Raw genomic sequence first — 49760 nt, forward strand, 5'->3', positions numbered from 1 at the left:
TAATAGATCTGCAACCTATACGCTGAACGCGCCTGCGGCTATCACATATACCGCGCCTGAAGACACCAACCTACAGTCTTGTGATTATGCAGACCAAACGGAAGTGAACTCGGCATTCAGCACATGGGTTACCGCCCAGACCAATGCCTTTGCCATCGCCAACGGATGCTCACCTGTATTGACCAATGACAGTGCGTCTGTGACGGTTCCCGAGTTATGTACCGGTGGAACAGCTACAGTAAAATGGACCATCTCCGATTTGTGCGAGACCATTGAAGTGTTCGCCGATTTCAACCTGACAGCGCCTACGGCCATCACTTATAACGCGCCTGAAGACGACTCGTCTACGGCATGTGAATTTGACCAACATGATGCTATTACAGCGCAATCAAGTCTTAATGCAGATATCACTGCTTGGGTCAACAATCAAACTTCTATTATTAATACAAGTTTAGAAGGAGGGTGTTCTCCTATAGTTACAAATGATTTTGCTTCACAATCCATTGATTTTTGTACTGGTGGTTCATTAACTATTACATGGCAAGTACAGAATTTATGTGGAATTAGCACTTCTACTGCTACATATACATATACTAAACCTACTCCAGTTGCTTTTGATCAACAAAATCTTCCTAGCAATATTACAGTTGAATGTGACAACATACCAAATGCAGACGTACTTACTGCTTCAACAAACTGTGGAGAAGTAAATGTCATCTATAATGAAACAAGAATAAATGGGGAATGTGTTTCTTCTTATGAATTAGTAAGAACATGGAAAGCAACAGATATCTGTGGTTCTTCTGTAGAACATACTCAAACTATTACTGTGCAGGACACAACGCCTCCAGTACTAACATTACCAGCCAACGTCAGTGCCGAATGTAGTGATGACTTATCACCAATTGCCTTTGGAAGTGCAACAGCTACCGATAATTGCGATGATAATCCCGTTATAAGCTATGAAGATAAAAGAACGGATGGTGCTTGTTCCGGTACTTATACTATAACCCGTACTTGGAAAGCTACCGATGCTTGTGGCAATGAGGCTACTGCAGATCAGGTTATTTCAATATCTGATACGACAGCTCCCGAATTCGTAGAAACACCCCTTCCTCAAGATGTTACTGTTGAATGTAATACAGTACCTGCTGCAGAAACATTAACGGCTACAGACAATTGTGGAACGGCTACTGTAACAGTCAATGATGTTAGAGCTGACGGAAATTGTGCCAATAACTATATTATCACACGTACTTGGACTGCGACGGACGAATGTGGACTAACAAAAACACATATTCAAACGATAACAGTTCAAGATACAACGCCTCCGACTTTTGTTGAAACATTACCTCCTACAAATTTAGTCGTAGAATGTGACGCTGTACCTGTAGCAGAAACTTTAACAGCTACCGATAGCTGTGGTTCTGCAACGGTTTCTGTTAACGATGTCATAACAAATGGAAGTTGCCCAAATAACTATACACTTACTCGTACTTGGACCGCAACAGATGAATGTGGTAACACAACAAAACATACGCAAATTATAACTGTTCAAGACACGAAGGCTCCTCAATTTGTTGAAGCATTACCTAATAATATTACCGTGGAATGTGACGCAGTACCTACTGCAGAAACATTAACTGCTACCGATAATTGTGGAACGGCTACAGTATCAGTAATCGATGCTGTAACAAATGGTGATTGTCCTAATAATTACATCATTGCTCGTACTTGGACAGCTACTGATGCATGTGGTTTAACAACTAAGCATACGCAAATTATAACGGTGCAAGATACCAAAGCACCAGTGCCGGCTGCTACGTTTGACGAGGTTTTAAATGTAAGTTGTACCAACATCCCACAAGCTCCTGAGCTAACGTTTACCGATAACTGTTCGTCTGCGGCTAATATTGTCGTGGTATTTAATGAAACAAGTACTTTCCAAGAGAATGTTTATAACGATTATGAAATTGTTAGAACATGGACCGTAAGAGACGAATGTGGTAATGAAACAACATATAATCAAACACTTCATGTGGCGCTAGATGAAATAATAACCGATATCGTTGCCGAAGACAGATGTTTTGATGATGGTATTGTGAACTTAAATGATTTAATTCCTAGCACACTAAACACAAATGGTACTTGGGAATTAATTGAAGGTAACCCAGTGGCAACACTAACTGGTAGTATTTTCAACCCAACAACACTTGAACTTGGTGATGATTTCCTTCCGGATAATGGTGGTGTGGACTATAAATTCAGATACACAACAACAGATAATGGCTGTATAAGTATTAGCGATGTAACCATGAATATAAATGCCGATTGTGTGGTATTACCTTGTGGTGAAAACGACGTTGTAATATCTAAAGCAGTAACACCTAATGGAGATTTTATCAATGATTTCTTTTATATCTCTGGAATTGATTTATGTGGCTTTGTTGCTGAGGTAAAAATATTCAATAGATGGGGAGCATTAATTTTTGAGTCGAACAAGTATCCTTTAGTTAGTGAAAATGAAACTAAAGGGGTTCTTCCACCTGCAGGTACTTGGGAGGGCACCGCCAGTAAAAAATCTGTTGGTGCTTCTGGTACAGTACCAAATGGAACTTATTATTACATAATAACTTTAAAAGATAGTGGATTGGCCCCATTTACAGGACCTGTTTACTTAGGAACCAAATAAAACTTAACCTATGAAATGAGCCCGAAAAGTATTTCTAAATGAACAGAAATAGTATTAGGGCGAATTCCATCTGACAATTAAAAACAATAAAATTAAACAGATGAAACTTATTAAACATAACATAATCGCTATTGCATTGTTAAGCTGTACGGTTGGAGTTGCTCAACAGTTACCGCAGTTCACACAGTATATGTACAATACAATCTCTATCAACCCAGCGTATGCAGGTAGTAGAGAGGCTTTAAGTATTGTTGGATTGCACCGAAGCCAATGGGTTGGTTTTAAAGGTGGTCCAATAACACAAACACTGTCTATACACACACCTCTAAGAAACGATAGAGTTGGTGTTGGATTATCTTTTATTGAAGATGATTTAGGCCCTGAGAATTTCACCTATTTATATGGAGATTTCTCTTATTCTATTCCAACCGGAAGAACAGGAAAGCTTGCTTTTGGTATTAAAGGTGGTTTTACACAATATAGTTTGGATCCCGAATTCTTAAACGATCCTGATATTGTAGAGGATGATTATTTTAAAGGATTTGCTAATCGTTGGACACCCAACGTTGGTCTGGGAGTATATTGGAGTACTAACAGAGTCTATTTTGGTTTATCAACACCTAGAGTCTTAAACACCGATAAAAATACCGAAGAAGGCTTCGAAGCTTTAGATAGGTTGAGTTACTATTTTACAGGAGGTGTCGTTGTTGATTTAAGTAAAAGTTTTAAGCTAAAACCAGCATTTTTAGTTAAAGCTACTAATGGAGCTCCTCTTTCTTGCGATTTAACGGCCAACTTCTTGTACAACGAAAAGTTTTGGTTAGGTGGTTCATATAGAATTAATGAAAGAACCGCAGCCATAGGCGGTATTGCAGATTTTCAAGTATCCAGACAATTACGTGTAGGGTATGCATACGAAAAACCAATCTCAGAAATTGCCCGTTATACTACTGGAACCCACGAAATATTACTTATGTATGAATTCAAGTTCTTAAGTTCAAAATTAAAATCACCAAGATATTTCTAATACTATTTTTATGAAAGTTAAAAATCACATATTAGTTTGTATCGCATTAATGCTTAGTATCTCCATGTTTTCGCAACAAGGAAAGCAAAAACGAGCAGACACCTTATTCAATAAATTTTCTTTTGTTAAAGCTGCCGAGGTTTATAAAGAGCTTATTGCCAATAATTACAACAAAGACTATGCAACAAGGCAACTTGCCGATTGTTATGCCTTTTTAAGAGATCCAAACAATGCATCTAGATACTATAAAACTGTTGTTAAGCAAGAGAATGTGCCTATAGAATATTACTATAAATATGCACAGTCGCTTAGAGGCATGAAAAAGTACGACGAATCCCAAGAGTGGTTACAACGCTACAAAGATTCTGGTGGTGTTGTTAATGCTAACGATTTTTCTAAAGACATCAACTTTATAACAAGCGTTTTTAGCGCAAAACAACAATATTTTTTAGATAAAGTTCGGTTCAATTCCAAATTTAGCGATTTTGGAGCTTTTGAACACAATGGAAAAATTTACTTTGCTTCATCTAGGGATGAAGGTGTTGCAGTAAAGCGTTTATATGGATGGAACGAACAACCCTTTTTAGATGTTTATGTTACCGAAGTAGGTGCCAAAAGAAATGTAGACCATACCGCAAAAGTAAAAGGAGACATAAACTCCATTTACCATGATGGCCCTGTTACTATTACAAAAGATGGCAAAACCATGTATTTTTCTAGAAATAATTACAAAGATAATATTGAAGTAAAAGACAAAAAAGGGCTTACCAATATGAAACTCTATAGAGCTACTTTAAAAGATAGCATATGGACAGACATTGAAGACCTATCAATAAACAGTGATGAATTTTCAACACAACATGCGGCTTTAAATAGCGATGACACCAAATTATACTTCACTTCAGACAGACCTGGAGGTTACGGTGGCTCTGATATTTGGGTAGTTGACATCTCTCCTGACGGCACACTAACAGACCCGCAAAATGTTGGAGAGATCGTAAACACAGAAAGTGCTGAAGGGTTTCCCTTTATAAATAATGAAGGTACGTTGTTCTTCTCTTCGGACGGTCACACAGGCTTGGGCTTGTTGGATATATTTGGAACCATTAAAGGTGAGAATGATGAGATTATTGATGTTATTAACTTAGGTGTTCCTGTAAATTCCAATAAAGATGACTTTTCGTTTACCATGAGCCCTAATGGCGTTACGGGTTATTTTGCTTCTAACAGACCTGGAGGTCGTGGTGATGATGACATTTACGCATTCCATAGAGTACCGACATTACAAGTTGAAGGTGTTGTAACCGATGCCATTAATACTAAGCCCATTCCGAAATCCATAATTACACTATTTGATGATAAAAACAATCAAATAGCTTATATGGAAACCGATGAAAATGGTTTTTATCAAATAAATATAGATAGAAATAAAGACTATAAAATTGTTGCTAGTCAGAAAAAATATATAGACGACTACAGAACATTTACATCTAAGAACATTCAAACAGAACTTACAACAATAACAGCCAATTTATTATTAAACCCATTACCGGATGTTATAAAACTTGCTGAATTAAACACCATTTACTTCGATTATGACAAACATAACATAAGAGAAGATGCAGCTTTAGAATTAGACAAGATTGTCAATTTAATGACAAACGATTATCCAGAAATGGTAATCCGCATCGAGTCGCATACCGATTCTAGAGGCACCCTTTCATATAATGATAAATTATCCATAGACAGAGCCAATTCAACCTATGACTACTTAATCTCTAAAGGCATAGATCCTGCTAGAATTACAGAACACAAAGGTTATGGTGAGCGTAAATTAACAAATGGTTGTGAAAATGGTGCAAAATGTGAAGAAGAAGCACATCAATTAAACAGACGTACACAATTTATAGTTGTCAAAATGGAATAAAGATATAGACTAATGTGTGTTTCAATAAATAAAAACTCTTTTATTAGTTTTTTTAATTAAAACAAAACCCATGAGATTAAAAAACTACATATTAACTGGTATTGTTTTGGGATTAAGTATGGCTGCTTTTTCACAGTCAGGTTTACAAAAAAAAGCAGACACCCTATTCAACAAGTTTTCATTTGTTGATGCTGCCAATGCGTATAAAGAACTTATTTCAAAAAATTACAATGCAGATTATGCAACAAGACAACTAGCAGATTGCTATGCTTATATGCGTAACCCAGATAGTGCTGTGGTTTACTATAAAAAAGCTGTTGAGCAACCTAACATACCAAATCAATATTACTACAATTATGCACAAGCCTTACGTGGTGTTAAAGACTATAAAGAATCACGTGTGTGGTTAAGACGCTTTGAAGAAACAGGTGGAAACATTAAAGAATCTAAATTTTTAAAAGATGGTGATTTTATAAACAATATTTTTAATGCAAAACCACAGTACTTTTTAAAGGATTTTGATTTCAATTCGAAATACAGCGATTTTGGTGCTTACGAAAAAGACGAAAACATTTATTTTGTTTCTTCAAGAGATGAAGGCGTATCATCAAAACATATTTATGGTTGGAATGAAGAGCCCTTTTTAGATATTTATGTTAAAGCTAAATCTGGTACTAATAATATTTCAGACAATAAATCTAAATTAAAAGGTGACGTTAATACGGTATATCATGAAGGCCCTTTAACCATTTCAAAAGATGGTAAAACCATGTATTTCTCTAGAAACGATTTTAACAAACAAGTTTTAGGAAGAACAGAAAAAGGTCTTACAAACCTTAAAATTTATAAAGCGACATTGGTTGATGGTAAATGGGAAAATATTGAAGAGTTACCTTTTAATAGCGACACCTACTCCATTTCCCATCCAGCTTTAAATAGCGATGAAACAAAACTATACTTTAGTTCCGATATGCCTGGAGGTTTAGGAGGTGTCGATATTTATTATGTAGATATAAACAGTAATGGTTATGGCACACCTCAAAACTTAGGGAGTCCCGTTAATACCAATAAAAATGAAAGTTATCCTTTTATAAATAATGAAGGAACCCTTTTCTTGGCTTCCGATGGACATCCAGGATTGGGTTTACTTGATATTTTTGGAACGGTTACAGATGAAACCAATAAAATTATTAGTGTTATCAATTTAGGCATTCCTGTAAACTCAAATAAAGACGATTTCTCTTTCTTTATGAATGAAGATGGCTTATCTGGATATTTTGCATCTAATAGAGGTGGTGGTATGGGTAGCGATGATATTTATGCCTACAATAGAGTGCCACCATTAAAAATTGAAGGTTATGTAACCGATGCTGAAACAAATTCCCCTATAGCAGATGCTACAGTAAGCTTGCTAGACGGTAACAGCAACCCCATTGCGACCTTACAAACTGATGAAAATGGACATTATGACATTAATATAGATAGAGATACCGATTACTACATTAATGCTAAAAATGATGATTATATAAGTAACACCATAGCGGTAAGCTCAAAAGGTATTGATAGAAACGTAACAAGCATTTATGCAAACATATCGTTAAGTCCAGATAAAAAAGTAATGCCTATTACAGAGTTACAGCCTATTTATTTCGATTTTAATAAATATGATATAAGAAGCGACAGTACCGTTGAATTAGATAGAATTGTAAACTTAATGATGGCTACCTACCCGAATATGGTTATTAAAATTGAATCGCACACCGATTCCAGAGGCACATCAGAATACAACGATGTTCTATCTGAAGAAAGAGCAAAAGCCACTTATAATTATTTAATAAATAAAGGTGTAGATCCTGCCAGAATAACCGAATACAAAGGCTATGGCGAACAAAAATTAACTAACCAGTGTAATGGCACCATATCATGTACAGAAGCACAACATCAATTAAACAGACGCACACAATTTATTATAATTAAAATGAAATAATTTTAGCTTTGTTCTATAATAATAAAAACCATCAGAGAACCCTTCTTTGGTGGTTTTGAGTTTATACCGTTACCTTAAAATTTTTAAATAATTATGCGGCGGCTTAATATGTATATATTACTATAGGTTTGCTTTTGATTTGAGTGGCAGTAATCATTACTATATCGATTTGAAAGATGAATTAGGTTTAACCAATGTTTCGAATGATTCAAATAGATCATTAAAAGACTTAAAAACGAATACCATAAAGCTGGATATAAAAAGCTGTTTTTATAATTTCTCAATAATATTAATCCAGATATACCCATTAACATCACAAAAAAAATCCTCCAAAAAAAAGGAGGATTTTATACCAAAAGCTAAATTCAACAACTATAAAAAGTTATTAAAATAACCTATTAAATTCTTAATGCAGCATATTTCATGCAGCATTTAGTTTGCTACTAAACAGTCATTAATAAGGTTATGTCGTAGTTGTTTTTAAACAAGCAACTCTATTTTTTTATGAAAATGTTGGTGTAATACCACTTCCCTTCGGCATTTTGTTCGGCCGCTAAATCGAAGTTTGTAAAATCACCTTCAATGTTTGCACGGTGTCCATCACTTTTTAACCAAGCACTTACAACCGATTCTGCAGAACTGTAACCATAGGCCACATTTTCAGATACTTTGATAGCACCTGCGTTTGCTTTTAAATAATCGCTTCGTTTGTAAAAGTTAGCATGGGACACTTCGTTGTTATCTACCATGTAATCGGTATGGGTAAATGCTACCGATTTAACCACTGTCATATCAGATAGAGCATTTAAACCCTTTGATAATCTATGATTATTAATAAGTTCCAGTATTTCTACTTCAATGGTTTTTGTTTCTGGAGTAATTAGGCTTAACTCTATCGCATCTGCTTTATCATCAAGATTATCTGTAGTACAGGAAAAGCTAAAAAAAGCCAACAGTGCCAATAAAGGCAGTTTTGTTAATAACTTCATAAGTAGGTAATTTTAGATTTGGTTCTATAAAATTAACCACCTAATCCGAAGCGAATGTTAAAAAAATGTTAAAATCGATTAAAAACAAGCATTATATCGATTTTTATAGTATTACATCGATGAAATACGGGTTCAAAAACAATTTTTATGCATTTCATCATGCAAATTAAGGAGATAATCGATTAATTTCCCAATTGTAATCTGGTTGCAGTTGGTATCGTATTCTATCATGCAATCTATTGGGGCGTCCTTGCCAAAATTCTATCTCAATGGGTTTTACAATATAACCTCCCCAATGTGCTGGTCGAGGTATTTCTTTACCTTCAAAAGTTTTTTCTAAATCTAATAACTTTTGTTCCAAATAGGCCCTACTAGCAACAATCTCGCTTTGGTTAGAAACTAAAGCACCTAATTGGCTTCCTCGGGGTCTCGATTCAAAATACCCATCACTTAAATTTTCAGCTATTTTTTCGGCAATACCTTTAATAATTATTTGGCGTTCGGCACCATGCCAAAAAAAAGATAAGCATACATTGGGATTTTGGGCAATGGCTTTACCTTTGTCGCTATTATAACTGGTGTAAAAAATAAAACCTTCATGGGTAAATCGTTTTAATAACACTACCCTATTTTTCGGAAACCCATCCAAGCCAATAGTAGATATGGTCATGGCATTTGTTTCATCTTCAACAAAAAAGTTATCAACCTCATAAAACCATTTTTGGAATAATTCTATAGGGTTTTCTGGAGCATCTTTTAGTAGCAGCTCACTCTTTTCGTAAGATTTTCTATAATTACTTAAGTCTTTTTCCATAATAGGCAAAATAACGAAAATTTATTATTCTATTTTGATTTTTTATATCGCTAAACTTTATAAATTAGTGCTGCCCTAAATAGCATACATGAAATTTGAAGATTCTAAATATTTTGAACTAAAACACTACAAAATAGAAAGACCCTTTGGTCATTTTTATTTATTAGAAAATTTTTTTATTTCTGAATTAAATGAAGGTATTCATTTTGATTGGGAAATGATAAAAAGTGTTATGGATGAAGTAGTCTTGTTTTATGGCCCAGAAGCCCAAATTGGTTATATCTCAAATAGAACCAATTCATATTCAACCAATCCGCAAACTTGGGATGGGATTTATAAAAAGTACGGACTTATTATAGCAGGAGCTATAGTAACTTACAATACAATGACTTTTATGAATGCCACACTTGAAAAACAGTTTTTCAAAAAAAGTATAAAAAGATGCCTTTCTTTAGAGGAAGCTATAGAATGGGTTTCTAACTTAAAAGAATTGAAAAACAATTAAAACCAGTCTTTTTTTAGCTTACAAACTTCCCATTAAACACTTCCAAACCAAAGTATTTTTAACAAAAAAACTCACTACTTTGTACTTCATTTTATATAAACTTAGCTTTAAGTAAACAATTTATTTAAAAAAAAGCCGTATATTACTACACAATGAAGTTTGAAGAGTCTAAAAATCTAATAGAGTTTGTTCATAAAAAAATACAGCTTTCTTTCGGAAAGTTTTTTATTTGTGAAGATTTTGTAGTAGCTGAATTAAACCAAGAAATTCATGTGGATTGGTTGACTATTCAAAAAATCGCCCATATGATTATTGAACAATATGGAACTTCAAAAAAGATAGGATTTATATCCAATAAAGTGAATTCGTATTCTATAGATCCACTTGTTTGGGTAACGTTTAATAAAGAGTACGATTTTATTGAATCAACAGCTATTATTTGGTACAATGATGCTGGTTATATGAGCGCTACCTTAGAAAAAATGTTTTTAAAAAACAACGTAAAGCTTTGCGAATCTTTAGAGGAAGCTATTTATTGGGTTTTAAGTTCAGTAGATGTTAAAAATTAAACGTTTTCCCGTCTTCACATAATTCTACATTTTCAAAAACTTCTTGCGCTTCTTCTTTAAATGAATTTAAGCCATCGTAACGCGTAGAATAATGCCCAAGCAACAAAGTACCAACATTGGCTTGCTTTGCTATACTCGCAGCCTCTCTTGCTGTAGAATGCTTTGTTTTTGGCGCTAAATGTGCATGCATTTCTAAAAAAGTAGATTCATGGTACAATACATCAGCATTTTTAATTATAGGCACAATGTCTTCTTTATACATCGTATCACTACAAAAAGCATAACTTTTGGGTTTTAAACCAGGTTTGGTTACCGTTTCGTTTTTAATAAGTTCACCATTATCATTTACAACATCAAAACCTTGCGCTAACTTTCTATAGTAAGCTACATTAATATTAGCACCTTCAACCAAGCCCATATCCAATTTACGTTTGCCTTCTTTTTCTTTGAAAAGATACCCATTAGTATAAATACGGTGATTTAAAGGAATGGTATGCACTTCAACTTCTTCGTCTTCAAAAATCAATTCTGAATTCTCTGAAGTCAATTCATGAAAAATAAGACTGTAATTTGTCCAAGAATCGGCTAATTTCATTTGGAGTGTCACCACTTCTTTGATGCCTTTGGGACCATAAATATGCAAATCGGCTTCGCGTGTAAGCAGTCTAAATGTAGAAATTAAACCTACTAACCCAAAAAAATGGTCGCCATGCAAATGTGAAATAAAGATATGCTTAATGCGGTTGAACCTAATTTTGTGCTTGCGCAACTCTACCTGTGTACCTTCTCCACAATCTATTAAAAACATATGATTGTTTATTTCCAGCACTTGCGAGGTGGTATTTGTTAAAGCTCTTGGTGTGGCACTATAACAACCTAATATGGTAAGTTTCATTTAATTATTAGTTTATAGGTTTATGAGTTTATAGGTTTATGAGTTTATGTTCTAATCAAATAAACTATAAACACATGGCCTAATAAACATTTTTTAAAAACCTAAATCGCGTTCCATTTCTTCCATTTCAATAATATCGTAAGCTTCTTGAATGGTCGGTACGACAACTATTTCATCTGGAACCATATCTAAATCTATTTTATCCGTAACAATTATAAAAGAATGTTTTGTAGCTCTGTGCGTGTTTGATAGCTCCAAGAATTCAACAATATCTTGCAAGCCTAAGGCATTCAAATAAGATAAAGCGACGATGATGTTATTATTCTTGAATTTGGGGTATAAAGCTTGTATTTTCTTAACCAACTCAACAATAGTCGCTTTTTCTTGAGTGATGATTGATATGGTTCCGTCTTGATCTATAATCATGATTTATTGTTTTATTTTTGACGCTAATAAATAAATAACTGCCATTCTAATAGCAACCCCGTTTTGAACTTGATCCAATATAATAGATTGTTTAGAATCGGCAACATCACTGGTTATCTCAACACCTCTATTGATGGGTCCGGGATGCATAATGGTTATTTCCTTGTCTAAAGAATCAAGTAACTCTTTATTAACTCCAAATTGCTGTGTATATTCTCTTGTTGATGGAAAATAACTAATATCCATACGTTCATTTTGAACACGTAACATATTTGCTACATCACACCAATTCAATGCTTTACGTAAGTCTGTTTCAACTTTTACTCCAAGCGTTTTTATGTATTTTGGAAGTAGCGTTTTAGGGCCGCAAACCATAACATCCGCGCCTTGAAGTTGCAATGCGAATATGTTTGAAAGTGCTACCCTACTGTGTAGAATATCACCAACAATAACCACTTTTTTTCCTCCTACTTGCCCTAATTTTTCCCGTATGGAATAAGAATCCAACAAGGCTTGTGTTGGATGCTCGTGCGCACCATCACCTGCGTTTATAATGCTCGCTTTGACATGCTTTGACAAAAACACACCAGCACCTGGGTTAGGGTGTCTCATTACCACCATATCTACTTTCATAGACAAGATATTATTTACGGTATCTATTAAAGTTTCTCCTTTTTTTACTGAGGATTGCGATGATGAAAAGTTAAGCACATCGGCAGATAGCCGTTTTTCGGCCAGTTCAAAAGACAATTTTGTTCTGGTTGAATTTTCGAAAAACAAATTTGCTATAGTAATATCTCTTAGCGAAGGCACTTTTTTAATGGGTCTGTTTATCACTTCTTTAAAATGATCGGCAGTTTCAAAAATAAGTTGAATATCTTGTTTGTTTAGATATTTGATTCCTAATAAGTGATTGACACTTAATTCGCTCATTCTGTTAGTTTAAAGTTTTTAATTGTTAATCGTTAATTACCAATTGTTAATTGTCTTTATTTCTCTATTAAGTAAACAGAATCTTCATGATCATGCTCCTTCCAGTTTACTTTTACTTTTTCGTTGTTTATAACATCTACTTGACGTCCTCGGTAGTTGGGCTGTATAGGTAAATGTCTGCTAAAACGTCTGTCAATAAGCGTTAAAAGCTCAATTTCATTAGGTCTTCCAAACGATTGGATAGCTGTTAAAGCAGCTCGAATACTTCTACCTGTATATAGTACATCATCTATAAAAACAACATTCTTATCTTCAACTAAAAAATTAATTTGTGTTGTATTTGCTTCTAAAGGCTTTTCTCCTCTTCTAAAATCATCTCTAAAAAATGTAATATCTAAATGACCTAATTGAATGTTTTTAACTTTGTAATCTTCTCGCAATATTTTAGCTATTCTATTAGCTAAAAACACGCCACGAGGCTGTAACCCAATTAAAACAGTATTTGAGAAGTCGTTATGTTTTTCAATAAGTTGGCAAGCCAATCGGTGAAGAATGATGTTTACCTCTTTTGCGTTAAGTAAAACTTTTTGACTCATAGATTATCCAAACGTATTCGGAATACAAATGTAATGTAAAATATTAGAAATTGAAATATAAATAATCATTAGTGTCCGATTAAAGATTCAAGGCTTCGCTAAAAGAATATAGAATAAAGAAAATAGAATAAAGACTGAATGACAACAAATTGATATTCAAATGTATATTTGCATGTCTGTTTAATAATCGCTAAGTAACTAATTATAAAAAACAAACCCATAAACGCAAAAAAAAAAAAGCCTTCAATTTCTTGAAGGCTTTAATTTGTAAATGGGTTCCTAGCTAAAAGGAATGCAAAATTATTTTTTTGCTTTACTTTTTGCTGGTTTACCGTCCATTTTATCTTTAAGAGCTTGTAAAGCTTCGTTAGCATCACCTAAAGTTGGTTTTGCTTCAGCTGCTTGTGCTTCTATTTTCTTAGCAGCAGCTTTTACGTTTGCAATTTCTTCTGCTTTAAAAATAGCAGTGTGAGATGCAACTACGCGCTTAAACTCTTTATTGAATTCAATAATCTTAAATTCGGCAGAATCACCTTTTTTAAGTTTGCTTCCGTCTTCTTTTTCAAGGTGACGTGTTGGAATAAATGCTACGATATCTTCGTTAAATTCTACAGTAGCTCCTTTATCAACTATCTCAGATATTTCACCTGTGTGAACAGTCTCTAAAGCAAAGTCAGTTTCGTAAGCATCCCAAGGATTTACAGTTGTTTGTTTGTGACCTAAAGATAATTTACGTCCTTCAACATCCAATTCCAATACGATAACTTCTAATTTATCACCAGCTGTACAGAACTCAGATGGGTGTTTGATTTTCTTAGTCCAAGATAAATCTGAAATGTAAATTAATCCATCAATACCTTCTTCTAATTCAACAAAAACACCAAAGTTTGTAAAGTTACGAACGATTCCTGTGTGTTTAGAACCTAATGGGTATTTAGAAGTAATGTCAGTCCAAGGATCAGACGTTAATTGTTTGATACCTAAAGACATTTTACGATCTTCTCTATCTAAAGTTAAGATAACTGCTTCAACTTCATCACCTACAGAAACGAAATCTTGAGCAGAACGTAAGTGTGTAGACCAAGACATTTCAGAAACGTGAATTAATCCTTCAACACCATCAGCAACTTCAATAAACGCGCCGTAATCTGCAATAACAACTACTTTGCCTTTTACTTTGTCACCAACAGCTACAGTATCAGCAAGAGCTTCCCAAGGGTGTTTGCTTAATTGTTTTAAACCTAATTGGATTCTTGATTTATTTTCATCAAAATCAAGGATTACCACGTTAAGTTTTTGATCTAATTCCACAATCTCGTTAGGGTGATTGATTCTAGACCAAGATAAATCGGTAATGTGGATTAAACCATCTACACCACCAAGATCGATGAATACACCGTAAGAAGTAATATTTTTAACAATACCTTCTAATACTTGACCTTTTTCTAATTGACCAATAATTTCTTTTTTCTGTACTTCAATATCAGCTTCAATAAGCGCTTTATGAGATACTACTACGTTTTTAAATTCGTGGTTGATTTTAACAACTTTGAATTCCATAGTTTTATTTACGTACTGATCGTAATCTCTAATTGGTTTTACGTCAATTTGTGAACCTGGCAAGAATGCTTCGATACCGAATACATCTACAATCATACCACCTTTAGTTCTACATTTAACAAAACCATTAACGATTTCACCAGTTTCGTTAGCTTTAATAACTCGGTCCCATGCTTTAATTACACGAGCTTTTCTGTGAGATAATACTAATTGTCCTGTTGCATCTTCACGTACATCAATTAATACTTCTACTTTGTCGCCAACTGCTAAGTTAGGGTTGTAACGAAATTCGTTTAAAGAGATAACACCTTCAGATTTTGCATTGATATCAATAATAGCATCTCTATCAGAAATGTGTACTACTGTACCTTCAACAACTTCATCGTTAAGTGTGTCAACGAAATTCTCTGCTACTAATTTTTCAAATTCTTGTAATTGCTTTTCATCAACTTCATCAATACCTTCTTGGTAATTGTGCCAGTTAAAGTCTTTTAAGAATTTTTCAGGGTTTGCTTTAGCTTCAGATACTACTGGAGCTTCTGCATTTGGAGTCTCTACTGTTGGAGCGTTAGTTGCTTCAACTTCAGTTTGATTTGCTTTTTCAGCCATTTAAAAGATAATTATGCAATTTTATTTTTACTTAGTAAAAATGCCATTACACTAGTTTTGTATTCTGTGTATTTAGGAAGATTTAAGCAATAAACACACAGAAGTGTTATTATTTTTTCGTTTCTTAGTTCCTTCTATCTTCCTTAAGATTTGCTAAAGGAGTGCAAAAATACACAATTCGAATGAATTAACATAATCTAGAAAGTGATTTTTACACATAATGTAATTATATTTCTAAAATTCAAAATGGGATATGTTTTATAAAAGATATTCTAATTCTAACCTTTGTGATTATACCTGTTTGATTATAATAAAAATAAGTACTAATGTCAGGTCGAGCGCAGTCGAGACCAAACTAAATTCTTCTAAATACTATTAATCCTTTTATCTACCAATCCTAAAACAATATGGAATTGTTCTTCTTTAGACATATTGGAATTATCAATTTCTATAGCATCTTCAGCTTTAACCAACGGAGAATCTTTTCTATGTGAATCTATATAATCACGCTCTTCAACATTTTTTAACACCTCGTCATACAAGACCCTATCGCCTCTTTTAACAAGTTCATCAAAACGTCTTTTTGCCCTATTTTCAGGACTTGCCGTTAAAAATAATTTAAGTTCGGCATCGGGAAATACAACGGTACCAATATCGCGACCATCCATAACAACACCACCATCTTTCCCCAATTGCTGTTGTTGTTCTACAAGTTTCTGGCGTACTTCAGATATTTCGGCCACTTTACTAACAAAACTTGAAACTTCCAAAGTGCGGATATCATTTTCAATATTAATACCATTTAAATACACTTCGGCAAAACCAAGAGCATTGTTAAATTTAAAACTAATTGTAATGGCTTTTAAATTTTCTACTAAACCTTCAATATTAAAATGATTACTATCTATAAAACCTTGTTGCATAGCATAATAAGTAACGGCTCTATACATCGCTCCAGAATCTACATATACATATCCCAAATGTTTTGCAATCCGTTTTGCAACCGTACTTTTTCCTGTTGATGAAAATCCATCTATGGCTATGGTTATTTTTTTCATTTTGAAAGTTTGAGGCATCTAAAGTAATTAAAATGCCTTAAGTGAAAACTAAAAACTTGAAGTACTTTTAACTTTAGTACACTTTTAACTTTAGTACACTTTAAATACTTTTTATTGTAAATCTATTTGTAGCCCAAAAAAGTTTGCATTAGCAGCACTTGTATATTTGGCATGCGTATAACTAAAGCGCATTTTATTCATTTTTATTGAAAAGCCAGCCGATAATCCTGAAAAATTTCGCTGTTCTAAAATTCGTAATTCTTCGGCTCTTCGGAAGTTATAGCCTAAACGGATATTAAATCCTCCTTCAGGAAAAACTTCTACTCCAAAAATGCTGTGCCTCATTACCTGTCCTAAAAAACCGATTTTCTCATCGGTTTGGTTACCACTTAAATCGCTGGTACTTCTTGCGGGGTTCGGCCTTGCAATGGGCCATTCTTGTAAATTTTCCAAAGTAATATGCCAACGAATGGGTACGTTTTCCAAGCTTTGTGACATACCAAAATCGACCTCAAAAGGCAGTTTTTCTTTAAGGCCCGCATACGTTGTGATTTGAGTTCCGAAATTTCTAACGGCTAAGGCTGCATGAAAATCTATAGCTTCATTGATGTATAACAACCCCAAATCTACCGCTGCTCCAAAAGAGTTATATTGTTCCAGTTTAGATGTAATAAGTTTTGCATTCGCCCCTAGATAAAAATCGGAATACCCTAATTGAGTAGCATAACCAAAAGACAAGGCCGTTTCGTTTCCAGTAAACGTACCTGTTGAATTCCCATCTTCATCATAACCATCAAAACTTCCGTAGTTAATATAAGTTATTCCTGCATGAAATGTTTGTGTACGTCTATCGACCGTATAAGCATAAGCAGCTGTACCATAACTAATACCTCCTAAATAACTGGTATAGTTTAGTGCCAATTGATTGTCCATATCAACGTTTATAGTTGCTGGATTGTAAAGCCCTTGCGTGACATCATAATCTACTATAGTAAGCACTTTTCCTCCTAAAGCTGCTTGACGTGGCGACGACACCAAATTCAGAAATTGATAGGTTGACTCTCCCCCAACCTGTGCATAGGTTAAGGCACTAAAAAGCAAACAAAAAGGCGTGATAATTTTCTTTAGCATATTTACGATACAAAGTAAGTAAATCTATCTTAAAACGGTAGCATGTATCTTTTATTTTAATTGAAAAGAATTCCTTGAGCAAAAGCTCAAGGTTTCCGTTGAAATTGTTGTTCCCGTTATAATAATGTACAAAACGGGAACCATAAAAAAACCTCGAATCTAATCGAGGTCTCTTTACTTAGATTTTTAAAGTTTCTTTGCGTTAGCAACCTTTTGATTTGTAAGCGCTATTTTAATAACATCGCTCATATCGGTTACATAATGAAAGGTCAATCCTTTTAGGTAATCTGCTTTTATTTCTTTAATATCGCTTCGGTTTTCTTCACAAAGCAATATTTCTTTAATTCTGGCACGTTTTGCTGCCAGAATTTTTTCTTTAATACCACCAACAGGAAGTACTTTTCCACGAAGTGTAATTTCACCTGTCATGGCCAAACTTTTCTTTACTTTTCTTTGAGTGAATAAAGACACTAGCGAGGTTAACATAGTAACACCGGCACTTGGTCCGTCTTTTGGCGTGGCGCCTTCTGGAACGTGAATATGCACGTTATACTTTTCGAAAACCTCCGAATCAATTCCAAATTCATCGGCATTCGATTTAATGTATTCCATAGCTATGGTTGCAGATTCTTTCATTACGGTACCTAAATTGCCCGTAATGCTTAATGTCCCTTTTCCTTTTGACAAAATAGACTCTATAAATAAAATATCGCCACCAACGCTTGTCCAAGCCAACCCAGTAACAACACCAGCAACGTTATTATTTTCGTATTTATCACGTTCTAATTTTGGACTGCCTAATACCTCAATAATATCTTCGTCGGTTACTTTTATGTTGTAATCCTCTTCCATCGCAATATTTTTAGCAGCATGGCGTACCATTTTTGCGATTTGTTTTTCCAATCCACGAACGCCAGATTCACGTGTATAGCCTTCTACAATTTTTTCAAGTTGGGCTTTCCCTATTTTTAGATGCGCATCGGTTAAGCCATGTTCCTTTAATTGTTTTGGAAGTAAATGACGTTTACCAATTTCAACCTTTTCTTCAATAGTATAACCTGTTACATTAATGATTTCCATACGGTCTCTCAATGCTGGTTGAATGGTTGATAAGCTATTTGAAGTTGCAATGAACATGACTTTAGAGAGATCGTAACCCATTTCTAAAAAGTTATCATAGAATTCGCTGTTTTGCTCTGGGTCCAACACTTCCAACATGGCAGATGACGGATCACCTTGACTCGAATTCGAAAGCTTATCAATTTCATCTAAAACAAATACAGGGTTTGATGTGCCCGCTTTTTTTAAACTTTGAATAATGCGCCCAGGCATCGCTCCTATATAGGTTTTTCTATGTCCGCGTATTTCGGCTTCATCACGTAAACCGCCTAACGAAATGCGCACATATTCCCTACCTAAAGCTTCAGCTATCGATTTTCCTAAAGATGTTTTACCAACACCTGGAGGTCCGTACAAACATAAAATAGGCGATTTCATATCATTACGTAATTTTAAAACCGCTAGATATTCAATAATACGACGTTTTACATCTTCTAAACCAAAATGGTCACGGTCTAGAATTCTCATAGCACGCTTTAAATCGAATTTATCTTTGCTATACTCGTTCCATGGTAAATCTAAAAACAGTTCTAGATAATTACGTTGAATCGAATATTCAGCCACTTGCGGATTCATACGTTGCATTTTGGCAAGTTCTTTTTCAAAATGCTTTTCTACTTTTTCGTCCCAAATTTTTTCATCGGCACGCAGACGCATTTCATCAATCTCTTCTTCATGATTGACACCACCCAATTCCTCTTGAATGGTTTTCATTTGTTGGTGCAGGAAATATTCACGTTGTTGCTGACTCATATCCATCTGCACTTTAGATTGAATATCGTTTTTAAGTTCCAGTTTTTGAAACTCGACACTCATAAATTTAAGTGTTGCAAGCGCACGTTTTTTTAGGTCATCAATTTCTAAAAGTGCTTGTTTTTCAGCAACAGTTAGATTCATGTTTGACGACACAAAATTGATTAAAAATGAATCACTTTCAATATTTTTAATGGCAAAAGACGCTTCACTTGGAATGTTTGGACTTTCCTTGATGATGTTAAGGGCCAAATCTTTAATCGACTCAATAATCGCTAAAAATTCTTTATTTTTTTTAGCAGGTCTGCCTTCTGGAATTTCCCTAACGGTTGCGTTCATATAAGGATCTTCAGTAAGAACCTCGGCAACTTTAAAGCGTTTTTTACCTTGAATAATCACTGTAACATTACCATCGGGCATTTTTAAAACACGTAAAATCTTAGCAACTGTACCAATTTCGTGAATTTCTTTTGCTGTAGGGTTTTCGACCGATTCGTCTTTTTGAGCCACTACACCAATCACTTTATTACCTTTATTGGCATCGTTTATTAGGCGAATGGATTTATCGCGACCCGCCGTAATGGGAATAACCACCCCTGGAAATAATACCGTATTCCGCAAAGACAAAATAGGGAGTGTTTCAGGCAGTTTTTCATTATTTATTTCTTCTTCATCTTCAGGTGTCATTAACGGGATTAATTCTGAATTCTCATCAAAATCCTGTAATGACAAACTGTCTAGTGATATAAAATTAGATTTTTTCATATATATAATTAGGTCAATCTGTCATTAAAACAAACCAAACCATTTGTAATGTTAATTAATATAAAAACATAAAAGCATTAATTATCAGAAGGTTATAATGACAACAGAACTTTTATTAGTATTATATTTTCAATAGTTGTGCCATAAAATGTAATCATACAAAATTCTTAATTTATAATAAACCCATAACTTCTATAAGTTTTTTCATATTAAAATATTAAGTTTGCCCTTATTAACTTATTATATAAATATATGAATTTAAAACACATTTTACTATTTGGAATTTTTATTGCCTTTTTTTCTTGCAGCACAGAACCTACTGATAATCCTGAAGAAGAAGAAATCTCCACAACATCTAAAAGAGTAAAAGAAGCAATTGGATATAGTAACAATATTGAAATTGCTAAAATGATTTATAATTATTCAGACGATAAATTAGTTAGCGTTGTTGAATACAAAAAAGAAAATAATAATTGGGTTGAAGTAAGCACATATCAATTAGCATATAATGGAAATTCAATTACAGGAAACTATATAGGGAGTGACTCAGGGTCATATAATATATATGCTACTAACAATGGCAACATTATATCAATTTCTGAATTTTATGAAAATGATAATTCGTCAGGTTATAAGGATATAACATTTACTAATGATAAAATAAGCACTTATACTTTTTATGAAGGTTCAAGCTCGACTGAACTTTATAGTTATAAATCGAACTGTATTTACGAAAATGGCAAAGTTGTAACAATTAATGAGGAACACAACAACTATTTTGATACCACTTACATAGAATATACTTCAACTAATTTTAATTATACAGGGGATTCATTAACAGGCTGGATATATGAAATTATAGAGTACCAAGACGAAAAGGTAGAGCATCAGTATTCTAATAATTTAATATCAAAATCTATATTAAGTATAAGTGATAATAATTTAAATGACTGGAAAAAGGCTAGTGAATTTAGCTATTTATATGATTCTGATGGTTATCTTATCGAAGAATCTTATATAGATTTTGGGAATAAAACTTCTGAAAGTCATTTGTATGATGACTATTTTTTTGAAACTGACACAGATAAAATAACTTACACATACGAAGAAGGTATTGGTAATAGCTTTATATTACTCTATCCTGAATTTGTTTCATATCAAACACCAAATCCACATTCAAAGTATTAATAATTTGACTTTAAAAAAAAGAAGATGTTAAATAAACAGCTTCTTTTTTTTAAAGATATATTTACCTTCTACATCTTCCCCATTTTCTTCAAAACAAACAACAACACAATTGGGATTGCCAACAACCCAATCATAAGCAAATTGGTTTGAAATAAATTAGGTGCTAAAATGAGTGTTGTCGCAAAACCACCTATAGCACCACCAAAATGGGCATCATGACCAATGTTGCCTATTCGGGTTTTCATCCCGTAAATAGAATATAACAAATACCCAATACCAAATAAATATGCAGGAATGGGAATTGGTATGAAAAAAAATATAAGCTTCATGCCAGGTTGTAATAATATTGCGGCGTATAAAATACCTGTTACAGCACCACTTGCACCAACAGCACTGTAGTGGTACTCGTTTTTATGAAAATATAATGACAGCAAACTTCCTGCGACTAAACTTACTATATATATAATGATAAAACCAATGGGGGCAACATAATCAATTACCGTACCTGCAAAAAAGTATAATGTTAGCATGTTAAACAATAAGTGCTGGGTATCTATATGTAAAAAGCCACTACTGAACATACGTATCTTTTCGCCTCTTTGCACGCCGCCCACATTAAATTTATACCTTTCAAAGAACGTATAATCCCCAAAGCCTTTATAAGATATAATAATATTTGCTACTATAATAATGATAGTCACTAAATCCAAATTGCTCATAAAGTGTAAAGGTTTAAGTTCAAAATTAGCATATATTTGCTGCTACAAATCTAAAATTAATTCATGCAACTTTTAGCATATATTCTTATTTATCCACTTCTATGGATAATTTCCATACTTCCGTTTAGATTGCTATACTTGGTTTCCGATGGTTTGTATGTATTGCTTTATTATATCATTGGTTATCGCAAAAAGGTAGTTTACAACAATTTAAAACTTGTTTTTCCTGAAAAACCTGAAAAGGAACTAACGCAAATACAAAAAAAATTCTACAAACATTTATGTGATATGTTTTTGGAAATGGCTAAAACCATGACCATTTCTGAAAAAGAACTAAAGAAGCGTTTTCACATTATCAATCCAGAGGAATTCCAACGTTTAGAACATTTAAACAAAAGTATTATTTTGATTTTTGGACATTATGCCAGTTGGGAATGGTCTATTGTTTTACAAAACCATATCAATTTTAAAGGATTGGCTGTTTATAAAAAATTGGCAAATAAATATTTTGATAAGTTAATTAGAGACATTCGGTCTAAATTCAATACCGACTTAATTAGCACTAAAGAAACCATTCAAGTTATAAACGAAAACGAAACCAAAGGCATTAAAAGCATTATTGGTTTTTTAAGCGACCAATCGCCACGACTCACAAAAGACGTGTATTGGGGCAAGTTTATGGGTATAGACACGCCATGTTTTACAGGAGCTGAACGATTAGCTAAAAAACTAAATTTAACCATGGCGTATTTAAAAGTAAGCAAAGTAAAACGGGGGCATTACGAAGCTGAGATTAAGACATTAGCCGAAACCCCTAATACTTACAAAGATTATGAATTGACGGATATGTTTCTGCGTGAAGTTGAAAAGCAAATTCATGAAGCGCCAGAATATTATTTCTGGACACATAAACGCTGGAAGCACAAAAGAAAAAGCAAATAATATTTCTTAATTTTATACTCTTAACGAACTACGAAATCCTCTGACTGCATAGTACGATTCTGCTCCATTGTGATAAACAAATTGATGTCTTTATGCATTGAATATTTTATCAAACCTAGCTTTTAATACTTTAAGTAGTTTCTCTTGTTGTTCGGGTGACAATTCCATTTTAATTTTCATTGTTATAAAAGAATTTTACTCGATAATCGAGATTTGAATGCACCGAAACTTGCCTCGAATTTTTAATGTTCTTTCTATAAATGACTCGAGGCAGTTGCCTTATATCCAAATTATAATTAATTCATGTTTTTCCCTTGAGTTGTAAATGAAATACCCTGCTGACCAGATGTAGAAATCATCACACTCTCAAAATAAGGAGCGTTTGAATTTGGTTTAATTTTCCAATTAAATAAAAAATTGGCACCTGTACCACCTTCTTCATCAAATTCATCAATTACAATTTCTACGGTTTCCATAGGTGCTACATAAATTGGCTTATCAAAATAAGTTCTTATAGCTTCACCATGAGTATCATAATACGTTGCTTTACCTATATAAATGGTATCGTTAGTATTTATATTTCTAATACTTACTGTTGCCGTTAAATTATGTACACGATGTTCGGTTTGACTGTAAATTTGCGAATAAACAGACAAATAGGTTTGCCCATTAATTAAAGAATCAAGTAGTACTTTGTTTACCGTTCTTTTTCCCCAATTTTCACGATGGGGAGAATGTTCAACCTTCTTGTTTTCGCATGACTGAATAAATATAACTGTAATAAATACCAATAATAGTCTTTTCATCTGTTTATATTTATTGAACTTATATTGACTTTTTCTATTTCCTTAAATTACTTCAACTTTGCAATCGCACCAATTTCTTCAATAAATTTATCTGCTAAGGTATCCGCTTCTTGTTGTGATTTTGCTTCTGTATAAATTCTTATAATAGGTTCCGTGTTGCTTTTGCGTAAATGTACCCAACTTTCAGGGAAATCTATTTTAACTCCATCAATAGTGGTTAATTGTTCGTTTTGGTAACGGTTTTCCATCGTTTTTAAAATACCATCAACATCCAAACCAGGTGTTAATTCAATTTTCTTTTTACTCATAAAGTAGTTTGGATAGCTATTTCTAAGCTTACTTACCGAAATACCTTTTTCAGCCAATAAACTTAAAAATAATGCGATTCCAACTAAAGCATCACGACCATAATGCGATTCTGGATATATAATACCGCCATTACCTTCACCTCCAATAACAACCTTATTTTTCTTCATTAATTTTACCACATTCACCTCACCTACGGCACTAGCTTCATAAGTACCACCGTGCTTTTCGGTCACATCGCGCAATGCTCTGGTAGAACTCATATTGCTTACCGTATTTCCGGGGGTTTTGCTCAACACATAATCGGCACAAGCAACTAAAGTGTATTCTTCTCCAAACATCTCACCATTTTCATCCATAAACGCTAACCTATCGACATCTGGATCGACTACAATGCCGAAATCAGCATGATGCTTTCTTACAGCTTCAGATAAATCGGTTAAATGTTCCTTTAATGGTTCTGGATTGTGCGGAAACTGTCCGTTTGGTTCACAATACAATTTAACCACTTCTACACCTAAACGCTCTAAAAGTAATGGAATTGCAATACCTCCGGTAGAATTCACACCATCTACCACAACTTTAAATCGGGCTTCTTCAATAGCGGGCACCGTTACCAATGGTAAATCTAAAACCTCAATAATATGTAAATCTATATAAGCTTTGTTTTTTGTGATTTTGCCCAAACTATCAACGTCTGCAAAATGCATCGTGTCACTTTCTGCTATTTCTAGAATTTTGGCGCCTTCAACATCATCAAGAAACTCCCCTTTTGCATTTAACAATTTTAAAGCATTCCATTGTTTTGGGTTATGACTTGCCGTTAAAATAATACCGCCATCAGCATGCTCCATAGGTACGGCCATTTCAACTGTTGGAGTTGTAGATAAGCCTAAATCGACCACATCGATACCTAAACCAACCAACGTATTCATTACCAAATTTTGAATCATGGCTCCCGAAATGCGCGCATCTCTACCAACAACCACTTTGTACGTGTCTTTATCACGTTGTTCTTTTAACCAAACCCCGTAAGCTGCTGCAAATTTCACGGCATCTATTGGTGTTAAATTATCGCCAACGTTTCCACCAATAGTTCCTCTAATTCCTGAAATTGATTTTATAAGTGTCATATTATTTTTTTCAAGTGTTGTTTTTTCAAGTTAATTAGCAAATATACTATTTCAAAACTGCAATTCTAAATTCGTAATTCGTAAATTTCACAAATGAATTATTTAGCACACATTTACCTTTCTGGAGATAACGATTTGGTTACCATAGGAAATTTTATTGCCGATGGCATCAAAGGTAAATCATATAAAGAATATCCTAAAGACATCCAAATAGGCATTTTGCTTCACAGAAATATTGATACGTTTACCGATGCGCATGAAGTTGTTAGAAAAAGCACAAAGCGTTTGCACAAAAAATACGGGCATTATTCGGGTATTATTGTCGATATTCTTTATGACCATTTTTTAGCTAAAAACTGGAGCAACTATTGCGATGTGCCTTTAAATAGTTATGTTGAACATTTTTATGGTTTATTGGAAACCTACTACGAATTATTGCCTTTAAGAATTCAAAAAATGATGCCTTATATGATGACCGGTAATTGGCTAGTAAATTATGCGTCTATTGATGGCATTTCGAAAGCTTTAGAAGGTATGGACAGACGCACTAAAAACCGTTCTGGCATGAATGAAGCTGTAAACGAATTAGAGCTGTTTTATTCTGATTTTGAAACTGAATTTTCTACTTTCTTTGAGGAACTTATTCTTTTTTCTAAAATGAAGCTTGAAGAGCATTCTATAAATTTAAAATAAACTGAAGTCGATAGAACTCTAATTTTAAAGATTAAATGCAATAAACACTACACGTTATCGAATAGACTATACCGCTGTCGGATTTAAAACATTTTCTTTGATTAATATATTCACAATTAATAAATTAGCCATAAATTAACTAAAGTGTGTTTGAATCAAACGCACATGAAAACGGCATTCACACACGAAGATGATTATTTAGGGTGTTCCATCTGACCAAACTAAAATAATAAATATAAACAGATGAAATCAAAAAAAATAGTAAAAATAACAACTGGTGTTCTTGTGTTTTTAACACTGCCCAGTTTACTGCTTTTTGGTTTTTTATACTTTAAATATAACGAAGAATTGCCCGAAGGTATTCAAGGAAAAGAAGCCGATGACTTAGCTTATAAAATGCTGGAAGCCTTAAACCACGAAGCTTTTGAAAACACAAATTATATAGAGTGGACTTTTAAAAGAAAACATTACTATAAATGGAGAAAAAATAAAAATACTTGTGATGTTTACTGGAAAGAATATAAAGTAACTCTCGATTTAAATGACGCTTCGCAAAACAAAGCGTTTGTGCACAGTTTTAAAGTAATGGATACTAAGTTATCCAGCCAGCTTATTGAAAAAGCAACCAAATATTATAACAACGATTCATTTTGGTTGATAGCACCCTACAAAGTATTTGACAAAGGAACAGAACGTCGATTGGTGAATTTAGAAAACAACAAAAAAGCGCTTTTAGTAACCTATACATCTGGTGGCACTACACCTGGAGATTCCTATTTATGGCATTTAGATAATGCTGGAAAACCCACAAGTTTTCAAATGTGGGTTGATATTTTACCAATTGATGGTTTAAAAGCTACTTGGGACGATTGGGTTACCACCGAAAGTGGCGCACAACTACCAAACTTCCACAAATTTGGTGTGTTTGGTTTAGAAATAACCCATATTAAAGGAACTAAATAGGTTTGCTATCGCAATTTTTGAGTTAACCTACAAATTTTAAGATAAGCAGTTTTACTGAAAACTGTGACTAAAAATTAATTCCTAACTCCCCTTCTGCCCCACAAAATGGTGGCTTTTCGATTTAAACAAAATATTAAAACTGGTTAAGCTACCATAAATTCTGGTAATATATTGTTGCAAATCTATTTTACCTTGTTCGTCTAAATCACTGGCATTGATGCGTTGTTCCATAACACGTAAGCGGTCGCGCACCATGGTTATTTTATGAAAAAAGGTGTCAATGGGTAACTCGTACGATTTTAAACTAGTATCCCCTGGCTCTAAAATAAGTTTACCTCCTTTGTATTTATCGGCAATAGGTACAATTTCACTTGCATCACTCCATTTTTTTAAAATATTTACAAGGCTACTTTCAACATCAAAAAAGCTAACGGTATCCACATCACCATCGGCTGCTTCAATAACTTCAAATTCACTATCCAAATCAATGGTTTCCAATCCGTTTTCTATAAAAGTAACCCAATAATGCTGCGATGTTACGTTGGTTACTACACCTTTTCCGTATTCAGCATGATTGATTCTTGAGCCTATTCCTAATAATTTCATTATATATTTTTGTTTATTATTTATTCCATTTACAATTATAGCAAATCTGAAATAAATCTTCGCTTATTTTTAATAACAAAAACCAAGCTGTAGCATTTATTTGTTTTTTAAAAGTCTAATTAGTTAATTTAAACGTATAATTAAAAATAAATTTTTTCGTTATTTAAGAATTAAAGAAATCGAACACATGAAGTTAACGACTCATATTATAGTTTTTTTAGGTTTTCTTATTATTTTAAGTAGTTTTAAATCTTCTAGTAAGGGGAACGAAAAAACCATTCATTTTAACTTCATCCAAAAAGATTCAGTTTTAAATGATAGTACTAGTATAGATTCTTCTTTAACAACCTACACACTGTATAAAGAAAGTGTACACGCTTCATACTACCACGATAAGTTTAATGGCAGAAAAACTGCAAGTGGCGAGAAATTTAATAATGACCTATATACTGCAGCTCATAAAACCCTAAAATTTGGTACAAAAGTTAAGGTTACAAATATCGTAAACGACTCGTCTGTCATAGTAACCATTAACGATAGAGGACCATTTATAAAGGGTAGAGAAATTGATCTATCAAAAAAAGCGTTTATGGAAATTGCTAAATACAAACACCGAGGCTTTTTAATTGTTAATATTGAAATACTGGAAGACTCTCTATAAATTTCAAAAACTTAAAAACCTGAAATAAACATCAAGCATTTGCCAATCTGAACTTATCGAAGACTGCTACGTTATATAAATGATCCCTTGAGCTTACGCTTAACCCTCTTCAAAATCAGGTTTGTAATTTTGTTTTTTTAACAAAACTCTAAATAAACTTCACTTCTTTTTTCATTATAGAATCTGTACCTTTGCGCTTTTGTCAATGTATGAGCCAATTCAACGATTTTATTGAAGTTAAAGGAGCTAGAGTTCACAATCTTAAAAATATAGATGTATCCATTCCTCGAGAGAAACTTGTGGTTATCACGGGCTTGTCTGGTAGTGGAAAATCATCTTTAGCTTTTGATACTATCTATGCTGAAGGCCAACGCCGCTATATTGAAACATTTTCGGCATATGCACGGCAGTTTTTAGGTGGATTGGAACGCCCTGATGTTGATAAAATTGATGGTTTGAGTCCCGTAATTGCCATCGAGCAAAAAACAACCAGTAAATCGCCCCGTTCTACTGTGGGTACCATTACCGAAATTTACGATTTTCTACGCCTATTGTACGCCCGTGCCAGTGACGCTTATAGTTACAATACAGGCGACAAAATGGTTAGTTATAGTGATGAGCAAATAAAAGAACTCATTGTTAGCGATTTTAAAGGAAAACGTATTAATATTTTAGCACCAGTAGTACGCTCACGCAAGGGACATTACCGTGAACTATTTGAACAAATAGCAAAACAAGGTTTTGTAAAGGTTAGAGCCGATGGCGAAATAAAAGACCTGACCAAAGGCATGATGCTAGACCGTTATAAAACGCACGATATTGAAATTGTTATAGACAGATTGTTGATTGATGATTCTGTTGACAACGATAAACGCCTTACCGAAACCATAAACACAGCCATGCACCATGGCGATGATGTGTTGATGATTTTAGATCACGACACTAATGAAACACGCTATTTTAGTCGAAATTTAATGTGCCCAACTTCGGGGATTTCATATCCTAATCCCGAACCTAACAATTTTTCATTCAACTCACCAAAAGGAGCTTGCGAAACCTGTAACGGAATTGGAACATTGTACCAAGTAAACGAAAAAAAGATAGTTCCAGACAACAGTATTTCTATCAAAGCGGGCGCCTTAGCACCACACGGACCCGAAAAAAACAGTTGGATTTTTAAACAGTTTGAAACCATTGCGCAACGTTTTAACTTTAAATTAACAGATGCCTATAAAGATATTCCCGAGGAAGCAAAACAGATGATTTTATATGGAGGGAATGAAAAATTTTCGGTTGAAAGCAAAACGCTGGGCGTTACCCGCGATTATAAAATAGATTTTGAAGGCGTTGCGAATTTTATTGAAAATCAATATAAAACCGCTGAATCCACATCGTTAAAACGCTGGGCAAAAGACTATATGGATAAAGTGATATGTCCAGATTGTGAAGGATCTCGTCTTAAAAAAGAATCTCTTTATTTCAAAATAAACAATAAAAACATCGCAGAACTTGCCAATGCCGATATTGTAGAATTAACCACTTGGTTTAATGATTTGCCTAAGCACCTCTCAGAAAAACAATTTAAAATTGCTGAGGAAGTTCTTAAAGAAATAAAAGCCAGGTTACAATTTTTGTTGGATGTTGGCTTAGACTATTTATCGCTAAACAGAAGCTCAAAATCTTTATCCGGTGGCGAAGCACAACGCATTCGGTTAGCAACTCAAATTGGCTCGCAATTAGTTGGTGTGCTTTATATTTTAGACGAACCAAGCATTGGATTGCATCAGCGCGATAACGAAAAACTAATAAATTCGTTAATTTCACTTCGTGATATTGGAAATTCGGTAATTGTGGTTGAACACGATAAAGACATGATAGAACGCGCCGATTATGTAATTGATATTGGTCCCAAAGCAGGAAAATATGGTGGTGAAATAATAAGCATTGGCTCGCCTAAAGAACTTTTAACGCATCATACCTTAACGGCCGATTATTTAAATGGCACTAAACAAATTGAAATCCCAAAAAAGCGTCGCGAAGGCAATGGGCATTTTCTGGAGCTTAAAGGCTGTACCGGTAATAATCTAAAAAACATTTCGGTTAAATTTCCTTTAGGGAAAATGATTGGTGTTACAGGTGTTTCAGGCAGCGGAAAATCGACCTTAATCAACGAAACCCTATACCCTATTCTTAACGCCTATTATTTTAATGGCGTTAAAAAACCAATGCCATATAAAAGTATTAAAGGTTTGGAACATATTGATAAAGTCATTGATATCAACCAATCACCCATTGGAAGAACACCTCGAAGCAACCCAGCTACTTATACTAAAACTTTCGACGAAATCCGTAGCTTATTTGCTAAAATCCCAGAAGCTATGATTCGTGGTTATAAAGCAGGTAGGTTTAGCTTTAATGTTACAGGCGGACGCTGTGAAACCTGTCAAGGTGGCGGTTTAAGGGTTATTGAAATGAATTTTCTTCCTGATGTATATGTGGAGTGCGAAACCTGCCAAGGCAAGCGTTTTAATCGTGAAACTTTAGAAATTCGCTATAAAGGCAAAAGCATTAGCGATGTGTTGGATATGACTATTAACGAAGCAGTTCCGTTTTTTGAACACATTCCTAAAATTCATAATAAACTCAAAACCATTAAAGATGTCGGTTTGGGCTACATAACCTTAGGACAACAAAGTACCACGCTTTCTGGTGGTGAAGCGCAACGCATAAAACTAGCTACAGAATTAAGTAAACGTGATACAGGAAATACTTTTTATATTTTAGATGAACCCACAACAGGACTACATTTTGAAGATATACGAGTGTTAATGATTGTATTGAACAAACTGGCAGACAAAGGCAATACGGTATTAATTATTGAGCATAACTTAGACGTTATTAAAACTGTAGATCATATTATTGATATTGGTTACGAAGGCGGAAAAGGTGGTGGAGAAATTATAGTTGAAGGAACACCCGAAGACGTAGCAAACCACAAAAAAAGCTATACTGCTAAGTTTCTTAAAAAAGAACTGGCACAATTGATAATTAAGAATGAAGAATTAAGAATTAAGAATTAAAGAAATCAGCGAATTAACAAATCAACACTACTATGCGATTAGAAAAACACAGTAAAGCTTGGAACGAGATAAAAACAAACGATTCATGGGCCATTTTTAAAATCATGGGAGAGTTTGTTAATGGTTATGAAAAACTTAGTAAAATCGGTCCGTGCGTGTCCATATTTGGTTCAGCTAGAACAAAACCGGAAGATCCTTTTTATCTGCTTGCAGAAAAAATAGCAAAACGTATTGTTGAATCTGGTTACGGTGTCATTACTGGTGGAGGCCCTGGTATTATGGAAGCAGGTAATAAAGGTGCACATTTAGGTGGCGGTACTTCGGTGGGTTTAAATATAGAACTTCCTTTTGAACAGCACGACAACCCATATATCGATGCTGATAAAAGTTTGGATTTTGACTACTTTTTCGTACGCAAAGTGATGTTTGTAAAGTATTCACAAGGCTTTGTAGTCATGCCAGGTGGTTTTGGTACTTTAGATGAACTTTTTGAAGCTATTACTTTAATTCAGACACATAAAATTGAAAAGTTCCCTATTATTTTAGTAGGAACGACATTCTGGGAAGGATTAATAGAATGGATAAAGGCTACACTTTTAGAGTCTTTTAAAAATATAAGTGCTAAAGATTTAGATTTAATTCATCTTGTTGATAACGAAGACGAAGTAGTAGCCATTCTCGATGCATTCTATAATGGATCTGGATTAAGTCCTAATTTCTAAATTCTTTAATAACGAATCAATGAACTCGTTTAAGCTTTTTTGAGTTAGGGCCGAGCGTAAAGAAAAGGTTTAGTAAACCTTTTTAGAGAAGGAGCCAGCTTGTCGCGTTGGAAAGGCTACGGAAGGAAGAAAAGGGAAAATCGAATGTAAAAGGACAATTTTTTAGCCAATTATAAAAAGTTTAAATGAGTTCAATATATAAACTTACCAGACACATATATTTTACTATCTTGCAGCGCCTTATGATTTATTAACCTTAAAAATGTTTAAAATTAAGTTGAAATTACGTCTTTTCAGTTGTGTTCTATTTACTTTAGTATGTAATCTTAGCTTTAGTCAAAACAAAATTGACTTGAAAGCTGCTTTTGATATTGAAAAAAAGCAAATAAGAATATCGCAAACTATTCAGTACCAAAACACAACACAGGATGAGCTTCAAACTATTTATTTAAACGATTGGAACAACAGCTATTCAACAAAAAAAACACCTCTTGCCCAAAGAATAGCAGACGAGTACAAAAACGTGTTTCATTTAGCTAAAAATGAAGAAAGGGGTTATTCGGTTATCATTTCCATCAAACAGAATAATGAAGATTTGGTTTTTCAACAATTAAAGAATCAAATAGACATTGTTAAAGTTGAATTGAAAACCCCATTAAAACCTAATGGATTCTATAATATTCAATTGGAATATTTAGTACAAATACCAAGCGATAAGTTTACCAGCTACGGCATAACAAGTTCGGGCGATGTAAACTTAAGATATTGGTATATTACACCAGCGGTTTACAACGGACAATGGCAGTATTATAGCAATAAGGATTTAGACGATTTATATATTCCCGCTGCCGATGTACGCCTTGAAATAGCATATCCTTTGGGGTACAAATTAACTTCAGAATTAGATGTAATTAACCAAACTCAATCATCTAACAAACAATCAATTATATTAGAAGGAACAAATATATTAAACAATAAATTGTTCTTGAATAAAACTTCAACATTCAACACGATACAAAAAGGCGATTTTTCCCTTATCTCAAATATCAATGATGCAGGTTTAGAAATAATTGACAAAGTTTTAATTACTGAAAGAGTAATAACCTTTATTCAAGAAAAATTTAAAGATTATCCACATAAACAACTTCTTTTAACAGAGATTGACTATAACAAGGATCCTATTTATGGTTTAAATTTTTTACCTAGCTTTATTAAACCATACCCTACCCACTTTCAGTATGAACTAAAGCTTTTAAAAGTTGCTCTACGCAATTATTTAGAAAGCACCCTTTTGATAAACCCAAGAACCGACCAGTGGTTGCTTGATGGTATTCAAATTTATTATTTAATGGATTATGTGGATGAGCATTACCCAAACATGAAATTTTTAGGGAGTTTGGCAAGCTTTTGGGGAGTTCGATCGTTTCATGCAGCCGACATGAAATTTAATGATAAATATAATTTAGCATACATGTTAATGGCTCGAACCAATAGAGATCAGCCCCTAAAAATGCCAAAAGACTCCTTATTAAAGTTCAATAATAGTATTGCCAATAAATATAAAGCTGGTGTAGGTTTAAAATATTTAGACGATTTTATAAACCATGATATTGTTGAAAACAGCTTGTCATCTTTCGTAATTAAAAATAAGTTAAAACCTGTCACCACAGAAGATTTTGAAGCTTATATAAAATCTAAAACCAACAAAGACATCGATTGGTTTTTTACCGATTATTTAAACACCCGGAAAAAATTAGATTTCAAAATAAAAAAGGTTCACAAAACGGAAGATTCCATTACATTAACCATTACAAACAAGCAAGATAACAGCATGCCTGTTTCGTTATACGCTCTAAACAATGATAGCATCATATCAAAAACTTGGATAGAGAATATTAAAGAAAACAAAACCATTACCATCCCCAGAAACGACGCTAACAAACTGGTTTTAAATTACAACAGCGTGATTCCTGAAATTAATATGCGTGATAATTGGAAATCGTTAAAAGGCTTCTTCTTTAATAACAAACCATTACAATTTAGGATTTTTCAAGACATTGAAGACCCTTACTACAACCAAGTGTTTTTTATGCCCATAGCGGAATTTAACAATATTTACGACGGTTTCACACTTGGTTTAAGAATTTATAATAAAACCGTTTTAAGAAAACTATTCAATTACCGTTTTGAACCGCAATATTCGTTAAAATCCAGAACAGTTACCGGGTCGGCATTTATGTCTATGACGCACTATTTGGAAAACACCGATTTGTATGCCGTTAGTTATGGTATGAGTGGTGGCTATGTATCTTATGCCGAAAATTTATTCGTTAGGCAACTATCCCCTTCATTAATGTTCTTGTTCAGAAGAAAAGACGATTTCCGTTCAAATAAAAGGGAATCACTCACACTAAGGTATGTGGACATTCACAGAGATAAGGATGTCAACAATATTTTAACATCAAACGAACCTAATTATGGGGTGTTCAATGCACGTTACATTGATTCAAATGATAATTTGATTAATTTTAATAAGTGGTACACCGATTTACAAATTGCAAAAAACTTTAGTAAAGTCTCTTTTAATTATGAATACCGCCGCTTGTTTGAAAGCAATCGACAATTAAACCTGCGTTTCTTTGCTGGTGCTTTTTTGAAAAACAATAATGATCCTAATTCCAACTATTTTAGTTTTGCATTAGATAGACCAACCGATTATTTATTTGAATATCCCTATTTAGGAAGATCGGAAGCTTCTGGTATCTTCAGTCAACAATATATTGATGCCGAAGGTGGTTTTAAATCGAAATTAGATACACCTTATGCAAATCAATGGATGACATCCATAAACACAAGTACCACCTTATGGAAATATGTTTTACTGTATGGCGATGTGGGACTGGTAAAAAACAAATTTGATGATGCACATTTTGTTTATGATTCTGGTATTAGAATTAATTTAGTAACCGATTATTTTGAGATTTACCTACCATTATACTCAAACTTAGGTTGGGAAATAGGCCAACCAAATTACGACCAGAAAATACGATTTAAATTTACCGTAGACCCTCAATCACTTTTAGGTTTATTTAGACGTCGTTGGTACTAAATGTTAAAACCATTATATAATAATTAGTTTATTTGATATTCTGTTGAATAATTGATGATTTATAATTTAAAAAATTAAAATCTTTAAGAATTTCATAATTAATTGCATTGATATTTTAATTGTAAAACCCGCAAACTTTAACTACTTTTGCAAAAGTTAAAGCATTTCACTTATGCACACAGTTCCAGACTTGAAAAACAATATATCATTCGAAGATTTTAAAACAGAAGTTTTAAACGATTATGAAATCGCTGTAAAAAGTCGCGAATGTAGTTTATTAGGTCGCCGTGAAGTATTAACAGGAAAGGCTAAATTTGGAATTTTTGGAGACGGTAAAGAAATACCTCAATTAGCCATGGCAAAAGCCTTTAAAAAAGGCGATTGGCGCTCGGGATATTACCGAGACCAAACATTCATGATGGCTTTAGGTGAACTTACCATTGAACAGTTTTTTGCTGGTTTATATGCCAATACAGATTTAGAATTAGAACCTATGTCTGCTGGCAGGCAAATGGGTGGGCATTTTGCAACCCATAGCCTAAACAACGATGGTAGTTGGAAAAACTTAACAAAACAATACAACTCTAGTGCCGATATATCCCCTACCGCTTCTCAAATGCCTCGCTTATTAGGATTGGCACAAGCCTCTAAAATTTTCAGGCAAGTAGAAGGCATTAATGCTTCTAACTTTTCAATTAATGGAAATGAAGTCGCTTGGGGTACCATTGGAAATGCAAGCACTAGCGAAGGATTGTTTTTTGAAACCATTAATGCAGCAGGTGTTTTACAAGTTCCTTTAATTATTAGTGTTTGGGACGATGAATATGGTATTTCGGTACATGCCAAACATCAAACAACTAAAGAAAATATTTCAGAAATTCTAAAGGGATTTCAAAGAAATGACAAACAAAAAGGGTTTGAAATATTACGGGTTAAAGGTTGGAATTATGCCAATCTAGTAGAAACCTACCAAGAAGCCGCTGTTATTGCTCGAGAAGAACATGTGCCCGTTTTAATACATGTTCTAGAATTAACACAACCTCAGGGACACTCTACGTCTGGCTCGCACGAGCGTTATAAAAATGCTGAGCGATTAGCTTGGGAAGCCGACCACGATTGCAACGCCAAAATGCGTGAATGGATTATTGAAAGCGGCATTGCAACCAACGAAGCCCTTTTAGAAATTGAAAGAACCATAAAACGTGAGGTACGAGAAGCTAAAAAAAATGCTTGGAATACCTTTTTAAAACCCATACTAAAAGAACAAGGCGAATTAGTTTCTATTTTAAAACAAGTTGCACCTCAAAGTGCTAATGGTATTTTTATAGAAAAAATTAAAGATAATTTAGTTGCTATTGATGAACCTACGCGAAAAGATATTTTATCAAGCGCAAGAAAAACATTAGTACACATTATTAAAGAATCTTTTCCGGAAAAAGAATTACTTAGCAATTGGGTTAACAAAGCCTTCGAAAACACTCAACCTAATTTTAGTTCCCATTTATATTCTGAAACCAATCGGTCTAATACCCTTATAAAAGAAGTAAAACCTACTTATAATGAAAATGCAGAATTAGTTGATGGGCGCATTATCCTTCGAGATAATTTCGATAGCATTTTCAGCAACTATCCAGAAGCACTTATTTTTGGTGAGGATACAGGAAATATAGGCGATGTAAATCAAGGTTTGGAAGGTTTACAAGAAAAATATGGTGAACTAAGAGTTGCCGATGTAGGCATAAGAGAAGCCACCATTGTTGGTCAAGGTATTGGTATGTCCTTACGCGGGTTAAGGCCTATTGCCGAAATTCAGTATTTAGACTACATACTATATGCGCTTCAAATTATAAGTGACGACTTAGCTACAACGCACTACAGAACCAAAGGAAAACAAAAAGCCCCATTAATTATTAGAACACGAGGCCACCGTTTAGAAGGTATTTGGCATTCGGGTTCACAAATGGGCGGTATTTTGAATTTAGTTAGAGGTGTAAATGTATTAGTACCAAGAAACATGACCAAAGCCGCAGGTTTTTATAACACCCTTTTAAAAGGTGATGATCCTGCCATTGTGGTAGAATGTCTTAACGGGTATCGACTAAAAGAAAGAAAACCAAACAATCTAAACGCTATTCAAACACCAATAGGTGTTGTTGAAATTGTAAAAGAAGGTGCAGACATTACCTTAGTATCTTACGGTTCTACCTTGCGTATTGTAGAACAAGTAGCTAAGGATTTAATGGCTATCGGTATTGATGCCGAAGTAATTGACGTTCAATCCCTATTACCTTTCGATTTAAATCACGACATTGTTAAAAGTATCAAAAAAACCAATCGGCTTATGGTGATTGATGAAGATGTTCCGGGTGGTGCGTCAGCATATATTTTGAATGAAATTTTAAATGTCCAAAATGCCTATCAATATTTAGATAGTCAGCCAAAAACACTCACTGCAAAAGCCCATAGGCCTGCGTATGGAAATGATGGTGATTATTTTTCAAAACCATCAGCAGATGATATTTTTGAAGCTGTTTACGGTGTGATGCACGAAGTAAACCCAAGTGTTTTTCCAAAATTACGATAGATTTAACTTAAATAACCCATATTTAAAATGAATAAAAACGTTACAGATTTAGGCTTATTAATCCTAAGAATTGGTTTTGCAGGTATGATGCTTACGCACGGTATTCCAAAAATAAATTTATTATTTGAAAGCCCTATTAAGTTTGCCGACCCTATTGGTGTTGGTGAAACCACCACTTTAATTTTGACATTAATAGGTGAAGTGGTTGCCCCTATTTTAATTTTGATAGGATTTAAAACTAAATTAGCCGCCATCCCGAGTATAATTACCATGTTTGTTGCTACCTTTGTTATACACGCTAGCGACCCTATTGATGTTAAAGAAAAAGCCATACTGTATTTAGTTGCCTTTTTGGTTGTTTTCTTAACAGGTGCAGGTAAATATTCTATAGATGGCTATAAAAAATAAAATATTTGAAAGGCGCTTCCATTGTTGAGATCAAAAAAGAATTAAGTCATAAATCTTACGACGAATTGGCAGAGCTTTGTTTACGTCTTGCTAAATTCAAGAAAGAAAACAAAGAGCTTCTTACCTATTTACTTTTCGAATCCCATAATGAAGAAGGCTATATAGAATCGGTTAAGGGTTATATAGACGAACAGTTCGAATTAATAAACACTGCGAGTTATTTCTACATTCGTAAAAGTGCGCGTAAAATTTTAACCAACACCAAAAAATTTATTAGATATTCACAAAACAAAGAAACCGAAGTGGCACTCCTTCTCTATTTTTGTCAAAAACTAAAAAATTTCTCTCCTAGTATTAAGCATAGTGCCCAATTGCTAAATATGTACAATCGCCAGACACTATTAATCAAAAAGATAATTTCAACACTTCACGAAGATTTACAGTATGATTATAATTTTGTTTTAAACGAGTTGTAGCTGTTCTGAAGATTGTTTTTTTATCAGCTTGCTCGAACGTTTGTAACTTCGAGCATTAATAACAAAAAAAAACTTCCACCCAACAGCGTTAGTGATTACTCATGCATTTATTTTATCAATTAGAAATCGTGAATGTTTCACATTTGCTGTGAAAAGCCCACAGCTATGCAGGAGTGAAGACTTGTAACCTTTCGACTGCGCTCAAGATAAACTCCTAGCCCGACCTTTAGGGAACACCCAAATAAAAAGTAATCTGCTCTGTTTACATACACCTTTTATTGTTTATAAATTAGGGATTGTTTGGCGACTTTCAAGAGCTATTTTCAAAGGAAAAATGAAAAAAAATATGTAGGTTTGCACTCTTAAATAGCAAATGAATGAAGATTTCATACAATTGGTTGAAACAATTTATTAAAATTGATTGGACACCAGAACAAACCAGCGAATTACTAACAAATTTAGGTTTGGAAGTGGAAGGTATTGAGGCCTATCAATCGGTTAAAGGCGGATTGGAAGGTGTGGTTGTTGGCGAGGTTTTAACCTGTGTGCAACATCCAAATGCCGATAAACTAAAGGTTACTACCGTTAATATTGGCGACGAAACACCCTTACAAATTGTGTGTGGCGCACCCAACGTAGCTGCTGGGCAAAAAGTACCTGTGGCAACTATTGGCACAACTTTATACACCGAAACTGGCGAAGCGTGGACCATTAAAAAAGGTAAAATCCGTGGTGAAGAAAGCCATGGCATGATTTGCGCCGAAGATGAACTTGGCTTAGGAAAATCGCACGATGGCATTATGGTCTTAGATGCTGATATTAAAGTAGGAACACCTGCTGCTGCTATTTTTGACGTTGAAAACGACCATGTTTTTGAAATTGGCTTAACACCAAACCGTGCCGATGCCATGAGTCATTTGGGTACTGCCCGCGACCTAAAAGCCGGATTGATACAAAAGGAAACAACTTTAGAGTTTATAACACCATCGGTAAGTGCATTTCATGTAGATAACCGCACGTTGCGAATTGATGTAGATGTTAAAAACAAAGAATTGGCACCGCGCTACTGTGGGCTTACCATAAGTGGCATTAAGGTAAAAGAATCGCCTGTTTGGTTACAACACCGTCTAAAAGCCATTGGTTTAAATCCTATTAACAATATTGTGGATGCTACCAATTATGTACTTCACGATTTGGGGCAACCGTTACATGCGTTTGATGCTGCAAAAATTTCCGGCAATAAAGTGGTCGTTAAAACCTTGGCAGCTGGTACTAAATTTGTAACCTTAGATGGTGTAGAACGTACTTTACACGAAGACGATTTAATGATTTGCGATGCCGAAAAACCAATGTGTATTGCTGGTGTTTTTGGTGGAATACATTCGGGAGTATCAGAAGGAACAACCAGTATTTTCTTAGAAAGTGCTTATTTTAACCCGGTAAGTGTTCGTAAATCGGCTAAACGCCACGGCTTAAATACCGATGCTTCATTTAGATTTGAACGAGGCATCGACCCTAATATTACTGAATATGCTTTAAAACGTGCTGCTTTGTTAATTCAAGAAGTTGCTGGTGGCGAAATTACAAGCGATATTGTTGACATTTATCCTAATAAAATTGAGGATTTTCAGGTACGATTAAGTTTTGAAAATGCAAAGAAATTAATTGGTGAGGAAATTCCGAAGGAAATTATTAAACGTATTTTAACCTCATTGGAAATTAAGGTAAACAGTGTTACCGAAACAGGTTTAGGTTTGATGGTACCTGCTTACAGAAACGATGTAACCCGTGAAGCCGATATTATTGAAGAAATACTGCGTGTTTACGGTTATAACAATATTAAAACGACTGAAAAGCTAAATGCATCTATATCTAATTCAACACGTTTTGAAGATTACAAAATACAGAACTTAGTTGGAAATCAATTGGCTTCTCAAGGCTTTTTCGAAATACTTTCAAACTCACTTACCACGCCTAATTATGTGGCGTTAAGTGACCAATTAAAAGAGGAGCATAATATCAGTATTTTGAATCCTTTAAGTGGTGATTTATCTGTTTTAAGACAGTCGTTAGTGTTTTCCGGTCTGGAAGCTATTTCGTTTAACATTAATAGAAGACGTTCCGATTTAAAACTATTTGAATTTGGAAAAACCTATCATGGTTACAACGGCAAGCATGAAGAATTTAAGCATTTATCGGTATTTGTAACCGGCAATCAAAATTCTGAAAATTGGAATTCCACCACTAAAAAAAGTGATTTCTTTTTCCTTAAAGGAAACATTATAAGCCTATTGGAACGTTTAGGGATTTCAAGATATAATGAACTACCTGTTGAAAACGATTTATTCAGTGAGGGCTTAAGTTTTAGTTTAGGCAAAATGAAATTGATTGATTTCGGATTGATTAAAAAACCTATTTTAAAGCATTTTGATATTTCGCAAGATGTGCTGTATGCCAATTTTTATTGGGACACCATCCTAAATATTGTTAAGCGCAACAACATTTCATTTAAAGCGATTCCTAAATATCCTGAGGTGCGTCGTGATTTTGCATTGTTGTTAGATGATAGCGTTACTTTCGAGTCAATTCACAAAATTGCCAAACAAAGTGAAAAGCAATTATTAAAAGACGTGAATCTTTTTGATGTGTATCAAGGTAAAAACTTACCAGCAGGCAAAAAGAGTTATGCCGTTAGTTTTACATTACAAGATGAAAACAAAACACTTACCGATAAGCAAATTGATAAAATCATGAAAACGCTACAAACACAATTTGAAATACAATTGGGTGCGGAGTTGAGGTAGTTGGGTCTTGGGTCTTTGTAAAAAACTACTAATTATATTTTTTGCTTTTATAATTTTTAATTTTTGTATCTTTAAGTAAACTCAATAACTTGAAATTATGACAGATTCTAATTTTATAAAAGTATACACAGGAAATTTTGCTGTCGTTAAGCGAATTGTAATAGAATTAAATGCTTTGGACATTAATCCCATCATTAAGGATCAATCGGAATCTGCTATATTAGGTGGTTTTGGAGGTACATTGGCACCCGATTTTCAAGAAGTATTTGTACATGAAGATGAACTTGAAAGAGCTACTGAAATTATTAATAAGGTAACAAAAGAATTAAAGTCCTAATTAAAAAAACACCCCAATAAAAAAGAGCGATTTTAAAAATCGCTCTTTTTTATTGGATTTAGCGTTTATTTATGCTGTAACTGCATACATTTTATTACGCAATTCTTTAATTTTTGGGTCTTGCATATACTCATCGAACGTGGTATATCTATCAATAACACCGTTAGGCGTTAGCTCTACAACTCTATTGGCAATTGTTTGTGCAAACTCATGATCGTGTGTTGTAAACAACATAGTGCCTTTAAAATTGGTAAGCGAGTTGTTAAACGCTGTTATACTTTCTAAATCTAAATGGTTTGTCGGCTCGTCCAGCATCAAAACATTGGCCCTTACCATCATCATTCTACTTAGCATACAGCGTACTTTTTCACCTCCGGAAAGCACATTCGATTTTTTTAAAGCTTCTTCACCACTAAAAATCATTTTCCCTAAAAACCCACGAATGTTTACTTCTTCGCGTTCTTCTTCGGTTTGTGCCCATTGGCGTAACCAATCAACCAACGTTAAATCGTTATTAAAAAATTCGCTATTATCTAATGGTAAATATGCTTGTGTTGTTGTCACACCCCAATCAAACGTACCAGCATCTGCCTTCTCTTTATTATTTAGTATTTGATAAAAAGCGGTGGTTGCTCTAGAATCTTTTGAAAATACAACTACTTTATCGCCTTTAGCAAGGTTTAAATCAATGTTCTTGAATAAAACATCACCATCTTCATTACTTGATGCGGTTAACCCCTGGATATTTAAAATTTGATCACCTGCTTCCCTGTCGCGTTCAAAAATAATGGCAGGGTAACGACGACTGGTTGGTCTTATATCTGAAATATTAAGTTTGTCAATCATTTTTTTTCTACTGGTTGCTTGTTTACTTTTAGCAACATTGGCAGAGAAACGACGGATAAATTCTTCTAATTCCTTTTTCTTTTCTTCGGCTTTTTTGTTTTGTTGTGAACGTTGGCGCGCTGCTAATTGAGACGACTCATACCAAAAAGTATAGTTCCCGGAATAGTGATTGATTTTTCCAAAATCGATATCTGAAATATGTGTACAAACGGCATCTAAAAAGTGTCTATCGTGAGATACCACAATCACACAATTTTCGTAATTAGCTAAAAAGTTTTCAAGCCAAGAGATGGTTTCATAATCTAAATCATTGGTAGGCTCATCCATGATTAGTACGTCTGGATTTCCAAATAATGCCTGCGCCAAAAGCACACGCACTTTTTGTTTTCCATCCAAATCGCCCATCAATGTATAATGAAACTCTTCCTTTATTCCTAAATTCGATAACATGGCAGCGGCATCACTATCGGCATTCCAACCATTCATTTCTTCAAAAAGTACTTGAAGTTCTCCTATTCTATCGGCATTTTTATCTGAATAATCAGCATAAAGCGCGTCCATTTCCGTCTTAATTTTATATAATGGCTTATTTCCCATTAAAATAGTGTCTAAAACGGTATGCGCATCATATAAATTATGGTCTTGTTCTAAAACAGACATACGCTTACCTGCTTCTAAATGCACATGTCCAGAAGTTGGATCTTGTTTACCAGAAATTATTTTTAAAAAAGTCGATTTTCCAGCACCATTTGCACCAATAATCCCATAGCAATTTCCTGTATTAAACGTTGTGTTTACTTCATCAAAAAGAATGCGCTTGCCAAATTGAACCGAAAGGTTTGATACTGATAACATAAAGGGTGTTTTATTTTTTCTGCAAAAGTAAAAAATTCAAACCGTAAGTCGAAACTTAGTTGCTTAATTTTAAAGTAATACTTGGAGATTAAAAAAAAATACGCATTTTTGAATGAATTAATGCCTTGCAACATTTAACAACGCATTAACAGCAGTTTATAAACACAACACATACTTTTGTACATATAATTGTGTTTACTTAAACACTTTGATAAGGGATTATGAGATTACACTTTTTAAGTTTATTAATTATTTCAACACTGTTTAATTGTAAAAACGATGGCAATAATTCAGAAGGTAATTATGCTTATTTAGGAGGTGAGATTATTAATCCTAACAGTGATTTTGTTGTTCTATTAAAACATGATGTAGTAATCGACACCATAAAACTTGATAGCAAAAACAGGTTTCTTTATAAAATCAACAACCTAAAAGAAGGTTTATATACGTTTTACCATGGTGGCGAAACACAAATGGTTTTACTAGAACCTAAGGACAGTTTGCTATTTAGATTGAATACATTTGAGTTTGATGAGTCATTGGTTTTTACCGGTACAGGCGATAAAAAAAACAATTTCCTAATCAATGAATTTCTTGAAAATGAAATTCAGGAAAAAAAGATTTTTAAGTTCTGTCAATTAAACCCCGAGGCTTACGAAAACAGGGTGGACTCTTTAAAAGCATTTAAAACAAATAAATTAAACGCATTTAAAACCAAATACAACCCTTCTCCTCTATTTGATAAAATAGCAAAAGCCAACATAGACTACAGCTATTTTTCCAGTAAAGAAGTTTACCCGTTTGTACATCATGGAAACAACAAAGGAGACATTTTAAAGTCGCTTCCTAAAGATTTTTACAGCTATAGAAAAACTATTAATTACAATGACAGTTTCTTAAAAGAAAGTTACTCCTACAATTCTTTTTTAAAATATACCCTTAATAATTTAGCTCTAGAAAACCATATAGCCCACAGTAACGATGACACTTTTAAAAGAAACTCGTTGTGTTACAATTTAGATAGACTTAAGCTTATAGACAGCTTAATTGACAATGAGACTCTTAAAAACAAACTGCTTTATTATTTTACGGCGAACTATTTATCAAAAAGTACCAATACTGAAAGTAACGATGCCCTTTTAAGTGCTTATTTAAGTAAAAGCAGTGACGAAACAGATAAAAACGACATAAAACGTTTTGCTACATCTTTAAATAATTTAAAGGAAGGTGGTAATTTTCCTAATATCAAAATTGTTGATTATAAAAATACTGAATTTGATATCAACTCATTAATAAAAATGCCCACTGTAATATGTTTTTGGTCTAATGCATTCTACAATCATTTTAAAGAAAGTCATTATAGACTTAATGAACTTAAAGTTAAGTATCCTGAGGTCAGGTTCATAGTCATTAATATTGACGATTTCGAATCGGACAGACCTAAAACTTCATTAAAAGAAAACAGGTTTGAATTTAAAGATGAATATCAGTTTAAAAACCCAAAAGAATCTATAGAAGTTTTGGCTATTCAACCTATGACAAAAACGATTGTTGTAGATAAACATCAAAAAATAGTGTATAGCAATACCAATATTTTTTCAATGCATTTTGAAGAGCAACTTTTGGGGGCTATTAATAGGAAGTAGCCTATAATTTATAGTGCTTCATCAGCATTTTTTCATAAACCTTGTCTGGTAAAATACGCTTTAAAACAATTGAGAATTTCTGCATAAACTCCCCTACTTTGTAATGCCCTTTTGGATTTTCAGTATTTATAACTTTTAAAACCGCTTGCGCCATCATATTGGGGTCGCTACCATGATCAACATGTGCATTCATTAAGTTTAAAGTATCACCATACGGTTTTTTGTATGGCGAATTATCTAAAAGTGGCGCATGGTATCTTCCTGCGGCAATATTGGTTGCAAAATCACCAGGTGCAATGTTGGTCATTTTTATGTTGAAATCCTTCAATTCCATTCTAAAGGCCTCCGTAACCAGTTCTAGAGCACCTTTACTGGCACTATAAATACCCCTATACGGTAACCCCATGTATCCTGCAATTGACGTAATATTAATTATTAACCCAGAATGTTGTTGGCGCATTTGTGGCAAAACCGTTTTAATAACGTTAAGCGGTCCAAAAAAATTAGTATCAAAATTTGCTTTAATCTCAGCTTCAGGTATTTCTTCAATAGCACCTGTTATACCCGCTCCAGCATTGTTTATAACAACATCTAACCTACTCTCTTTATCAATAATTGCTTTTATGGTTTGTTGAATGGTTTCAATATGCTTAACATCTAATTCTAAAATAGGAAACTTGCTTTCTTTATAATTTTCTGGATTTCTACTGGTACCATATACTATAAATCCTTTTTCGGTTAGATATTCGCCTACCGATTTTCCTATTCCAGAAGAACCTCCTGTAATTAATACAACTTTAGACATAGTTCAATTGATAATTGATAATTGATAATTGATAATTGATAATTGATAATTGATAATTGATAATTGATAATTGATAATTGATAATTGATAATGTAAAATTAACAATGAATTTGACAATGGCGGTTAAAAAGAAAAAAATTGAAGAAAAGAAGATAAAATTTTACGCTTATTTTTATGAAGTTCCCATCTTCATGGGAATAAATAAAAAAAGGCAAGCTACCTACATCACACCGCTACGACCATTTACCTTTGCTGCGTTCCCGCCCTGGAGGATTCAACAGGAGCTGGTTGTGTAGGACTTGCCTATGCAAAGATACAACCTTTTAAAATTTTCACAATGATTTTTTAAACTGATTTTAAATAAATATCTTGCCCTAAATTTAATTTTCCAGATGAATACACTTAAACACTTATTAATCATTTCGTTAAACGCCATAATTATTTCCTGTGGTTCTAATACAGGTCATAATAAAAGTGATTTCAACATAAAAACCAATGCCATAAAAGGTGATATTTCTAATGATACAAGCTTAATTCTTTCCATCGAAAACAAAAAAAAACATCCTATCGATTCTGTAAGCTACACACTTAATGATAAAAAGATCAGTGATAAATCCGATTTAAAAACCCTTAAATTAGGAAAGCATACGATCAATGCCACTATATATTTTAATAATGAAAAACAAACAGCCGCTACAACTATTACCATTTTAAATAGTGAAGCGCCAAAAGTGTATACTTATAAAATTATTAATGAATATCCACACGACATTACTTCTTACACCCAAGGACTTGAGTTCTATAAAGGCAATTTATATGAAAGCACTGGGCAACATAAAGAATCGAAATTAAGACAGGTTGATTATAAAACTGGTGAAGTTGTGAAAAATATCAATTTAGCAGATGCTTATTTTGGCGAAGGGCTAACCATACTTAATGATAAAATTTACCAGCTTACATGGCAATCGGGTACTGGCTTTGTGTACGATGTTAATACATTTGAAAAACTAAATAGCTTTAAATATGGAAGTAGTAAAGAAGGTTGGGGCATGTGTAACGATTCCAATAAACTTTATAAAAGCGACGGCACCGAAAATATTTGGCTTTTAAACCCAGAAACCTTGGTTGAAGAAGATCATATACAAGTATATACCAACAAGGGGAAAATTATTGAAATCAATGAAATGGAATGGATTAATGGGGTTATATACGCCAACCGTTATCAAAAAGATGGTGTTGCCTTAATAAACCCTACAAATGGTGCTGTTATTGGCGTCATTGATTTTTCACCATTAAAAAAGTTAGTAACACAACATCAAGGTTTGGATGTATTAAACGGTATTGCCTACAACCCTGAAACCAAAACCATTTTTGTTACAGGTAAGCGATGGGATAAATTATTTGAGGTTGAAATTGTTGAAAAGTAAGTTTAACTCAACAAAACAGTCTATTTACTCATTCTAACTTTTAAAAAACCTTTTTCTTATAGTAATTTGAACTATGAGAAAAGTTATAAATATACATATCCCAAAACCTTGTAGCGAAAACTGGAATAAAATGACGCCAAACGAGAAAGGGCGTCATTGTGCTACTTGCAAAAAGACCATATTTGATTTTACGACCAAAACCGATGAGCAAATAATTAACGCTTTTGAGCAAAACAATAATCTTTGCGGACGCTTCAAGAATACACAATTACAAAGGGATATTGTTTTAAGTAGAAAAGATAAAAATAGATATGCTACCTTTTTAGCTTCTGGATTGTTTGCTTTTATTGGCTTAGGAAGTCAGTACATACATTCTCAAGGAAAACCTGACATAGTTCTAGTAAACTCCACAAAACCAAATATTATTATTGGAAAAGTTGCACCTCCCGCAGTTAAAGATAGTATTGTTGGGTTTGTTATAGATGAAAGCAGGATTCCTTTGCCTGGCGCCAATGTGTTGATAAAAGGTACTTCAATTGGCGTTATAACCGACTTCAATGGTAAATTTTCTATTAACGCAAAACCGGGTGATGTTTTATTAATAAATTATATTGGATATAAAACCAAAGCATTTGAAATTACCAAAGAAATCAATTATAATGTTATGCTTGAAATGTCTGAAATGGTATTGGGTGAAATGGTTACAGTCGTTGGAGGAGCATCAATAAAACCATCATACATATATACTACTGATGAATTGGAACGCAAAAGACAAAATAAATTTAGAAGAACCAATACTTTAGAATTTTATAAAAAACAAAATAAAGAACGGAGACAAAAAATTAGAAACGGGGAAATTGCCCGTACTAACGTTGGAAAATTCTTTTATAAAATCACCTCTATTTTTCGATAAAGTTTTATGCTCCATTAAATCTAACAAAAATAAGATTATTGATTTTTTTCCTGAAACTTAAAAAAAGCACGTGACACAGGAATAAACATCAACCCGATGATTATAAAAACAATAAAAGCATTTTTTAAATTAAATGCCTGTGCCAAATAACCTATTAGTGGCGGCCCTATTAACATACCAAAAATAGCATACGTAGTAATTATGGATATTGCCATGCCTGGCGAATACTTTTTTGAGGTTCCTGCCAGCGATAATGTTACAGGAAAAATAGCTGCCGTACCAAAACCTACAAAACAGAAGCCTAATAATGCTGGCCAAAAAAATGGGAATGCCACTGCAATTGCAATCCCCAAGGCTATTAATACCGAACTTAAAATGTACATTTTTTGCAAGCCAAATTCGTTGACTAACCTATCGCAAAAAAACCTTGAAAGTGCCATGGTGGTCATAAATATGAGGTAACCATAAGTAAACACTTCTTCTTTTACAACATCTTTAAAATAAACCCCACTCCAATCGAACATACCGCCTTCACAGATAGCTCCAAAAAATATCAATACACCCAAGTACAAAATAAACGGGTCTGGTTTTCCTATTATTAGTTTATTCCCTGTAGGCGATTTGTCTCCTTTTATAGTAAACTGATAAGTAACTAGAGCCATTATCAATCCTACTATTGAGATACTTAACAAGTGAATTTGAATTGAAACTCCCATTTTCACCATTAAAGTGGAAAAAGCAACACCTACTAAACCACCCGTGCTCCACAGTCCATGAAAAGCACCAACTACGCGTTTTTCAAACTTTTTTTGCAAGGTTATAGATTGTGTGTTTACCGATATATTTAAAATTCGCATACAAAACGAAAACAAACAAACCGATAATACCAACAATAATGGTGTCGTTGAAAAACCAATACATGTTAAGGCAATAGAGAAGAAAACAAACGATACAATAAGCGGTATACGACTATCAAATTTTGATACCAACCAACCAGAAATGGGTAGCCCAATTAAAGAACTTATAGGCATAGCCAAAAGAATGGTGCCAAGTTCGGCTTCATTCAAATTAAAAAAATCTTTTATGGTAGGAATACGTGATGCCCATGACGCAAAGCAAATACCTGATAAGAAAAAATAGACACTTAACGCTATGCGTTGTTTATCCTTTAATTCCATTATTGTTAGCTATCTCTAATTTAATACTCTTTTAAGCTTCCGAAAGACTTAATTAACTTGGTCTTTTCAAGTTGCAAAAATAGCATAACATTTTGGCTTTTCTAATATAAAACAAATTAATGCACGGGGCTCTGCGTACAAGGGCAATTGCTGATGCCCTGCAGGAACTCCAGGCCTATGGTAATGACGTGCGTACCG

The 49760-nt window shown here is 33.7% G+C and carries 39 protein-coding genes, 1 other RNA gene and 1 pseudogene; 22 read left to right on the plus strand and 19 right to left on the minus strand.

Features of this window, described 5'->3' with window-relative positions:
* From ACGLWY_RS18120 to ACGLWY_RS18135, 4 genes are all read left to right on the plus strand, one after another.
* On the plus strand, window positions 1–2692 hold a 2692-nt coding region (locus ACGLWY_RS18120), incomplete at its 5' end, for a gliding motility-associated C-terminal domain-containing protein (RefSeq protein WP_396621091.1).
* Window positions 2693–2792: 100 nt separating this feature from the next.
* Complete coding sequence (locus tag ACGLWY_RS18125; protein WP_396621092.1) at window positions 2793–3719, plus strand: type IX secretion system membrane protein PorP/SprF; 927 nt, start codon at window positions 2793–2795, stop codon at window positions 3717–3719.
* A 10-nt stretch (window positions 3720–3729) separates the two neighbouring features.
* Window positions 3730–5646: an OmpA family protein gene (locus ACGLWY_RS18130; RefSeq protein WP_396621093.1), complete on the plus strand. Its 1917-nt coding sequence runs from the start codon at window positions 3730–3732 to the stop codon at window positions 5644–5646.
* A gap of 70 nt (window positions 5647–5716) precedes the next feature.
* A complete protein-coding gene (locus tag ACGLWY_RS18135; protein WP_396621094.1) occupies window positions 5717–7633 on the plus strand; it encodes an OmpA family protein in 1917 nt (638 codons plus the stop codon).
* A gap of 494 nt (window positions 7634–8127) precedes the next feature.
* On the opposite strand, the gene ACGLWY_RS18140 is transcribed toward ACGLWY_RS18135, so the two are convergent.
* Together ACGLWY_RS18140 and pdxH are read right to left on the minus strand one after the other, a co-directional pair.
* The gene (locus ACGLWY_RS18140) at window positions 8128–8622 is read right to left on the minus strand and encodes a CAP domain-containing protein (RefSeq protein ID WP_396621095.1); all 495 of its coding nucleotides are present in this window, start codon (window positions 8620–8622) and stop codon (window positions 8128–8130) included.
* 166 nt (window positions 8623–8788) lie between these two features.
* Window positions 8789–9436 carry a pyridoxamine 5'-phosphate oxidase gene (gene pdxH / locus ACGLWY_RS18145; protein WP_396621096.1) on the minus strand — a complete coding sequence of 216 codons (648 nt, stop codon included), beginning with the start codon at window positions 9434–9436 and terminating at the stop codon, window positions 8789–8791.
* 88 nt (window positions 9437–9524) lie between these two features.
* Here pdxH and ACGLWY_RS18150 point away from each other — a divergent pair, with 88 nt between their 5' ends.
* Both ACGLWY_RS18150 and ACGLWY_RS18155 read left to right on the plus strand, forming a co-directional pair.
* On the plus strand, window positions 9525–9941 hold the full coding sequence (locus ACGLWY_RS18150) for a hypothetical protein (RefSeq protein WP_396621097.1): 417 nt from the start codon (window positions 9525–9527) through the stop codon (window positions 9939–9941).
* Window positions 9942–10093: 152 nt separating this feature from the next.
* Complete coding sequence (locus ACGLWY_RS18155) at window positions 10094–10510, plus strand: hypothetical protein (protein ID WP_396621098.1); 417 nt, start codon at window positions 10094–10096, stop codon at window positions 10508–10510.
* On the opposite strand, the gene ACGLWY_RS18160 is transcribed toward ACGLWY_RS18155, so the two are convergent.
* The 8 genes from ACGLWY_RS18160 to lon form a co-directional block, all read right to left on the minus strand.
* Window positions 10500–11405, minus strand: a complete 906-nt coding sequence (locus tag ACGLWY_RS18160) for a ribonuclease Z (RefSeq protein WP_396621099.1) — start codon at window positions 11403–11405, stop codon at window positions 10500–10502. The genes ACGLWY_RS18155 and ACGLWY_RS18160 overlap by 11 nt on opposite strands.
* A 93-nt stretch (window positions 11406–11498) precedes the next feature.
* Window positions 11499–11831 carry a ribonuclease Z gene (locus ACGLWY_RS18165; protein WP_396621100.1) on the minus strand — a complete coding sequence of 111 codons (333 nt, stop codon included), beginning with the start codon at window positions 11829–11831 and terminating at the stop codon, window positions 11499–11501.
* 3 nt (window positions 11832–11834) lie between these two features.
* Window positions 11835–12764, minus strand: coding sequence for an aspartate carbamoyltransferase catalytic subunit (locus tag ACGLWY_RS18170; RefSeq protein WP_396621101.1), 930 nt, complete (start codon window positions 12762–12764; stop codon window positions 11835–11837).
* 56 nt (window positions 12765–12820) lie between these two features.
* Window positions 12821–13360: a bifunctional pyr operon transcriptional regulator/uracil phosphoribosyltransferase PyrR gene (pyrR, locus tag ACGLWY_RS18175; protein ID WP_117177698.1), complete on the minus strand. Its 540-nt coding sequence runs from the start codon at window positions 13358–13360 to the stop codon at window positions 12821–12823.
* 300 nt (window positions 13361–13660) lie between these two features.
* The gene (gene rpsA, locus ACGLWY_RS18180; protein ID WP_396621102.1) at window positions 13661–15529 is read right to left on the minus strand and encodes a 30S ribosomal protein S1; all 1869 of its coding nucleotides are present in this window, start codon (window positions 15527–15529) and stop codon (window positions 13661–13663) included.
* Between the two features lie 365 nt (window positions 15530–15894).
* On the minus strand, window positions 15895–16587 hold the full coding sequence (gene cmk, locus ACGLWY_RS18185) for a (d)CMP kinase (protein WP_396621103.1): 693 nt from the start codon (window positions 16585–16587) through the stop codon (window positions 15895–15897).
* A 111-nt stretch (window positions 16588–16698) separates the two neighbouring features.
* Entirely contained in the window at window positions 16699–17718 is a 1020-nt protein-coding gene (gene porQ / locus ACGLWY_RS18190; protein WP_396621104.1) for a type IX secretion system protein PorQ, read from the minus strand.
* A 186-nt stretch (window positions 17719–17904) separates the two neighbouring features.
* Window positions 17905–20355, minus strand: coding sequence for an endopeptidase La (gene lon / locus ACGLWY_RS18195; protein ID WP_396621105.1), 2451 nt, complete (start codon window positions 20353–20355; stop codon window positions 17905–17907).
* A gap of 252 nt (window positions 20356–20607) precedes the next feature.
* Between lon and ACGLWY_RS18200 the strand changes: the two genes are divergently transcribed.
* Entirely contained in the window at window positions 20608–21543 is a 936-nt protein-coding gene (locus ACGLWY_RS18200) for a hypothetical protein (RefSeq protein ID WP_396621106.1), read from the plus strand.
* A 68-nt stretch (window positions 21544–21611) separates the two neighbouring features.
* On the opposite strand, the gene ACGLWY_RS18205 is transcribed toward ACGLWY_RS18200, so the two are convergent.
* The gene (locus tag ACGLWY_RS18205) at window positions 21612–22262 is read right to left on the minus strand and encodes a rhomboid family intramembrane serine protease (protein WP_396621107.1); all 651 of its coding nucleotides are present in this window, start codon (window positions 22260–22262) and stop codon (window positions 21612–21614) included.
* Window positions 22263–22325: 63 nt separating this feature from the next.
* Between ACGLWY_RS18205 and ACGLWY_RS18210 the strand changes: the two genes are divergently transcribed.
* Window positions 22326–23204, plus strand: a complete 879-nt coding sequence (locus tag ACGLWY_RS18210; protein ID WP_396621108.1) for a lysophospholipid acyltransferase family protein — start codon at window positions 22326–22328, stop codon at window positions 23202–23204.
* A gap of 12 nt (window positions 23205–23216) precedes the next feature.
* On the opposite strand, the pseudogene ACGLWY_RS18215 reads toward ACGLWY_RS18210, so the two are convergent.
* The 3 genes and pseudogenes from ACGLWY_RS18215 to glmM all read right to left on the minus strand — a co-directional run.
* A pseudogene (locus tag ACGLWY_RS18215) lies at window positions 23217–23282 on the minus strand (DUF4256 domain-containing protein); the annotation flags it as partial.
* Between the two features lie 218 nt (window positions 23283–23500).
* Window positions 23501–24010: a DUF3124 domain-containing protein gene (locus tag ACGLWY_RS18220; protein WP_396621109.1), complete on the minus strand. Its 510-nt coding sequence runs from the start codon at window positions 24008–24010 to the stop codon at window positions 23501–23503.
* Between the two features lie 47 nt (window positions 24011–24057).
* Window positions 24058–25449 (minus strand): phosphoglucosamine mutase, encoded by a 1392-nt coding sequence (glmM, locus tag ACGLWY_RS18225; RefSeq protein WP_396621110.1) that lies wholly within the window; start codon window positions 25447–25449, stop codon window positions 24058–24060.
* A gap of 93 nt (window positions 25450–25542) precedes the next feature.
* Here glmM and ACGLWY_RS18230 point away from each other — a divergent pair, with 93 nt between their 5' ends.
* Together ACGLWY_RS18230 and ACGLWY_RS18235 are read left to right on the plus strand one after the other, a co-directional pair.
* Window positions 25543–26142 (plus strand): ACP phosphodiesterase, encoded by a 600-nt coding sequence (locus ACGLWY_RS18230; protein WP_396621111.1) that lies wholly within the window; start codon window positions 25543–25545, stop codon window positions 26140–26142.
* 243 nt (window positions 26143–26385) lie between these two features.
* Entirely contained in the window at window positions 26386–27105 is a 720-nt protein-coding gene (locus ACGLWY_RS18235) for a hypothetical protein (RefSeq protein ID WP_396621112.1), read from the plus strand.
* An 81-nt stretch (window positions 27106–27186) separates the two neighbouring features.
* On the opposite strand, the gene ACGLWY_RS18240 is transcribed toward ACGLWY_RS18235, so the two are convergent.
* Window positions 27187–27711 carry a hypothetical protein gene (locus ACGLWY_RS18240; protein ID WP_396621113.1) on the minus strand — a complete coding sequence of 175 codons (525 nt, stop codon included), beginning with the start codon at window positions 27709–27711 and terminating at the stop codon, window positions 27187–27189.
* Window positions 27712–27898: 187 nt separating this feature from the next.
* Between ACGLWY_RS18240 and ACGLWY_RS18245 the strand changes: the two genes are divergently transcribed.
* From ACGLWY_RS18245 to ACGLWY_RS18285, 9 genes are all read left to right on the plus strand, one after another.
* Window positions 27899–28372 (plus strand): septal ring lytic transglycosylase RlpA family protein, encoded by a 474-nt coding sequence (locus tag ACGLWY_RS18245; protein WP_396621114.1) that lies wholly within the window; start codon window positions 27899–27901, stop codon window positions 28370–28372.
* 209 nt (window positions 28373–28581) lie between these two features.
* Entirely contained in the window at window positions 28582–31452 is a 2871-nt protein-coding gene (gene uvrA, locus ACGLWY_RS18250; protein ID WP_396621115.1) for an excinuclease ABC subunit UvrA, read from the plus strand.
* 32 nt (window positions 31453–31484) lie between these two features.
* Window positions 31485–32174 carry a TIGR00730 family Rossman fold protein gene (locus tag ACGLWY_RS18255; RefSeq protein WP_396621116.1) on the plus strand — a complete coding sequence of 230 codons (690 nt, stop codon included), beginning with the start codon at window positions 31485–31487 and terminating at the stop codon, window positions 32172–32174.
* Between the two features lie 352 nt (window positions 32175–32526).
* Window positions 32527–35283: a metalloprotease gene (locus ACGLWY_RS18260; RefSeq protein ID WP_396621117.1), complete on the plus strand. Its 2757-nt coding sequence runs from the start codon at window positions 32527–32529 to the stop codon at window positions 35281–35283.
* 172 nt (window positions 35284–35455) lie between these two features.
* On the plus strand, window positions 35456–37867 hold the full coding sequence (locus ACGLWY_RS18265) for a thiamine pyrophosphate-dependent enzyme (protein ID WP_396621118.1): 2412 nt from the start codon (window positions 35456–35458) through the stop codon (window positions 37865–37867).
* A 27-nt stretch (window positions 37868–37894) separates the two neighbouring features.
* On the plus strand, window positions 37895–38275 hold the full coding sequence (locus ACGLWY_RS18270) for a DoxX family protein (RefSeq protein ID WP_396621119.1): 381 nt from the start codon (window positions 37895–37897) through the stop codon (window positions 38273–38275).
* Between the two features lie 5 nt (window positions 38276–38280).
* Window positions 38281–38751: a hypothetical protein gene (locus ACGLWY_RS18275; protein ID WP_396621120.1), complete on the plus strand. Its 471-nt coding sequence runs from the start codon at window positions 38281–38283 to the stop codon at window positions 38749–38751.
* Between the two features lie 377 nt (window positions 38752–39128).
* A complete protein-coding gene (pheT, locus tag ACGLWY_RS18280; RefSeq protein ID WP_396621121.1) occupies window positions 39129–41555 on the plus strand; it encodes a phenylalanine--tRNA ligase subunit beta in 2427 nt (808 codons plus the stop codon).
* Between the two features lie 97 nt (window positions 41556–41652).
* A complete protein-coding gene (locus ACGLWY_RS18285; RefSeq protein ID WP_396621122.1) occupies window positions 41653–41892 on the plus strand; it encodes a putative signal transducing protein in 240 nt (79 codons plus the stop codon).
* 69 nt (window positions 41893–41961) lie between these two features.
* Here ACGLWY_RS18285 and ACGLWY_RS18290 read toward each other — a convergent pair whose 3' ends face one another.
* Window positions 41962–43593 (minus strand): ABC-F family ATP-binding cassette domain-containing protein, encoded by a 1632-nt coding sequence (locus tag ACGLWY_RS18290; protein WP_396621123.1) that lies wholly within the window; start codon window positions 43591–43593, stop codon window positions 41962–41964.
* A gap of 221 nt (window positions 43594–43814) precedes the next feature.
* Between ACGLWY_RS18290 and ACGLWY_RS18295 the strand changes: the two genes are divergently transcribed.
* The gene (locus ACGLWY_RS18295) at window positions 43815–45239 is read left to right on the plus strand and encodes a TlpA family protein disulfide reductase (RefSeq protein WP_396621124.1); all 1425 of its coding nucleotides are present in this window, start codon (window positions 43815–43817) and stop codon (window positions 45237–45239) included.
* Between the two features lies 1 nt (window position 45240).
* On the opposite strand, the gene ACGLWY_RS18300 is transcribed toward ACGLWY_RS18295, so the two are convergent.
* Window positions 45241–46044, minus strand: a complete 804-nt coding sequence (locus tag ACGLWY_RS18300; protein WP_396621125.1) for an SDR family oxidoreductase — start codon at window positions 46042–46044, stop codon at window positions 45241–45243.
* 206 nt (window positions 46045–46250) lie between these two features.
* Window positions 46251–46349, minus strand: an RNA gene (gene ffs / locus ACGLWY_RS18305) — signal recognition particle sRNA small type.
* Window positions 46350–46436: 87 nt separating this feature from the next.
* Here ffs and ACGLWY_RS18310 point away from each other — a divergent pair.
* The gene (locus ACGLWY_RS18310; protein WP_396621126.1) at window positions 46437–47471 is read left to right on the plus strand and encodes a glutaminyl-peptide cyclotransferase; all 1035 of its coding nucleotides are present in this window, start codon (window positions 46437–46439) and stop codon (window positions 47469–47471) included.
* A 73-nt stretch (window positions 47472–47544) separates the two neighbouring features.
* Window positions 47545–48384, plus strand: coding sequence for a carboxypeptidase-like regulatory domain-containing protein (locus ACGLWY_RS18315; protein WP_396621127.1), 840 nt, complete (start codon window positions 47545–47547; stop codon window positions 48382–48384).
* Between the two features lie 35 nt (window positions 48385–48419).
* Here the strand turns inward: ACGLWY_RS18315 and ACGLWY_RS18320 are convergent, their stop codons facing one another.
* A complete protein-coding gene (locus ACGLWY_RS18320) occupies window positions 48420–49562 on the minus strand; it encodes an MFS transporter (protein WP_396621128.1) in 1143 nt (380 codons plus the stop codon).
* Between the last annotated feature and the right edge of the window lie 198 nt (window positions 49563–49760).

This window comes from Mariniflexile sp. HMF6888, from assembly GCF_044335535.1.
GTDB lineage: Bacteria > Bacteroidota > Bacteroidia > Flavobacteriales > Flavobacteriaceae > Mariniflexile.

Coding starts and splice junctions, on each gene's coding strand:
- ACGLWY_RS18125 (WP_396621092.1), top strand. CDS start 2,793: ATGAAACTTATTAAACATAACATAATCGCTATTGCATTGTTAAGCTGT.
- ACGLWY_RS18130 (WP_396621093.1), top strand. CDS start 3,730: ATGAAAGTTAAAAATCACATATTAGTTTGTATCGCATTAATGCTTAGT.
- ACGLWY_RS18135 (WP_396621094.1), top strand. CDS start 5,717: ATGAGATTAAAAAACTACATATTAACTGGTATTGTTTTGGGATTAAGT.
- ACGLWY_RS18140 (WP_396621095.1), bottom strand. CDS start 8,622: ATGAAGTTATTAACAAAACTGCCTTTATTGGCACTGTTGGCTTTTTTT.
- pdxH (WP_396621096.1), bottom strand. CDS start 9,436: ATGGAAAAAGACTTAAGTAATTATAGAAAATCTTACGAAAAGAGTGAG.
- ACGLWY_RS18150 (WP_396621097.1), top strand. CDS start 9,525: ATGAAATTTGAAGATTCTAAATATTTTGAACTAAAACACTACAAAATA.
- ACGLWY_RS18155 (WP_396621098.1), top strand. CDS start 10,094: ATGAAGTTTGAAGAGTCTAAAAATCTAATAGAGTTTGTTCATAAAAAA.
- ACGLWY_RS18160 (WP_396621099.1), bottom strand. CDS start 11,405: ATGAAACTTACCATATTAGGTTGTTATAGTGCCACACCAAGAGCTTTA.
- ACGLWY_RS18165 (WP_396621100.1), bottom strand. CDS start 11,831: ATGATTATAGATCAAGACGGAACCATATCAATCATCACTCAAGAAAAA.
- ACGLWY_RS18170 (WP_396621101.1), bottom strand. CDS start 12,764: ATGAGCGAATTAAGTGTCAATCACTTATTAGGAATCAAATATCTAAAC.
- pyrR (WP_117177698.1), bottom strand. CDS start 13,360: ATGAGTCAAAAAGTTTTACTTAACGCAAAAGAGGTAAACATCATTCTT.
- rpsA (WP_396621102.1), bottom strand. CDS start 15,529: ATGGCTGAAAAAGCAAATCAAACTGAAGTTGAAGCAACTAACGCTCCA.
- cmk (WP_396621103.1), bottom strand. CDS start 16,587: ATGAAAAAAATAACCATAGCCATAGATGGATTTTCATCAACAGGAAAA.
- porQ (WP_396621104.1), bottom strand. CDS start 17,718: ATGCTAAAGAAAATTATCACGCCTTTTTGTTTGCTTTTTAGTGCCTTA.
- lon (WP_396621105.1), bottom strand. CDS start 20,355: ATGAAAAAATCTAATTTTATATCACTAGACAGTTTGTCATTACAGGAT.
- ACGLWY_RS18200 (WP_396621106.1), top strand. CDS start 20,608: ATGAATTTAAAACACATTTTACTATTTGGAATTTTTATTGCCTTTTTT.
- ACGLWY_RS18205 (WP_396621107.1), bottom strand. CDS start 22,262: ATGAGCAATTTGGATTTAGTGACTATCATTATTATAGTAGCAAATATT.
- ACGLWY_RS18210 (WP_396621108.1), top strand. CDS start 22,326: ATGCAACTTTTAGCATATATTCTTATTTATCCACTTCTATGGATAATT.
- ACGLWY_RS18220 (WP_396621109.1), bottom strand. CDS start 24,010: ATGAAAAGACTATTATTGGTATTTATTACAGTTATATTTATTCAGTCA.
- glmM (WP_396621110.1), bottom strand. CDS start 25,449: ATGACACTTATAAAATCAATTTCAGGAATTAGAGGAACTATTGGTGGA.
- ACGLWY_RS18230 (WP_396621111.1), top strand. CDS start 25,543: ATGAATTATTTAGCACACATTTACCTTTCTGGAGATAACGATTTGGTT.
- ACGLWY_RS18235 (WP_396621112.1), top strand. CDS start 26,386: ATGAAATCAAAAAAAATAGTAAAAATAACAACTGGTGTTCTTGTGTTT.
- ACGLWY_RS18240 (WP_396621113.1), bottom strand. CDS start 27,711: ATGAAATTATTAGGAATAGGCTCAAGAATCAATCATGCTGAATACGGA.
- ACGLWY_RS18245 (WP_396621114.1), top strand. CDS start 27,899: ATGAAGTTAACGACTCATATTATAGTTTTTTTAGGTTTTCTTATTATT.
- uvrA (WP_396621115.1), top strand. CDS start 28,582: ATGAGCCAATTCAACGATTTTATTGAAGTTAAAGGAGCTAGAGTTCAC.
- ACGLWY_RS18255 (WP_396621116.1), top strand. CDS start 31,485: ATGCGATTAGAAAAACACAGTAAAGCTTGGAACGAGATAAAAACAAAC.
- ACGLWY_RS18265 (WP_396621118.1), top strand. CDS start 35,456: ATGCACACAGTTCCAGACTTGAAAAACAATATATCATTCGAAGATTTT.
- ACGLWY_RS18270 (WP_396621119.1), top strand. CDS start 37,895: ATGAATAAAAACGTTACAGATTTAGGCTTATTAATCCTAAGAATTGGT.
- pheT (WP_396621121.1), top strand. CDS start 39,129: ATGAAGATTTCATACAATTGGTTGAAACAATTTATTAAAATTGATTGG.
- ACGLWY_RS18285 (WP_396621122.1), top strand. CDS start 41,653: ATGACAGATTCTAATTTTATAAAAGTATACACAGGAAATTTTGCTGTC.
- ACGLWY_RS18290 (WP_396621123.1), bottom strand. CDS start 43,593: ATGTTATCAGTATCAAACCTTTCGGTTCAATTTGGCAAGCGCATTCTT.
- ACGLWY_RS18295 (WP_396621124.1), top strand. CDS start 43,815: ATGAGATTACACTTTTTAAGTTTATTAATTATTTCAACACTGTTTAAT.
- ACGLWY_RS18300 (WP_396621125.1), bottom strand. CDS start 46,044: ATGTCTAAAGTTGTATTAATTACAGGAGGTTCTTCTGGAATAGGAAAA.
- ACGLWY_RS18310 (WP_396621126.1), top strand. CDS start 46,437: ATGAATACACTTAAACACTTATTAATCATTTCGTTAAACGCCATAATT.
- ACGLWY_RS18315 (WP_396621127.1), top strand. CDS start 47,545: ATGAGAAAAGTTATAAATATACATATCCCAAAACCTTGTAGCGAAAAC.
- ACGLWY_RS18320 (WP_396621128.1), bottom strand. CDS start 49,562: ATGGAATTAAAGGATAAACAACGCATAGCGTTAAGTGTCTATTTTTTC.